This is a genomic window from Stenotrophomonas sp. CFBP 13718, from assembly GCF_014842145.1.
Lineage (GTDB): Bacteria > Pseudomonadota > Gammaproteobacteria > Xanthomonadales > Xanthomonadaceae > Stenotrophomonas.
Genome location: NZ_JACYVC010000003.1, coordinates 343,218 through 398,524, shown reverse-complemented (window position 1 = coordinate 398,524; position 55,307 = coordinate 343,218). Strand labels below are relative to the sequence as shown.

General features: G+C 65.2%; 54 protein-coding genes (1 of these 54 only partly in view). 27 read left to right on the top strand and 27 right to left on the bottom strand.

What is annotated here, in order from left to right; translation table 11 throughout:
• Nucleotides 1–996: 996 nt before the first annotated feature.
• Complete coding sequence (locus IFT58_RS07650; RefSeq protein WP_192094361.1) at nt 997–1,401, bottom strand: hypothetical protein; 405 nt, start codon at nt 1,399–1,401, stop codon at nt 997–999.
• Nucleotides 1,402–1,779: 378 nt separating this feature from the next.
• Here IFT58_RS07650 and IFT58_RS07645 point away from each other — a divergent pair, with 378 nt between their 5' ends.
• The 11 genes from IFT58_RS07645 to IFT58_RS07595 all read left to right on the top strand — a co-directional run bounded on the left by IFT58_RS07645 (nt 1,780) and on the right by IFT58_RS07595 (nt 11,012).
• Nucleotides 1,780–1,965: a hypothetical protein gene (locus IFT58_RS07645; RefSeq protein WP_192094360.1), complete on the top strand. Its 186-nt coding sequence runs from the start codon at nt 1,780–1,782 to the stop codon at nt 1,963–1,965.
• 366 nt (nt 1,966–2,331) lie between these two features.
• Nucleotides 2,332–2,955, top strand: a complete 624-nt coding sequence (locus IFT58_RS07640; RefSeq protein WP_192094359.1) for a hypothetical protein — start codon at nt 2,332–2,334, stop codon at nt 2,953–2,955.
• A 99-nt stretch (nt 2,956–3,054) separates the two neighbouring features.
• Nucleotides 3,055–3,603 carry a hypothetical protein gene (locus IFT58_RS07635; protein WP_192094358.1) on the top strand — a complete coding sequence of 183 codons (549 nt, stop codon included), beginning with the start codon at nt 3,055–3,057 and terminating at the stop codon, nt 3,601–3,603.
• Nucleotides 3,600–3,842, top strand: a complete 243-nt coding sequence (locus tag IFT58_RS07630; protein WP_192094357.1) for a hypothetical protein — start codon at nt 3,600–3,602, stop codon at nt 3,840–3,842. The genes IFT58_RS07635 and IFT58_RS07630 overlap by 4 nt, the downstream gene beginning before the upstream one ends.
• A gap of 156 nt (nt 3,843–3,998) precedes the next feature.
• Nucleotides 3,999–4,949 (top strand): glutathione S-transferase family protein, encoded by a 951-nt coding sequence (locus IFT58_RS07625; protein WP_192094356.1) that lies wholly within the window; start codon nt 3,999–4,001, stop codon nt 4,947–4,949.
• A 195-nt stretch (nt 4,950–5,144) separates the two neighbouring features.
• Nucleotides 5,145–5,540 (top strand): glycine zipper 2TM domain-containing protein, encoded by a 396-nt coding sequence (locus IFT58_RS07620; RefSeq protein ID WP_188327374.1) that lies wholly within the window; start codon nt 5,145–5,147, stop codon nt 5,538–5,540.
• Between the two features lie 97 nt (nt 5,541–5,637).
• Nucleotides 5,638–6,708 (top strand): tartrate dehydrogenase, encoded by a 1,071-nt coding sequence (locus IFT58_RS07615; RefSeq protein WP_192094355.1) that lies wholly within the window; start codon nt 5,638–5,640, stop codon nt 6,706–6,708.
• A gap of 350 nt (nt 6,709–7,058) precedes the next feature.
• Entirely contained in the window at nt 7,059–7,391 is a 333-nt protein-coding gene (locus tag IFT58_RS07610) for a hypothetical protein (protein ID WP_192094354.1), read from the top strand.
• Between the two features lie 538 nt (nt 7,392–7,929).
• Nucleotides 7,930–8,442 (top strand): hypothetical protein, encoded by a 513-nt coding sequence (locus IFT58_RS07605; protein WP_192094353.1) that lies wholly within the window; start codon nt 7,930–7,932, stop codon nt 8,440–8,442.
• 67 nt (nt 8,443–8,509) lie between these two features.
• The gene (locus IFT58_RS07600) at nt 8,510–9,106 is read left to right on the top strand and encodes a hypothetical protein (RefSeq protein ID WP_249405621.1); all 597 of its coding nucleotides are present in this window, start codon (nt 8,510–8,512) and stop codon (nt 9,104–9,106) included.
• Between the two features lie 91 nt (nt 9,107–9,197).
• Nucleotides 9,198–11,012 carry a peptidoglycan-binding protein gene (locus IFT58_RS07595; protein ID WP_192094352.1) on the top strand — a complete coding sequence of 605 codons (1,815 nt, stop codon included), beginning with the start codon at nt 9,198–9,200 and terminating at the stop codon, nt 11,010–11,012.
• 59 nt (nt 11,013–11,071) lie between these two features.
• On the opposite strand, the gene IFT58_RS07590 is transcribed toward IFT58_RS07595, so the two are convergent.
• Nucleotides 11,072–11,329, bottom strand: coding sequence for an accessory factor UbiK family protein (locus IFT58_RS07590; protein WP_188325313.1), 258 nt, complete (start codon nt 11,327–11,329; stop codon nt 11,072–11,074).
• A 99-nt stretch (nt 11,330–11,428) separates the two neighbouring features.
• Here IFT58_RS07590 and IFT58_RS07585 point away from each other — a divergent pair, with 99 nt between their 5' ends.
• Nucleotides 11,429–11,767 (top strand): P-II family nitrogen regulator, encoded by a 339-nt coding sequence (locus IFT58_RS07585; RefSeq protein WP_192082244.1) that lies wholly within the window; start codon nt 11,429–11,431, stop codon nt 11,765–11,767.
• A gap of 326 nt (nt 11,768–12,093) precedes the next feature.
• Here IFT58_RS07585 and IFT58_RS07580 read toward each other — a convergent pair whose 3' ends face one another.
• A complete protein-coding gene (locus IFT58_RS07580) occupies nt 12,094–12,759 on the bottom strand; it encodes an RIO1 family regulatory kinase/ATPase (protein ID WP_192082245.1) in 666 nt (221 codons plus the stop codon).
• Nucleotides 12,760–13,116: 357 nt separating this feature from the next.
• Here IFT58_RS07580 and IFT58_RS07575 point away from each other — a divergent pair, with 357 nt between their 5' ends.
• Nucleotides 13,117–14,022 carry an aspartyl/asparaginyl beta-hydroxylase domain-containing protein gene (locus tag IFT58_RS07575; protein WP_188325310.1) on the top strand — a complete coding sequence of 302 codons (906 nt, stop codon included), beginning with the start codon at nt 13,117–13,119 and terminating at the stop codon, nt 14,020–14,022.
• Between the two features lie 16 nt (nt 14,023–14,038).
• Here IFT58_RS07575 and IFT58_RS07570 read toward each other — a convergent pair whose 3' ends face one another.
• The 6 genes from IFT58_RS07570 to speE form a co-directional block, all read right to left on the bottom strand.
• Nucleotides 14,039–15,031, bottom strand: a complete 993-nt coding sequence (locus IFT58_RS07570) for a PDR/VanB family oxidoreductase (RefSeq protein ID WP_192094351.1) — start codon at nt 15,029–15,031, stop codon at nt 14,039–14,041.
• Nucleotides 15,028–16,338, bottom strand: a complete 1,311-nt coding sequence (locus IFT58_RS07565; protein WP_192094350.1) for an aminotransferase class I/II-fold pyridoxal phosphate-dependent enzyme — start codon at nt 16,336–16,338, stop codon at nt 15,028–15,030. The genes IFT58_RS07570 and IFT58_RS07565 overlap by 4 nt, the downstream gene beginning before the upstream one ends.
• Before the next feature lies 1 nt (nt 16,339).
• On the bottom strand, nt 16,340–16,684 hold the full coding sequence (locus IFT58_RS07560; protein WP_192094349.1) for an AzlD domain-containing protein: 345 nt from the start codon (nt 16,682–16,684) through the stop codon (nt 16,340–16,342).
• Entirely contained in the window at nt 16,681–17,382 is a 702-nt protein-coding gene (locus IFT58_RS07555; RefSeq protein ID WP_192094348.1) for an AzlC family ABC transporter permease, read from the bottom strand. Before IFT58_RS07555 ends, IFT58_RS07560 begins: the two co-directional genes overlap by 4 nt.
• Nucleotides 17,379–18,203 carry a sugar phosphate isomerase/epimerase family protein gene (locus IFT58_RS07550; protein ID WP_197974567.1) on the bottom strand — a complete coding sequence of 275 codons (825 nt, stop codon included), beginning with the start codon at nt 18,201–18,203 and terminating at the stop codon, nt 17,379–17,381. Before IFT58_RS07550 ends, IFT58_RS07555 begins: the two co-directional genes overlap by 4 nt.
• A gap of 230 nt (nt 18,204–18,433) precedes the next feature.
• Nucleotides 18,434–19,288, bottom strand: coding sequence for a polyamine aminopropyltransferase (gene speE, locus IFT58_RS07545; RefSeq protein ID WP_192094346.1), 855 nt, complete (start codon nt 19,286–19,288; stop codon nt 18,434–18,436).
• Nucleotides 19,289–19,463: 175 nt separating this feature from the next.
• Here speE and speA point away from each other — a divergent pair, with 175 nt between their 5' ends.
• Entirely contained in the window at nt 19,464–21,353 is a 1,890-nt protein-coding gene (gene speA, locus IFT58_RS07540) for an arginine decarboxylase (RefSeq protein WP_188325303.1), read from the top strand.
• A gap of 85 nt (nt 21,354–21,438) precedes the next feature.
• Here speA and IFT58_RS07535 read toward each other — a convergent pair whose 3' ends face one another.
• Genes IFT58_RS07535 through IFT58_RS07525 form a run of 3 tightly spaced genes read right to left on the bottom strand, consistent with a single transcriptional unit; the run spans nt 21,439 to nt 23,737 of the window.
• Nucleotides 21,439–22,767 carry a sensor histidine kinase gene (locus IFT58_RS07535; protein WP_192094345.1) on the bottom strand — a complete coding sequence of 443 codons (1,329 nt, stop codon included), beginning with the start codon at nt 22,765–22,767 and terminating at the stop codon, nt 21,439–21,441.
• A gap of 11 nt (nt 22,768–22,778) precedes the next feature.
• The gene (locus IFT58_RS07530) at nt 22,779–23,441 is read right to left on the bottom strand and encodes a response regulator transcription factor (protein ID WP_188325301.1); all 663 of its coding nucleotides are present in this window, start codon (nt 23,439–23,441) and stop codon (nt 22,779–22,781) included.
• A complete protein-coding gene (locus IFT58_RS07525) occupies nt 23,441–23,737 on the bottom strand; it encodes a PepSY domain-containing protein (RefSeq protein ID WP_192082259.1) in 297 nt (98 codons plus the stop codon). The genes IFT58_RS07530 and IFT58_RS07525 overlap by 1 nt, the downstream gene beginning before the upstream one ends.
• A gap of 121 nt (nt 23,738–23,858) precedes the next feature.
• On the opposite strand from IFT58_RS07525, the gene IFT58_RS07520 reads away from it, so the two are divergent.
• Entirely contained in the window at nt 23,859–24,302 is a 444-nt protein-coding gene (locus IFT58_RS07520; protein WP_188325299.1) for a PepSY domain-containing protein, read from the top strand.
• A 113-nt stretch (nt 24,303–24,415) separates the two neighbouring features.
• Here the strand turns inward: IFT58_RS07520 and IFT58_RS07515 are convergent, their stop codons facing one another.
• From IFT58_RS07515 to IFT58_RS07505, 3 genes are all read right to left on the bottom strand, one after another.
• Nucleotides 24,416–24,916, bottom strand: coding sequence for a hypothetical protein (locus IFT58_RS07515; RefSeq protein ID WP_192082261.1), 501 nt, complete (start codon nt 24,914–24,916; stop codon nt 24,416–24,418).
• Between the two features lie 449 nt (nt 24,917–25,365).
• Nucleotides 25,366–26,580 (bottom strand): FAD-dependent oxidoreductase, encoded by a 1,215-nt coding sequence (locus tag IFT58_RS07510; protein ID WP_192094344.1) that lies wholly within the window; start codon nt 26,578–26,580, stop codon nt 25,366–25,368.
• Nucleotides 26,581–26,584: 4 nt separating this feature from the next.
• Complete coding sequence (locus tag IFT58_RS07505; protein ID WP_188325296.1) at nt 26,585–27,079, bottom strand: lipocalin family protein; 495 nt, start codon at nt 27,077–27,079, stop codon at nt 26,585–26,587.
• Nucleotides 27,080–27,241: 162 nt separating this feature from the next.
• On the opposite strand from IFT58_RS07505, the gene IFT58_RS07500 reads away from it, so the two are divergent.
• Together IFT58_RS07500 and IFT58_RS07495 are read left to right on the top strand one after the other, a co-directional pair.
• Entirely contained in the window at nt 27,242–27,490 is a 249-nt protein-coding gene (locus IFT58_RS07500; protein ID WP_188325295.1) for a hypothetical protein, read from the top strand.
• Nucleotides 27,491–27,610: 120 nt separating this feature from the next.
• A complete protein-coding gene (locus tag IFT58_RS07495; protein ID WP_192082579.1) occupies nt 27,611–29,983 on the top strand; it encodes a DUF3772 domain-containing protein in 2,373 nt (790 codons plus the stop codon).
• 639 nt (nt 29,984–30,622) lie between these two features.
• Here the strand turns inward: IFT58_RS07495 and IFT58_RS07490 are convergent.
• Both IFT58_RS07490 and IFT58_RS07485 read right to left on the bottom strand, forming a co-directional pair.
• The gene (locus tag IFT58_RS07490) at nt 30,623–32,725 is read right to left on the bottom strand and encodes a phosphoglycerol transferase I (protein WP_192094343.1); all 2,103 of its coding nucleotides are present in this window, start codon (nt 32,723–32,725) and stop codon (nt 30,623–30,625) included.
• Nucleotides 32,726–33,124: 399 nt separating this feature from the next.
• On the bottom strand, nt 33,125–34,765 hold the full coding sequence (locus IFT58_RS07485) for an AarF/UbiB family protein (RefSeq protein ID WP_342029542.1): 1,641 nt from the start codon (nt 34,763–34,765) through the stop codon (nt 33,125–33,127).
• Nucleotides 34,766–34,953: 188 nt separating this feature from the next.
• Between IFT58_RS07485 and IFT58_RS07480 the strand changes: the two genes are divergently transcribed.
• Nucleotides 34,954–35,895, top strand: a complete 942-nt coding sequence (locus IFT58_RS07480) for a DUF808 domain-containing protein (protein ID WP_192094341.1) — start codon at nt 34,954–34,956, stop codon at nt 35,893–35,895.
• A gap of 51 nt (nt 35,896–35,946) precedes the next feature.
• On the opposite strand, the gene IFT58_RS07475 is transcribed toward IFT58_RS07480, so the two are convergent.
• Nucleotides 35,947–37,476, bottom strand: a complete 1,530-nt coding sequence (locus IFT58_RS07475) for a GGDEF domain-containing protein (RefSeq protein WP_192094340.1) — start codon at nt 37,474–37,476, stop codon at nt 35,947–35,949.
• Nucleotides 37,477–37,587: 111 nt separating this feature from the next.
• On the opposite strand from IFT58_RS07475, the gene IFT58_RS07470 reads away from it, so the two are divergent.
• Nucleotides 37,588–38,223, top strand: coding sequence for an NAD-dependent dehydratase (locus IFT58_RS07470; RefSeq protein WP_192094339.1), 636 nt, complete (start codon nt 37,588–37,590; stop codon nt 38,221–38,223).
• 147 nt (nt 38,224–38,370) lie between these two features.
• Here IFT58_RS07470 and IFT58_RS07465 read toward each other — a convergent pair whose 3' ends face one another.
• From IFT58_RS07465 to pdhA, 4 genes are read right to left on the bottom strand one after another with little or no spacing between them, the layout of a single operon-like run.
• A complete protein-coding gene (locus IFT58_RS07465; protein ID WP_192094338.1) occupies nt 38,371–39,765 on the bottom strand; it encodes a dihydrolipoamide acetyltransferase family protein in 1,395 nt (464 codons plus the stop codon).
• Nucleotides 39,762–40,115: an SH3 domain-containing protein gene (locus IFT58_RS07460; protein WP_188325288.1), complete on the bottom strand. Its 354-nt coding sequence runs from the start codon at nt 40,113–40,115 to the stop codon at nt 39,762–39,764. Before IFT58_RS07460 ends, IFT58_RS07465 begins: the two co-directional genes overlap by 4 nt.
• Before the next feature lies 1 nt (nt 40,116).
• Nucleotides 40,117–41,184 (bottom strand): alpha-ketoacid dehydrogenase subunit beta, encoded by a 1,068-nt coding sequence (locus IFT58_RS07455; protein ID WP_188325287.1) that lies wholly within the window; start codon nt 41,182–41,184, stop codon nt 40,117–40,119.
• Complete coding sequence (gene pdhA, locus IFT58_RS07450) at nt 41,177–42,259, bottom strand: pyruvate dehydrogenase (acetyl-transferring) E1 component subunit alpha (protein WP_188325286.1); 1,083 nt, start codon at nt 42,257–42,259, stop codon at nt 41,177–41,179. The genes IFT58_RS07455 and pdhA overlap by 8 nt, the downstream gene beginning before the upstream one ends.
• A 349-nt stretch (nt 42,260–42,608) precedes the next feature.
• Here pdhA and IFT58_RS07445 point away from each other — a divergent pair, with 349 nt between their 5' ends.
• Entirely contained in the window at nt 42,609–43,463 is an 855-nt protein-coding gene (locus IFT58_RS07445; RefSeq protein ID WP_192082562.1) for a tryptophan 2,3-dioxygenase family protein, read from the top strand.
• 27 nt (nt 43,464–43,490) lie between these two features.
• Here the strand turns inward: IFT58_RS07445 and IFT58_RS07440 are convergent, their stop codons facing one another.
• Nucleotides 43,491–45,113 (bottom strand): alpha/beta fold hydrolase, encoded by a 1,623-nt coding sequence (locus IFT58_RS07440; protein ID WP_192094337.1) that lies wholly within the window; start codon nt 45,111–45,113, stop codon nt 43,491–43,493.
• A 376-nt stretch (nt 45,114–45,489) separates the two neighbouring features.
• Between IFT58_RS07440 and IFT58_RS07435 the strand changes: the two genes are divergently transcribed.
• The 3 genes from IFT58_RS07435 to IFT58_RS07425 all read left to right on the top strand — a co-directional run bounded on the left by IFT58_RS07435 (nt 45,490) and on the right by IFT58_RS07425 (nt 48,801).
• Nucleotides 45,490–46,995, top strand: a complete 1,506-nt coding sequence (locus tag IFT58_RS07435; protein WP_192082558.1) for an oligopeptide:H+ symporter — start codon at nt 45,490–45,492, stop codon at nt 46,993–46,995.
• Between the two features lie 11 nt (nt 46,996–47,006).
• Nucleotides 47,007–47,600: a thioredoxin family protein gene (locus tag IFT58_RS07430; protein WP_192082556.1), complete on the top strand. Its 594-nt coding sequence runs from the start codon at nt 47,007–47,009 to the stop codon at nt 47,598–47,600.
• Between the two features lie 94 nt (nt 47,601–47,694).
• Nucleotides 47,695–48,801 carry a hypothetical protein gene (locus IFT58_RS07425; RefSeq protein ID WP_249405618.1) on the top strand — a complete coding sequence of 369 codons (1,107 nt, stop codon included), beginning with the start codon at nt 47,695–47,697 and terminating at the stop codon, nt 48,799–48,801.
• A gap of 395 nt (nt 48,802–49,196) precedes the next feature.
• Here the strand turns inward: IFT58_RS07425 and IFT58_RS07420 are convergent, their stop codons facing one another.
• Entirely contained in the window at nt 49,197–49,685 is a 489-nt protein-coding gene (locus IFT58_RS07420) for a MarR family winged helix-turn-helix transcriptional regulator (RefSeq protein WP_188325281.1), read from the bottom strand.
• A 123-nt stretch (nt 49,686–49,808) separates the two neighbouring features.
• Here IFT58_RS07420 and hppD point away from each other — a divergent pair, with 123 nt between their 5' ends.
• A complete protein-coding gene (hppD, locus tag IFT58_RS07415) occupies nt 49,809–50,921 on the top strand; it encodes a 4-hydroxyphenylpyruvate dioxygenase (RefSeq protein ID WP_188325280.1) in 1,113 nt (370 codons plus the stop codon).
• A 59-nt stretch (nt 50,922–50,980) separates the two neighbouring features.
• Nucleotides 50,981–52,285 (top strand): homogentisate 1,2-dioxygenase, encoded by a 1,305-nt coding sequence (hmgA, locus tag IFT58_RS07410; protein WP_192094336.1) that lies wholly within the window; start codon nt 50,981–50,983, stop codon nt 52,283–52,285.
• Nucleotides 52,286–52,296: 11 nt separating this feature from the next.
• Here the strand turns inward: hmgA and IFT58_RS07405 are convergent, their stop codons facing one another.
• Complete coding sequence (locus IFT58_RS07405; RefSeq protein ID WP_192094335.1) at nt 52,297–52,827, bottom strand: hypothetical protein; 531 nt, start codon at nt 52,825–52,827, stop codon at nt 52,297–52,299.
• Between the two features lie 121 nt (nt 52,828–52,948).
• Here IFT58_RS07405 and IFT58_RS07400 point away from each other — a divergent pair, with 121 nt between their 5' ends.
• Nucleotides 52,949–53,572: a hypothetical protein gene (locus tag IFT58_RS07400; protein WP_192082550.1), complete on the top strand. Its 624-nt coding sequence runs from the start codon at nt 52,949–52,951 to the stop codon at nt 53,570–53,572.
• Nucleotides 53,573–53,658: 86 nt separating this feature from the next.
• Nucleotides 53,659–54,615 (top strand): sodium:calcium antiporter, encoded by a 957-nt coding sequence (locus IFT58_RS07395; RefSeq protein ID WP_192094334.1) that lies wholly within the window; start codon nt 53,659–53,661, stop codon nt 54,613–54,615.
• 8 nt (nt 54,616–54,623) lie between these two features.
• Here IFT58_RS07395 and IFT58_RS07390 read toward each other — a convergent pair whose 3' ends face one another.
• Nucleotides 54,624–55,058, bottom strand: a complete 435-nt coding sequence (locus tag IFT58_RS07390) for a Na+/H+ antiporter subunit G (RefSeq protein WP_192082546.1) — start codon at nt 55,056–55,058, stop codon at nt 54,624–54,626.
• On the bottom strand, nt 55,055–55,307 hold the 3' portion of the coding sequence (locus IFT58_RS07385) for a K+/H+ antiporter subunit F (RefSeq protein ID WP_188325274.1). Its footprint extends 32 nt past the window's final position; the window shows 253 of its 285 coding nt (coding positions 33–285); the start codon falls outside the window, past its right edge; it ends in the stop codon at nt 55,055–55,057. Before IFT58_RS07385 ends, IFT58_RS07390 begins: the two co-directional genes overlap by 4 nt.

The window sequence follows — 55,307 nt, the reverse complement described above, 5'->3', positions numbered from 1 at the left end:
CCTGGCAGCCTCCGATCATAAAGTGACTTGGCCTGGCTAACAAGTCAGCGGGTTGCCGGCCGCGCAAGGCTGTCCGGAGGGTCCAATTAAAACCCGTCAGACGCGCAGAGCTATGCCCAAGTCTGCAATTACAAAGCAGATATGCAACGAGCCTCGTTCCGCGAATTATTCGCTTTCGGGGCCGCGAGGGAGAGGCCGGCCAAGTGCCGACCGGCTAAGCAACACCCTGTGCATCAATGAGCGTACTGTTCCCTCGCAAAACCAGATGCGGCATGGTGACTGGAATGTCTAGAGGGCGGCCGTCGGGGCGCGTTGTTCTGGTTCAATAGAGGGAACATGATGACCTAAGACTCTGTCAGGCCTTCTGTGCCTTTTTTGCTAGACACGCCACGAGCGGCGTCGGCATCGATGAATCATTAGACCGCCTCCATCGAGCAGATCTGAGGCGATACAGGTCAATAACGGCTTCCAACGTGGAGTCTTGGTAGATGTCTAGTTAGCGAATAGCGGCGGCAGTCGTGCGCATATCGGCTCGAATCTTGGTGACCTCGACGCTCTCACTGTCCCAAACTGCACGCAGACGTCCCAGCCCTGCAGCAAGTGCTGCACGTCTGCTTCCGAGCACTTCGCGAGCGGCCTCATACTTGATGGACTGCATGTGACCAAAACCGTTCAAAGTATCTTCCAATGGCGTTTCGGGCCTGCCTACTCTAGCTAGCTTAGGTCAAGTCAGAATCGACCAACTGTAACCCTGTGCGAGATCACTCTGTTGCGAGCCATGAACTGCCGGCTGAGTGAGACGGAGGGAGCGCAATTCTTTGAAGAGCGATTGAAAGAATCCCCGGCAAGAATGCCGGGGATTTACGCTTTCGGTCAACCGTTAGAGGCAGATCGTGGCGTACAACTTTTTTGAGATCTGCCGCTCAGTGCCCATCATGACTGTGATGAGCAACGGGGAGATCACGATTGATAACTTCTGCCTCTATCAGGCCTTCTTCACTTTCCGGAACGATCCAGGGCACTTCGCACTTGCTCAATAGGATCTTCATCCCAGCCCATTTCTTGCAGACGTTCTGCTGTGAATACTTTTGGCTGATCGTAGATAAGCGCAAAGACCAAAACAAAGCCAGGCGATACTTCCCACCGGTAGCCGACCCGATCACCGTATACATTCTTCATGAATGCCTCAAGTTCGGCAGCGTGACGAGCAATGATTTGCTCGCCCTCTGCGATCGTGGAAATACCGGCGGCAGCCATGCATGCTGTTACCTGCTCGAGCTTGTGCGCGGGATCGCGCCATTCGTGCCCGAACCCTACCTTGATTGCTTTGGCATAGAGATCATTGACGGGGTCCGATGCTTCGATGTCAGAGATCAGCTTCTTTTTTTCTTCCGATTTCATACGTGGCGAGTCCGATAGCGAATACTGCGTAAATTTCTAATTCCTTCAGAGTCGGATGGTTTCACCCAGTTTCTCCTTATACATAGCCTAACTCAAGGCCGGTACTTGTGAAAGTATAGTCCGCTCGAACCAACTCTCTTGCATGAGTTTCAGGATCGGTCTAGCTAGGTGCCGTCACCTACGATGCAAGTGGAGAGCGCTGGCGCGATCTCACTGCAACACAGCTCCGTTATTTAGATCAGTGCTTGCGGTCGTCGAAGATTCTTGCAGTTTCCGAAAATAAAATCTGTCTGGTAACCCGCCCCCTGAAAAGAGCGGGTCGGATTAGACTAGAGACTTTGCCCCGCATGGGCCCCGTGGATCGCAAGGAATGAAGCGGTGAAGAGATCCCGTTTTACCGAGGAGCAGATTGCCTGCACGCTCAAGAAAGTCGAGCTGGGAATAGCGGTCGGTGAGGTGTGCCGCAACATTCGTATCGCGTGGGTGATGTTCTACGTGCGGCGCAAACGCACGGCTGGCAAGGTCCGTCCGGGTTCAAGCGGCTGCGACTGCTGGAGGAGGTAAATCGGAAGCTCACGTAGTTGGTAGCCGACCTGAGGCCGGGCAAGGCGATGCCGCAGGAGGTGGTCAAAAGAAAGCTCTGAGACCTGCCAAGAAGCGTGTCTCGGTGGGTCGGCTGCAGGAGCGATTTGGTAGCAGTGAGCGACGTGCGCTGCGGATCGCGTCCATGTCGCGCTCGGCGTTTTCGTATAGGGCCAAGACGCAGGACAGCAGTGCCACTTGCCTGCGGTACGCGAGAGCACCCGTGCGTGCATCCATTATGGCTGTGAGTGCGCGCTGAGATGTCGGCCGCAGCTCAGAACGAGGTTTTCTGCTAGCGTCAAACCCAGGACAGGCAACGACCATGATGGACATGGAGAGGTACGCAGCATGAAAAGGATATCCGCAGCCGTCGCCCTAGCACTCGTCTCTTCCACCGCGGCAGCACAGATACCGCCGCCGGGTACCGAGGCGATGCTGGAACTGGAAATGCTCGTCAGAAGCTACGTGGCACGGCATCCCGGCGTATCGATCGACGATGCGGTTTCACGTATGGCCATCCAAAGCGAGCTCATGCCTGTGTCGGAGTCGCTACGCGAAGAGTTTGCCGAGCGCCTGACCGATATTTCCATCCAGCACGATCCAGACCAGCACATCCTCGTTGAGCTCAAAGGGCCGGGTTCCGTCCCGAACAGGGTTGCGCGGACGCCGAGTGGGGCGACGCGTGTGGTGTTCGAGGCAGGCCATCGCTACACGAACGAAGAGTTTCATCAGGTGCTGGACAGACACCGGTCCTTGATCTACAGCGAAATTCCAGGGATCACGGGGTCTTCGGGCTTTCCTGGCGAGGATCGTGTGCTGATCTACATCTCGGGGGATGCCGATCAGGCAGACCGTCTCAAGGACACCATTGCGAAGCTGGAGCGTGTGCTCGGCTTCAAGATTTCGCTGAGACCCAACATGCCGAAGTCCATGAACATGGCAGCGCCAATGAGCGGTGGCGGTATGGAGTAGCCGTCACAGTGCAGACTACCAAGAGGCTGCGCGATTTTTGAAAGCAGACATGTCAGCCCAACGCGTTAGGGTAACCGTGTCTTCAAACCAGGAGGACGCATGATCTGTGAAGCAACACTCCACGTCCCGCTGTCGAGCGCCTACGCCCTGCCGTTGGCAATCTGCCTGCTGTCCGCACTGGCAGTGGCCGCCACTTGGCGCGGGCCCATCGCCGAAGGCACCAGTATCCGCTCCAGGCACATCGTGCTGGGTGCCTCCCTCGCCTTGGTACTTACTGTCTCGGCAGGCCTGATCTACCAGGCGCGCAGCGCACACATAACCGTGCAGGGCGACACACTGACATCCTCCGCCCTGTTCGTTTCCACAACCATTCCACTATCGGCCATCCAGTTCGACGACGCAGTGGATGCTTCAACGCTGGCACTCCCTCGTCGTAAACTCGGAACCAGCACCGGGAGCGTGCAATTGGGCAGATTCGAGACGGAAACAGGTCGCGAAGTGTTCGCCCTCCGCGCTGGCGCAGCGTCACTGCGCATACCGGTTCACGGTAAGGCCGACCTGGTGCTCGATCGACCGTTGTACGAGGAAATACGTGCATGTCTGGCCGCGCGCCAGGCGCCATTACAGGATGAAGGAGAGCAAGGATGAGCAACAAGAACTACTGGTTTACCTCGCGCACCTACGGATGGGGCTGGGGACTTCCCAGCGCATGGCAGGGCTGGGTGATCTACACCGTGGCGGCAGCCGCCTTGATCGCCGGTTTTTTCCTGTTTCCGCCCGCCCGTGAAATGCTGAAATTCCAGCTTTATACCTGGGCCGTGGTGCTGGTGCTCGTGCTGATCTGCTGGCTGAAAGGCGAGCCGCCGAAATGGCGCTGGGGCAAGTAATCCGCCTGTGATTCACGCGGGGCGAAACACCACGCGCACTCACGGCATGACGGCAGCCCTCACCGCGGGTTGTCGTCCCCTCCGTTACAACAGAAGCGTGGCCGCATAGCCAACATCGCGGTCACCCACACTGATTGAAGAGGAGGGTGTTCCCCGATGGGCATGTTGATTGATGGCGTATGGCAGAAGGGCACGGCGGGTGCAGCGGGCGACGATGGGCAATTCCATCGCGAGGAAGCTTTGTTCCGTAGATGGCTGACGGCGGACGGCGGCAACGCCCCCACCGGTGAGCCGGCCGTGCAGGCGGAACCCGCCCGCTTTCGCCTCTATGTCAGCCTGGCCTGTCCGTGGGCCCACCGCACGCTGATCGTTCGCGCGCTGAAAGGTCTGGAAACCCTGATTCCGTTGTCCGTGGTGAACTGGCACATGGGCGACAACGGCTGGAGCTTCGCGCCTGGCCCGCTGGTGACGCCGGACCCCGAGCGCAATGCCACCTACCTGCACGAGCTCTACCAGGCGGCGAAGCCGGGCATGACCGGCAAGGTGACGGTGCCGGTGCTGTGGGACAGCGAGCGGAGTGAGATCGTCAGCAATGAATCCGCCGACATTATCCGCATGTTCAACGAGGCCTATGACGCGCTGGGTGCGCGTCCCGGTGACTTCTATCCGGCCGAGCTGCGAAGTGAGATCGACCGGATCAATGACAAGGTTTACGACGCCGTAAACAACGGGGTGTACAAGGCGGGCTTCGCCTCCACGCAGGAGGCCTACGAAGAAGCCATCGGGCCGCTTTTCGAGACGTTGGACGAGCTGGATGCCCTGCTGCAGACCCAGGAATGGCTGGTGGGCGGCGTCATGACCGAAGCGGACATCCGTCTGTTCACCACACTGATCCGCTTCGATTCGGTCTATTACGTCCACTTCAAGTGCAACGTGAAACGTATCGCGGACTACCCCGGCCTGCATGCGTTCGTGAAGCGGATGATGGACATCGAAGAGGTGGCATCGACGGTGAACTTCCAGCACATCAAGCACCACTATTACGGAAGCCATGCCCATCTGAATCCGTCCGGCCTCGTGCCCGCTGGCCCAGCGGAGCCGTACTGAAAATACAGCGGCAACAAGGGCTTGTAACCGGTTGCAGGCGCTGGCTGCGTTGCTTGCGCCAACCTGAACAGGCGCCGGTTCATCCCCGGGTACGCAATGTTGCGGCAATCTTCGAGGCACAGATTCGATTGTGCGGGGGCACTGATGACCCGCCAGCTTCGTAGCTGATCACCTTCCCGATTAGAGGATCCGATGATGCTCACTTCTACTGTTTTCAGCTTCCGTGGCTTGGCGCTGGCATTGGCACTCACCGCAGGCGTGACCGCCGCAGGCAATGCAGACGCGCTGTCGCGCAAGGACAAGAACACCCTGGTGGGTGCAGTGGTGGGCGGCGTGGCGGGCCATGTGCTGTCCAACGGCGACCCGCTTATGACGGCAGGCGGCGCGGTGGCCGGTGGTGCGATTGGTAATGTCGCCACCAAGGATCGCCGCAACAACCGCGATTACCGTTATGACCGTGGTCATCGCTATGACCGCGACCAGCGCTACCAGCGCACCAGCTACCGCGAGCGGGATCGCCGCCATGACCAGCGTCGCTGGGATGATCGTCGTGGCTATGATCGTCGCCACCACAACGGTGGCTGGCGCTGAGTAAGCCAAGAATGGGGTCAGAGCGCTTCCGCCATCCGGGAGCGGTCTGACCCTTTTTCTTGGCATCATGGTGGTTTCCGTCACACAGGGAGCCCCCATGGCACGCACGTTCAACATCGCCGTCATCCCCGGCGACGGCATCGGCAAGGAAGTGATGCCTGAAGGCCTCCGCGCGCTTGAAGCGGCGGCCAAGCGCTTCGATCTGTCGTTCAACTTCACCCACATCGACTGGGCCAGCTGTGCGTACTACCAGCAGCACGGTCAGATGATGCCGGACGACTGGAAGGCGCAGTTGCAGGACCAGGATGCGATCCTGTTCGGCGCGGTGGGCTGGCCTGACGTCGTGCCGGACCACATCTCGTTGTGGGGCTCGTTGCTGAAGTTCCGTCGGGAATTCGATCAGTACATCAACCTGCGGCCCGTGCGCCTGTTCGAGGGTGTGCCGTGCCCGCTGGCCGGCCGCAAGCCCGGTGATATCGATTTCTTCGTCGTGCGCGAAAATACCGAAGGCGAGTACACCAACCTCGGCGGCATCATGTACGAGGGCACCCCGCGCGAGGTCGTGATCCAGGAAACGGTGATGAGCCGCCACGGCGCGGATCGGGTGCTGAAGTACGCCTATGAGCTCGCGCAGTCGCGCGCACGCAAGCACCTGACCGTGGCGACCAAGAGCAACGGCATCGCCATCAGCATGCCGTGGTGGGATGGTCGTGCCGATGCGGTAGGTGCGGCGTATCCGGATGTGACCGTGGACAAGCAGCACATCGACATCCTGACGGCGCGCTTCGTGTTGCAGCCGCAGCGATTCGACGTTGTGGTGGCGAGCAACCTGTTCGGCGATATCCTGTCTGATCTGGGCCCGGCCTGCACGGGCACGATCGGCCTGGCGCCGTCGGCAAACCTCAACCCGGAGCGGACCTTCCCGTCCTTGTTCGAGCCGGTGCATGGGTCGGCGCCGGACATCTATGGCAAAGGCGTAGCCAATCCAGTTGCGATGATCTGGTCGGCGGCATTGATGCTGCAGTTCCTCGGTTGTCAGGCGGCCCACGACGCGATCCTTGCGGCGGTCGAGGGTGTGCTGGCGCGCGGTCCGTTGACGCCGGACCTGGGCGGCACGGCGACGACGCGCGAGCTGGGCGAAGCGGTGGCCTTGGCGGTCGCGGGGTGATTCCGCGTTCGCTACGTCATCCAATGCAGTGACGTCGCGGATGACGCATGGCGCGCCCACAACGCAACTTTCCTGATGTACCCGCAGGTTCACCGCTGCGCACGATAGGTCCCGCTGGTGCCGCAACGCGCCAGCCGGGATTGCAGTCCCGCATGACTAAGCGTGATTACCTCTGTTTTGCCCTCACGGGCACGGCGGAGAATGCATCGTCCTGCCGGAACCATGGCGGGCGATGTGTGGGGATGTTTCTCAATCCGCCGGCTTTTCGCGCTTGCTCACCGGTACTGCAACCCGCATCGTCCGCCACCTTGCAATCGGGCAGGTGGCCACAACCCGATGTGAGGCCACCGATGCTGCAGAAATCCCTCGAACACCAAGAACGCACCCCGCCCACCGGCAAGCCCAGCGCGGGCCTGCCTGACGCCCCGCGGCGCAGCCCCGAAGAGAGTGCCGCGCTGCTGACCAACTGCATGCGCGAAGGCGATAGCGAGGCCATGCTGTTCGTCCGCACCTTGGGCCTGCTCGCCGACGTGCATGGCATCAACGACATCGCCCGCGCCTGCGGTGGGCTGTCGGCCGATGCGCTGCGCCGGGAGCTGTCAGGGCAGCGGGCGCCGTCGCTGCAGACCGTGGTGAAGGTACTGCGCGCCATGGATCTGCGGTTCCGCGTGCGGCCTTCGTAGCGCGCTCGCAACGCCTGTCGGATCAGGTCGGCCAACACGACGTTTGTTTGACCAGCACGCCGTAACCGAGCAGGCATCCCGCCGCTTGGGCGGCGTGCTTTTTTTGTGCGCAGCACCCAGGATGGACGGTCTCTGGGTGCGGAGCTGCCAAGCAGTGCTCGTACGCACTGTTGCCGCGACCCAAGCAACCTCTCCAATGTTCTAAGCGCTCACGCCGCCGAGGCCGCGTTGCTCGTCGTTCCCCGTCCCCATAGCTTTGCTATATCCAGATTTTTTACAGCGTTCAGAAGCGATCTGCGTCTATGATGCCGCGAGGCTCGCTGGACGCCACATTTAACTCATTGATTTGCAACGTTTACAGCGGAATTGCTGAAAAGCTGTAAGTTACAGCGCGTTGCGGATCATTGCCGTGGAGTGATTTGTAAACCTAATCGAATCAGACGCTTAGCCCCTGTCTACAGCCCTTAACACGCGGCACGTTATTCTCCGCCCACATGCGCGCCACTTGCGGCGACGCACGACCGATCAGGAGGATCCGTTGTTCAAGTCCCGCTCCCTTACCCTGCTGGCGTTGTCCCTGGGCCTGGCGCTGTCCGCCTGCAAGCCCACGCCTTCGGCCGAAACGAACGCTGCGGCCGATCCGGCGGCGGCGACGCCTACTGCTGCGCCCATTACCGCTACCGCGGCTGACACCACGGCGGCGCAGTGCCCGCATGCCGATTTCAATGGATTCCTGACCTACTTCAGCAATGACATCGCCCTGCAGGAGAAGTCCGTAGCGGATCCGCTGACGGTTGAATCGGTGGATGCCGAAGCACAGCCGGAGCCGCGCCCGGTCACCAAGCAGGTGCCGCTGGCCGAGGTGGAATGGCCGGTGATGCCCGACACGGCCACGTTGCCGCGTCAGGGCCGGGAAATGCAGGTGACCCCGCAGGCCGATGGCAGCGTGCAGGTGCGCATCAACAAGCCGGACACCAGCGATCAGCAGACCTATACCTTCGCGCAGAAGCCGTGCTGGCAGCTGCAGAAGGTGGTGGACGAGTCGATCTGACCCACGCCCTTTGAACTGAGCCCGGCGCAGCCCGCTGACCGGCCTGCGCCTTTTCACGGAGCAGTACATGACGACAAAAATGGTCGCACCTGCCTTGGCGCTGATGCTGCTCACCGCATGCAATGCGCCGGACGCAACCGCCCCCGCCGCGGCACCGGCCACCGCTGCGCCGACGGCTGCTGCGGCAACGCCCGCACCGCCCACTGCACCTGCGTCGGCCGCTTCTGCGGCCACGCCCACCATCCCCCATCAGGACGAGACAGGAATGCACATCGAATGCCAGGGAACCCGCCTGACCGTGGCGGGTCTGCCTGCTGCCGGCAACGACGCGTCGCCGCAGACCCGGCTGGACCTTGAGAAAGACGGCCAGACGCGCAGCCTCGACAAGCCGGCCGAAATGGCCGACTACACCGCCGTGGGCCTGGCCTGCGTGCAGGACAAGGAAGGCGCACCGTACTTCGTCGTCCAGTACGGCGAGCTGCCCTTCGGTTGCCAGTTCTGCGAGTGGTTCTATCTGTATGACGCGCAGGGCAAGCAGCTGACCCACAGCACCCCGCCGTTGCGTGGCGAGGGCGATGCGCAGGAACCCAACAACGACGAATACGAGCAGTGGTTGAGCAAGCTCGGCGTGAATCATCCCGAGGTGACGTACTTCAAGCCTTGACGCGTTCAGGGATCCCGGCAACGGGATCCTCGCAACATGGAGCAACACCCCTTAAGGAAATTCCCTTTTTCATAGAATGGATCGCACCGCTATGCCTGACATCTACCAAGACATGGTCCAGCCCCGCGGGGCTGGTTACCGCAGTGATCAGATCAAACCCTACAGCCACTATCGTGAGCCGATCGACCAGACCGATGGCCGCCTGCACGGCGAGTCGCGGCGCTGGGGTGATGCCACCCCGGAAGTGCAATCGCGTGTCATCGATACGCTGATTGAATCGTCGCGGGACGCCGGGCTGTCGCCGCGCGAAACCGCGCACGTGCTGGCCATTGCCCGCGTGGAATCCGGCTTCAATCCGGATGCTGCGGCAGGCACCACGTCGGCCTCTGGCCTGGGCCAGTTCATCGACGGCACCGGCAGTGCCTACGGCCTGGGCAATCGCAACCGCTTCGATGTGGAAGCGCAGTCCGACGCGTTGGTGAAGCACTTCATCGACAACCGCGAACTGGCCCAGCGTCGCGGCCAGGGCGAGGAGTACATCTACAAGTACCACCATGATGGCCCGACCCGCGATTACGGCGGTCTGGGCTTGGCAGAGCGCAAGGTGCTGCCGCATCTGGATGAGTACACCCGGTTCGTCAACGAGCGCTTGGCGCAGTCGCAGGGCCAGACCCAGGCACCCGCGCAGACCCAATCGCAGGGCCAGGCACAGTCGACCGTGGGTGCTGCGGCGGCGGTGGGTGCTGCGGCAGGGGCCGGTGTGGCCGCGCTGCATGAGGCTCAGTCGCAGTCGCAGTCGCAAGCGCAGCCGGCCAGCCAGCAGTCGGCCAGCTCGTTCCAGCACACCATGCAGGTGATGCTGCCGCCGCAGAATGGCGTCAAGCCGCACATCACCGGCCACTACGGTGAAGAGCGCGGGCACAAGGACCACGGCGGCACCGACTTCAACTACGTCGGTGGCCAAGCCGGGCGCAACCTGCAGCATCCGACCATCAACGCGCCGATCTCCGGCAAGGTCACCTTCGCCGGCGGCACCTACGGCACGGTGAAGATCCAGGACGCGCAGGGCAATTCGCACGAGATCCTGCACATGCAGGGCGTGCAGGTGAAGGAGGGCCAGCAGATCCAGGCCGGCCAGCCGATCGGCACGATGGGCGGGCGCGGCCCGAATGGCGCCGATCAGTATGCGCAGCACGTGCATTACCAGCTGCGCGATCCCAGCGGCAAGCTGCAGAGCCCGGAAGCGTTCTGGGACCAGCGGCGGGTGCAGGATGCGCCGGCAGGCCAGATGCGGAGCGAAGAGGCTTCTTCGGTGCTGCGTCATGGCGCACGCGGTGAGGATGTCACGCGCCTGCAGAAAGAGCTCAACCAGGCCGGCGTACGCGATGCCCATGGCAAGCCGCTGGCCGAAGACGGACGTTTCGGTGACAACACCCGCGAAGCGCTGACCGCGTATCAGCGTGCCCAAGGCTTGAAGGCCGACGGCGTGGCTGGGCCGCAGACGCTGGGTCGGCTTGCCGAGCCGAAGCCCGCGGCGGACAGCCATTCGCACGCAGCGCCTGCACGTGGCCCGCAGCTCGGCGAACCGGGCCACCGGGACACGCCATTGCATGCGGCCATCCGCGCGCAGTTGCCGTCCGCGGTGTCCAACGACATGGCCGCGCACGTTACGCGCACGGCCAAGGAAGCGGGCATCGACAGTCCCGAGAAGCTGCAGTCGGTGGCGGTGCAGGACGGCAAGGCGTTCGTCATGGGGACCACGCCGGGCTTCCGCGCGATGGTGGACATGAGCCAGCCGGCACCTCCGGCCGAGCAGACCAGTGCGGCCTTGCAGGGCGAGAAGTTGAGCGCCCAGGTACAGCAGGGGCAGGAAGAGCAGCAGCGCGCCGCGGTGGCGATGCGCTGACTGCGGGGTCAGGCTCCTTTCGCTTGGCGGAAGGAGTCTGGCCCGTCATCAGCCGGGTATCACGCCGATGGTGGGGTACCCGGCTTCTCCATTTCCGCGACGGCGCGCTCCAGCGCCTCCAGTTTCTCCCGCGTGCGCAGCAGTACCGCGCGCTGCACGTCGAATTCTTCGCGGGTCACCAGGTCCAGCTTGCCCAGGCCGGCCTGCAGGGCGGTCTTGAATGTGGACTGCAGTTCTTCGCGCGATTGACGCAGGCCCGGCGGCACCAGATCGCTCAGGCGGCGGGCGAGGTCATCAAGATGGTTGAGGTCGATCATGGGGGCTCCTGGCCTGTCCGTGGCTGACAAGGATACTGCTGCATCGCGCCGGACGCTGGCAGGCGCTATCCTCGCGACCGGAGCAACGGAGTAAATACGATGAAGATGGTCATGGCAGTGATCAAGCCGTTCAAGCTTGATGATGTGCGTGAAGCACTGGCCGAGCGCGGTGTCACCGGCATCACGGTCACCGAGGTGAAAGGCTTCGGCCGGCAGAAAGGCCATACCGAGTTGTACCGCGGCGCCGAGTACGTGGTCGATTTCCTGCCGAAGGTGAAGCTGGAAGTGGCGGTCACCGATGACCAGGTGGAGGCGGTGGTGGAATCCATCGTCAAGGCCGCCGGCACCGGCAAGATCGGCGACGGCAAAGTGTTCGTCTATGAGTTGGGCAGCGTGGTGCGCATCCGCACCGGCGAGCTGGACGGCGACGCCCTGTAACGCGCCACGAAGCCAGACCGGCGCGGGGGACGGCGTGGGAACGACTTCGTAACTGCGTGGGAACGGTGGGGGGCTACTCCGGAACTACGCGTGGCGACGGTGGGGGAACGGCCGGGGTAGAGCCGACTTCAGTCGGCTGCTGTGTGGTTGAACGCAGCCGACTGAAGTCGGCTCTACCAACGGCAGAAAGGGCAGCCGACTGAAGTCGGCTCTACCGACGGCAGAAAATGCAGCCGACTGAAGTCGGCTCTACCAACGGCAGAAAATGCAGCCGAACCGGGTAGCGCCGAGCCACGCTCGGCGAGCGCAGCGGCGCTCTACCGCCCTCAGACCCGCTTCGCCCACGCGTAGAACCGCTTCCACCCGTGGCGAACGACCGCCACCCAGCCGGGATCCGCAACGCGCGCAGCCAAGGCCGCACTCGGCCGTTGGCCGGTCAGGCGCTGACGCATCTTCACCAGGTTCTTCAAGTCGCTGCGGCTGAGCTGCCGGGTGATCGGGTTGCGGCGCAGCCAGCGCGGGGTGCGCCAGGCCGAGGTGAAATCCAGCAGCACCGGTACGCCGGCGCTCACCACCACGTTGGTGCCGTGCAGGTCGTTATGGGTGATGCCTGCGGCGTGCAGCCGGTCCAGCGCCTGCTGCAACTGCTCGAAGACCTCCCCGCCCACCGCCTGTGCGGTACTCAGGGTCTGGCCGGGGATGTACTCCATGCCCAGGGCGAGTCCGCCGATGGTGCCCAGCAGGGCGGGCGCGTGCTTCCAGCCACTCAGCCGTTGCAGCATGTGCGCTTCGTGCCGGACCAGCACGCGGGCGAGCAGCGACACCGGCGTACCGCGATACCGGGTGTAGTCCTTGACCACGGCGGGCTGTCCGTCGAAGCAGGTGCGGTAGACATCCGGTTCCAGGAACCGTTCGCCGCGCTTGAGCAGCAACGGCGGCAACGCGGCATCGTCGCCGCAGGCAGGGGAGGGGGTAAACGTGGGGGCGTTCATGACGTTCTCTGACAGCCCGGTGGGTGGCGCAGAGCGTCAAGCGAACCGGTAAGGGGGGACTAGCTAAACTTTCGTTAATTTTAATACTGGTGAGTTCGCTAATCCATGCGTTGACGGCTTTGCCACCGGAACAGTGTGTGGCTGCTATTCGGACAATTGCGTCTCACTCATTATTTTGTGCGCTTTCCACATGTCTACGCTTGACCCGGGCCCCGCACCTACCGACCATTGCCTGTTACCTGCGCGCAGGTCGGGCCGCCCCTTCATCGGCACGTCCTCCGATCCTGTGCCAACGGCCCCGGTCCGCGCCGGCACCGCCCCTGCAACCTGCGTCCGGTCACCGCCGGAGGAAACCCAATGATCAAGATCGTGCTGGCCGTGCTGTTCGTCGCCTGCGTGCTGTACATCCATTACCGCGGAAAGGTCCGCGCCCGCTGGTCGCGTCAGCTGCTGGACCATTCCAGCTTCATGGCCCCGATCAACGTGGTGATGTACCTGTTTTCCAAGGTGCCCACCACGCCATTCCTGGATCCCGGCAAGGAGTTCCCGCAGCTGGAGCCGCTGCGCCAGAACTGGCAAGTGATCCGCGATGAGGCGCTGGCGCTGCGCGATGCACAGAAGATCGCGGCATCAAGCAGCTTCAACGATGCGGGGTTCAACTCGTTCTTCCGCCGTGGCTGGAAGCGGTTCTACCTGCGCTGGTACGGCCCGTCGCACCCCTCGGCCAAGCAGTTCTGCCCGCAGACGGTGGCGCTGATCGAATCGATTCCCGATGTGCGCGCAGCCATGTTCGCGCAGCTGCCGCCGGGCAGCGAGCTGCGTCCGCACCGCGACCCCTTCGCCGGTTCGCTGCGTCTGCATCTGGGCCTGAGCACGCCGAACGATGACCGCTGCTATATCGAAGTGGACGGGGTGAAGAAGAGCTGGCGTGACGGCGAGTGGATGATGTTCGACGAGACCTACATCCATCACGCGCACAATGAAACCGACCAGGATCGGGTGATCCTGTTCTGCGATATCGCCCGTCCGCTGCGCTTCGGGCTGCCGATGCTGTTCAACCGCGCGGTGGCCTCGACCCTGCTCGCTGGCGGTGCGTCGCCGAACCTGCCGGGTGATCCGACCGGTGGCGTGAACAAGGCCTTTGGTGGCGTATACAAAGTGCGGCTGAAGGCCAAGGCGCTGCGCGCGCGCAGCCCGCTGGCCTACCACGTGATCAAGTGGGGCCTGGTGGTCGCGGTGATCGCGGGAATCTGGGCGATCTGAAGGCGGCGCTCTGGAGCTAGAGGTCCAGCTCCAGGTGGGTACCGTGACAGCTGGATACGCAGGGCAGCATCAGCTGCGACTGCTGTCGCTCGTGGTCGCTCAGGATGCCATCACGGTGATCGACCTCGCCGCTGATCACTCGGGTGGCACAGCTGCCGCAGACGCCTTGGCGGCAGCCGCTCGGAATCGGAACGCCGCTGCGCAGCAGGAAGGCCAGCAGGCTTTCCTTGCCTTCATAGTGGAGTCGTCGACGCGACCGCGCCAGCACCACGTCGTACTCTTTTTGGGGTGGGCTGTCGGACACATGGGACGAAGCGCTGAAGCGCTCCAGGTGGGCATGGGGGATCTGCAATCGCTGACAAGCCTGCGCAAAGGCGTCGAGCATCGGCCCGGGCCCGCAGCAGTAGAAGTGCGCGTCGGACGGGTGTGCCGACAGCAGGGCAGGAAGATCAGGCGGGCCGTCGCATTCATCATCGAACAGGCAGGTAGGCACGATGCCCAGCATGGCGATGTCATCGAGGAACACCGCGTCGCTGCGCGAACGCGCGCCGTAGTAGAGCTGCACAGGGCGGCCCCGCGCGACAAGCTGCCGGGCCATGCACAGCAGCGGCGTGATGCCGATACCGCCGGCGATGAGCACGCTCTGTCCGGCATGGTCGTGCAGAGGGAACGCGTTGCGCGGCAAGGACACCTGCAATGGATCGCCTTCGCGCAGCTGCTCATGCAGATAGCGTGATCCGCCGCGTCCCTCGTCTACCCGCAGGATGCCTAGCTGGTAACACTGCGCATGCTGCGGAGGATTCATCAGCGAGTAGCTGCGCACCCGCGCATCCGGAAGTACCAGGTCGACATGCGCGCCGGCCGCGAATCCCACCAGCGGGACAGGGGTGGCCGGAGCGAGCTCGATCACGATCACGCGGCTGCCGCGGCGCTGCAGTCGGCTGACGAACGTGGACTGCCAGGCGGGCTGCGGGGACGCGGCCATGGTGAAGGACGTAGTGGCGTTCAAGGGGCTCGCTTCACGGCGTAGGTGTCATGAGTGCTCGTGCCCGATGCCCTTTCCGCGCAGGCCAGCAACACACACCCTGCGATGATGTCGGCAGCCTGCGCTGCGTGGTCAGGCGAGAGGCGGGACGGCGCGATGCGCAGGCAACGGTCTTCGCTATCAATACCGCTGCAGTGAGTCGTTCCCGCCGGCGTGATCGCCACACCGGCCTCGGCGGCCAAGCGGACGATGCGGCGGGCGCAGCCGGGCGGCACCCAAAGGGTGATGAAGTAGCCGCCGGATGGCCGGCTCCAGTACACGTCCTGCAGCGCCGAGAGCCGGTGCGCGAAAACCTGCTGGACGCGCTCGAAGCGCTGCTGCAACAGCGATCCATGCTGTTGCATGTGGCGCGCAACACCTGCTGCGTCCACGAAAAAGCGAAGGTGGCGGACCTGGTTCACCTTGTCGGGCCCGATCGTGCAACGCTGCTGGGCTGACAGCCACCAGTGCACACGCTGTGCACTGCCTCCCAGCATTGCGATGCCGGCGCCCGGGATGGTCATCTTCGATGTCGAGGCGAACAGCAGCGGACGATCCGGATGACCGGCCGTCGCGCAGGCGTCGTACAGGCCCGGCAGCGAGGATGCCTGCGGAGCAAAGTCATGGGCGGCGTAGGCGTTGTCGCAGAACAGGGTGAAGTCCGGCGCGGCGGTGTTCATCGTCGCCAGGCGGCGTATCACTTCCTCGCTGTAGATGGCGCCGCAGGGGTTGGAATGCCGTGGCACGCACCACATGCCGCGGATCAGCGGATCGCGGGCCGCCCGTTCCTCCACTTGGTCCATGTCGGGCCCATCGGCGCCCATCGGCACCGGCACCATCGCGATGCCATAGTCGCGGCAGATGGCGAAATGGCGGTCGTACCCCGGAACCGGGCAGAGGAAGCGCACTTCACTGGCGGCTGACCACGGGGCGTGCCCGGGCAACCCGATACGCCACGCCAACCCGATGGCCCCGTGCATCATCGCCAGGCTGCTGTTGCCGCCCACGGCGGCCTGCGCGGGCGGCACGCCGAGCAGCAGCGGCGCCAACAGGGCGCGCAGCTGCGGAATGCCCTGTTGCCCACCATAGTTGAGCCAATCCTGGCCGTCCTCGCTGTCGAACGGCGCCACTCCAGGCAGGGACAACATCGGGTAGGACAGCGCGGTCTGCTCGCGGGACGGCAGTCCGCGGGTCATATCCAGTCCCAACGGTGCGGCTCGGCAAGCGGCGTGCCATCTCAGCAATTTGCCGAGTCCGTCGGATCCATTGCAGGCGAGGATGGGACCGGTCATATCAGCCCGCCCCCAGCAACAACGCCGCCGCGTAGAGCGCGGTGCAGGCGATCAGGGGAATGAACACACTGCGCCGCCACAGGGCCAGCACCCCGGCGAACAGGACGATGGCCAGCTTCAACAGGCCATCGGTGTCCTGAAGATGGGCCGCAGGCCGCGCAAAGAAGGCCTCGCCGAACAGGGCGAGGTAGATCACGCTGCCCATCACCGCTGACGCCGCATGCTGGAGGAACCGGATCGCCGGGCTGTCCCGACGCAATGAAAGGCGGCGGAACACCAGCAGGGGGATGGAACGCATGAGGTAGGAGGCGGCTGCGGCGGTGCCGATCAGGGTCCATCCGTTCATGAGGCGTCCCCCTGTGAGTGGGCATCCATCGCACATAGCAGGGCGGCGATGCCCAACGGAACCACCAGCACATGCAGGCTGCCCAATGGGCCCCCGATCAGCGGAGTGAGCACGAAGCCGGCCACGGTGGCCTGCAGTGCCCGGTTGCCACCGGCTGCGTGGCAGGCCAGTGCGGTGAAGTGCACCGGCAGGATGATGGCGACAAGCTGTGCCAACTGTGCCGACGGGGAAGCGCCGATGAGGTGGCCAGCCGCCGTGGCCGCGATGGCGCAGCCCAGCGTTGTGATGCCGCAGCCGAGGTAATAGGCGTACGCATCGCCTGGTCCTGTGCTGCATCGATTGGAAAGGGTAAAGGTGGAAATGGACAACAGCTGGGCGGACAGCAGCGAACGCCCCAGGCTTATGTGCTGGAACTGCTCGGCAAGCACCGAAGACATGATCACGAAGCGGAAGTTGACCAGCACCGTGGCAACCAGCAGGGCAGCCACACCCAACGTGTCTGATTGCTGGACGATCAGGGCCTGCAGTGGGGCGGCATGGACGGTCAGGGTCATGGCGGTAGCCTGCAGGAGCGAGAATCCCGCCTTGCTGGCCAATGCGCCGATGGATGAGAACAGGAACAGGAAGGTCAGGCACACAGGCAGGGAGTCGCGGCATCCCTGCAGGAAGCTCTTGCGCGCGACACGCTGTGCATTCACCTCGCGTCTCCCGGATCATCAAGGCGGCAACGCAGCCCAGCGAGCAGCTGCACACTGTCAGCCAGCGTGCCGCCACGGGTTTCGAACCCCACCATGCCGCGCCAGCGGGCGGTGTGGATGGCAGCGACCAGCGCATCGAACGGCAGGGTGCCCGCACCCAACGGCAGGTGCGCGTCGCGATCCTGGTTGTTGTCACTGAAGGACATGCCGACGATACGACGGTGAAAACGCTGGAACATCGCGACCGGGTCGCCGCCGTTGACGTAGGCATGGGACACATCGAAGAAAAGATGCAGGTCAGGCACCTGTTCCAGCACCGTGGCGATTTCATCGGGAGTGGTGCAGATGTAATAGAAGGGATGGAAGCGGGTGTAGTTGGACAGGTTCTCCAGCCAGACCTCCACACCGCGTGCTGCTGCATAGGCAACCAGTGCGCGAAGGTTGGCGATCAGCTGGTCCAGTCCCGCCTGGCGTACGTCGGCGACCAGCCGTGGCTCCACCACGCCACCCCCGTGCACGATCAGCGGCGCGCCGCCCAGCCGGGCACAGACGTCGACTTCGCGGCACGCGTAATGGAGCGCCGCTGCGGCCAGCGCCGGTACGTCGCTGCCCAGCGGAGACTTGAAATTGCCGTGGTAGATCGGCCGCATGCCGGTCTGCTGCATCCGTTCCAGCAGTGCGTCCAGACGCGCTGGTGGGAAATCTTCCGGGCGTTCCCCGTGCAGGCTCCCGTCCACGTACCAGTGGCTGTAACCCTGTTGCAGGGCGCGGGCGAGGCCCGACTCGGCATCCAGGTAGTCCTGCTGGGCGGCGGCTGCCATGAAGTCCGGCCATGAGCTGGCGGACGAGGGGGGGAACGCTGGGTAATCGGAAGCCGGGGTGCGCATGGTCGACGCTCGCTGCAGGATGTGCAGCTACTCTGCCCACGGCAGGAGGCCTCGTATGTCAGTCAATGGCGACCCCGGCGATGGCGGTTTGCAGGCGTCTGCCGTAAGCGGATCGTCGCCACGGTAGGGCCGAGGTCGCTCGGCCCTACCCATCGTCGGTGACGTCAGCCTTTCAGTGCGGCCTGCACGAACGGCGGGGTCACCAGCACGCCGGTGTGCAGCGCGGCGGTGTAGTACAGGGTGTCGAACCCCTTGGCGGCAGCGTCGGACTGGCGGAAGTCGAATCCGCTTTCGCCCTTGCGTGCCAGCGTCACGCTCCACCAGCCGGTGGGGTAGCACGGCTGCGGGAACGGCAGGGTCTTGAACGAGCCGAAGCCGGCCTTGCCCATTTCCGTGCGCATTTCGTTGATCAGGTCCAACTGCATCAGCGGCGATTCGGACTGCTGCACCAGGATGCCGTCGTCCTTCAGGGCCTTGAAGCAGCTCTCGTAGAACGCCTTGTTGAACAGGCCTTCGCCCGGACCGACCGGATCGGTGGAATCGACGATCACCACGTCCACGCTGCCCGCCGGGCAGTTGGCCATGTAGGCCACGCCGTCGTCGAACATCAGCTCGGCGCGCGGGTCATCGTTGGAATCGCACAGTTCCGGGAAATGCTTGCGCGCCATCACCGTGACCTGCTCATCGATGTCGCACTGGGTGACGCTCTGCACGCCCTTATGCTTGAGCACTTCGCGCAGGGTGCCGCAGTCACCGCCACCGATGATCACCACGCGCTTGGGCGCGGCGTGGGTGAACAGCACCGGGTGGCTGATCATCTCGTGGTAGAAGAAATTGTCCTTGCTGGTCAGCATGATGGCCCCATCGATGGTCATCAGGTTGCCCCAGTCGGTGGTCTGGAAGATCTCGATCTTCTGGAAGGGCGACTGCACTTCGTCCAGCTTGCCGGTGATGTGGTAGCCGATCGCCGAGCCGGTGCGCTCGAAGTGCTCGATGTACCAGTTGTTGTTGTCAGTCATGGAGAAGCAATCCTGTTGTGAGGATGGGAAGCCGGGCGGGCGGCGGCAGGCCGCGTGGCGACCGACCCGTTCAGGTCCAAGGCAGCGACCACGGGCGCGGGCGCGCATGATAACGAACCCTTCGTCGATCAGGGGTTATCATGCACCCCCATTTTTACCAACCAGGCCGACTTCAATGACCGATTGGTCCCTCGACCAAGCCCGCAAGACCTACTCGATCCCGCATTGGGCGGACGGTTACTTCGACGTGGATCAGGCCGGGCACATGGTGGTGAGGCCGACCGGGGCCGATGGTCCGGTGGTTTCGCTGCCGGATGTGGTGGATGCGGCGCGCGCCAACGGGGCCAAGCTGCCCTTGCTGGTGCGCTTCCCGGACATCCTGGGCCAGCGCCTGGGCAAGCTGCAGGCCGCCTTCAAGCAGGCGCAGGCTGACTGGGAGTACCCGGGCGGTTACACGGCCGTGTACCCGATCAAGGTCAACCAGCACCGCGGCGTGGCCGGCACCCTGGCCAGCCACCACGGCGAGGGCTTCGGCCTGGAAGCAGGCAGCAAGCCGGAACTGATGGCCGTGCTGGCGCTGTCGCGCCCGGGCGGGCTGATCGTCTGCAACGGCTACAAGGATCGCGAATACATCCGCCTGGCGCTGATCGGGCGCAAGCTCGGCCTGCAGACCTACATCGTCATCGAGAAGCCGTCCGAGCTGAAGCTGGTGCTGGAGGAATCCAAGGCGCTGGACGTGATGCCGGGCCTGGGCGTGCGCATGCGCCTGGCCTCGCTGGGTGCGGGCAAGTGGCAGAACAGCGGCGGTGACAAAGCCAAGTTCGGCCTGTCCCCGCGCCAGCTGCTGGATCTATGGAAGTCGCTGCGCGATACCGAATATGCCGACTGCCTGAGCCTGCTGCATTTCCACATGGGCTCGCAGATCTCCAACGTGCGCGACATTGCCAACGGCATGCGCGAAGCGACGCGTTACTTCGTGGAAATGTCGCAGCTGGGCGCGAAGATCACCCACGTGGACGTGGGCGGTGGCCTGGGCGTGGATTACGAAGGCACGCGTTCGCGCAGCTTCTGCTCGATCAACTACGGCCTGAACTCGTATGCCGGCAGCATCGTGCAGCCGCTGGCCGATGCCTGCAAGGAACACGGCCTGACCCCGCCGCGCATCGTCACCGAATGTGGCCGGGCGATGACCGCGCACCATGCGGTGCTGATCGCCAACGTGTCCGAGGTGGAGCAGGCGATGGAAGGCCGCGTGCCGGACCAGCACGATGACGAGCCGGCATCGATCCGCCACCTGCGCGAGATCCATTCCGAGCTGGGCGAGCGTCCGGCGATAGAACTGTTTCAGGAAGCGCAGCATTTCCACGCCGAAGGCCTGTCCAGCTATGCGCTGGGCCAGATCGACCTGCCGCAGCGCGCGCGTATCGATGACTTGTTCTATGCCATCGCCCATGCCGTGCGTGCGCGCCTGAGCTTCGACGAGAAGAGCCACCGTCCGGTGCTGGATGAGCTCAATGAACGGCTGGTGGACAAGTACTTCGTCAACTTCAGCGTGTTCGAGTCGATCCCGGATGTGTGGGCCATCGACCAGGTGTTCCCGATCGTACCGATCGAGCGCCTGGACGAGCAGCCGGACCGTCGCGGCATCATTGCCGACATGACGTGCGATTCGGACGGCATGGTGGAAACGTACGTCGGCAATGAAACGCTGGACAGCTCGTTGCCGCTGCATGCGCTGCGGTCTGGCGAGAGCTACCGCATCGGGTTCTTCATGGTGGGTGCCTACCAGGAGATCCTGGGCGACATCCACAATCTGTTCGGTGATACCGATGCGGTGGAAGTGCGTGCGACGCAGGGCGGCTATGCGATCACCCAGCAGCGTCGCGGTGACACCACCGATGTGATGCTGGATTACGTGGGATACAGCCTGGACGAACTGCGTGCGACCTATGCCGAGCGCGTGGCGGCAGCGGACCTGAGCGCCGAGCGCGCGCAGGAATTGGCTGATGCCCTGGAAACGGGCTTGACCGGGTACACCTACCTGTCCGACGAACCGTTGGTCTGAACGACGCCGATTGACCGGTAGCGCCGAGCCATGCTCGGTGAGCGCAGCGGCCGATGATCGGCCCCATGACGGCTGGGAGCCGTCGTCAGCCTGCCGGCAACCACAGGGTGGCGCGCAGGCCGGGGTGGGCGTTGTCGAGCGCCAGCTCGCCGCCGTGGCTGGCGGCGATGTCGGCCACGATGGCCAGGCCCAGGCCGCTGCTGTTTTCGCGCTCGTCCAACCGCACGCCACGCTGCAGCACGGTCTGCAGCTGGTTCGGCTGCAGGCCGGGACCGTCGTCCACGATGTCGATACGCAGCCGCCCACCTTCTGCGTGGGCAAGCACCTGCACCTGCTGCGTTGCCCATTTGCCTGCGTTGTCCAGCAGGTTGCCCAGCATTTCCTCCAGGTCCGCCGCATCACCGGCGAACTGCAGCGCAGGATCGATGTCCTCGCTGGCGAACGCAACGCCGCGCCCGGCATGCACGCGCGCCATCAGCCGACACAGCGCGGACACCACCGGGGCCACGTCCGCGCGCTGCCGATGATCGACCGCCAGCCCCGCCGCGAGATACCGGTCGATGCTGCCCTGCATGCGGGCGCCCTGCTCGCGCACGGTCTGCCGCCACGTGGCCTGGGCTGCATCGTGGTCCGCCTCGGCCGCCAGCACGGTCAGCGGTGTCTTCAGTGCGTGCGCCAGATCCTGGGCGCTGGTGCGGGCACGCGCCACCATGCGCTGGTGATGGTCGAGCAGCGCATTGAGCTCATCCCCCAGCGGCGCGATCTCCGCACTCAGTCCGGCGGTATCCACGCGCTGCGCTTCGCCGCGCCGCACGCGTTCCACCTGCTGCCCGAGCCGACGCAATGGGCGCAGGCCGAAATGGATCTGGCTGGCCAATACGGCAAGCCAGGCGGCGACCAGCACCGCCAGCGCCAACGCACTGCGCTGCCGGAACTGCGCCACCTGTGCCTGCAGGTCACTGCGATCCAGCGCGACCAGCAGCTGCAGCGGGGCCTGAGCACGCGGAAGCCTGACCTCGCGCGCCAACACGCGCAGCGGCTGCTGCAGCGGGCCTTCGATGTCACTGGCGGTGCCCTCGCCGGGGGCTACCGGCGCGGTGAGGCTCTGGTCCCACAGCGACCGTGACTGCAGCAGCGGCGCGCCATCGGCGCTGCTCAGTTGCCAATAAGCGCCGGAGAACACACGCTGGAAGCGTGCTTCATTGGGCTCTTGCCGCAACACCACGCGCCCTTCGGCATCCACTTCGGCCTGCGCGAGAACGGTCAGCAGGTCCTGTTCCAGCGCAGCATCCAGGCTGTCACGCGCGGCGCGCTCGAACAGGTGTCCCAGCAGGGCGCTGGCAAGCGCTGTCACCAGCAGCAGACCGAGGCCACCGGCCAGCAACAGACGGTTGCGCAGCGAAGCGCGCTTCATGCCCGCGACCTTCATGCCGGCGCGGTCAAGCGCCAGCCCTGGCCGCGCACGGTCTGGATCAGATCGACGCCGAGTTTGCGCCGCACCCGGCCCAACAGCACATCGAGTGCATTGGAGTCCGGATCGAATCCGCTGTCGAACACATGCTCACCCAGCCGCTCGCGGCCGATCACGCTGTCCGCGTGGTGGATGAAATAGCCGAGCAGCCGGAACTCCTGCGGGCTGAGTGCCAGCTCGTGGCCATCGAGGCTGAAACGCCCTGCGTTGACGTCCAGCTGCAGGGGCCCACACTGCAGGCGCGGACTGGCATGGCCGGTGCTGCGACGGATGAGGGCGCGCAGGCGCAGCACCAGTTCATCCGGCTGGAACGGTTTGGTCAGGTAGTCGTCGGCACCGGCATCGAAGCCGGCCAGCTTGTCGTGCCAGCGTCCGCGCGCTGTCAGCACCAGCACGGGGAAGCCCCGCCCGTTGGCGCGCCAGCGCTCGATGATGCTCAGTCCATCAAGCCCCGGCAGGCCCAGGTCGACGATGGCGGCCTGGATGTCCTCCACTTGGCCGTGCTCTTCAGCAAGACGACCATCGGTGAAGGCATCCACTACATAACCAGCCTGCTCCAGCAGGGGCTGCAGGCGCTGCGCCAGTTCGGTGTCATCCTCGGCCAGCAGGATCCGCATCAGTCATCCAGTTCGGTTTTAAGCAGCTTGCCGGTGCGGGCATCATAATCCAGCTCGACGACCACGCCGTCCGCGCGCAGGATCTCGACCTCGTACACGCCGTCGTCCAACTCCACTTCCAGCAGTTTGCCGGGATGGCGGCGGACGGCATCGCGCACCACGTTTTCCAGCGGCACATAGCGGCCCTGCTCGACGGCGCGACGCGCGGTCTGCTGGGCATGGTCGTCGCCAGCGACTGCCGGCACGATGGGCAGCAGGGCCAGCGCAACGATAAGGGCGGCTTTGTACGGATACATGGGCGTAGTAATAGCGCGGCCGACTAACCGTTGGCTAACAGCGTGGGCTAAGCAGCTGTTAGGTGGGGTGCGCAGACTGTGTTGGCCGGACCTGCATTGGTCCACCTCCCAGGAGAACCCCATGAAGAAGCTGTCCCTGATCGCCACTGCTACCGTCGCCGCCCTGCTGGGCACCGCTGCCGCCGCCCATGCGGCCCCGCTGGGCCTGGCCCAGGTGGAACAGAAACTGCGCGATGCCGGCTACAGCCGCATCCATGAAATCGAGAAGGACGACGGCCTGTGGGAAGCGGACGTGACCCGCGACGATGGTCGTTTCCGCGAGGTCTATGTCGACCCGAAGACCGGCGAGATCTTTGACGAGTTCGATGGCCGTGCACAGCTGAGCATCGATCAGCTGCTGGCGAAGGCGAAGGACCAGGGTCTGCGTGAGATCCATTCGGTGGAGCGGGACGGCGCGACATGGAAGCTGGAAGCGCGTAATGACCGCAACCAGAAAGTGGACGTGCGCCTGAGCGGGCATGACGGCCGGCTGCTGGCCAGCGAGCGTGATGGCTGGTTGGATTGATCCACGTCGAAGGCGGATCCCGGACTGGTAGCGCCGAGCCATGCTCGGCGAGCGCAGCGGCGAACGGGTCACGATCCCGCGGCGTGTCCAGATCCCGCCCAGCGTGGCGGGGTTTACCAGCCGAACGGTGGCGGGCGGTCCCAGTATCCCGGGCCGGGACCGAAGCCGCCGCCGTAACCGCCACCCCAAGGGCCGTAGAACCCAGGCCCCTTGCCTTCGCTGACATGGATGTTGACGTTCACGCCGCGGGTCTTGCCCTCGTCGGTGGTGTAGTTTTTGCTGAGGTTCAACGAGGCGGCGTTGTAGTGGCTGTTGCCGTAGCCCTCGGAATAGCCGATGCCGGTGCTGACACTGCCTGATACGCGCAGCTTGTCATCGGTGACCTCGGCCACGCGTCCGTCTTCGCCACGCGGCAGCGGGCCGCTCTTGTCGCCGTAATACGTGCCCGGTGCGTCCTGCTGGAAGCTGGGATCGTTGAGATAGCGCAGCGGCTCGCTGGGTACGGCCAGATTGAGACCGGTCGCGGACTGCGGGCCGGTGGCTCCGGCTGCACTCTGCGCCATCACCAGGGACGGTGCGCAGGCCAGGCAGAGCAGGATCAGGGGGCGGATCATGACGGAACGCTCCAGCAGCGGACGGGGCAGGGCACGCGGCCCTCATGGCGACGCTAGCAGCTGCAGCTTGAATGATGCCTGTCGTGGCGCGGTTGCGGTAGCCGTGCGGTGGTGGTCCGGGCGGGGCCGGACGGCCGGCGGCTGATGCGGAAGGCGCCGCGTTGCTCGCCGAGCGTGGCTCGGCGCTACCGTCGGGGTGTCGTATTGGCGGTCAGCGGTAGCGTGCGGTGGTGGTCCGGGCGGGGCCGGACGGCCGGCGGCTGATGCGGAAGGCGCCGCGTTGCTCGCCGAGCGTGGCTCGGCGCTACCGTCAGGGTGTCGTACGGGCGGTCAGCGGTAGCGTGCGGTGGTGGTCCGGGCGGGCCCGGACGGCCGGCGGCTGATGCGGAAGGCGCCGCGTTGCTCGCCGAGCGTGGCTCGGCGCTACCGTGATGGTGTCGTACGGGCGGTCAGCGTTCCAGCCGCTCGAACGAGAACAATGCTTGCAGCGGGTGGCGTCGGCGTTCGATGTTGGCACGCAGCAGCCCGGCGCCGATCGTCGAATAGGTGATGCCGTTGCCACCGTAGGCCATCGCGAACTGCACCCGCGGGCCCCATTGCGCGTGCGTGCCGAAGAAGGGCAGCCCGTCCGCGGTTTCGGCGAACGTCCCGGCCCACGCGAACGCGGGGGTGGGATCCAGCGCAGGGAACCACTGCTTCAACCCTTTCAACAGCTTCTTCGACTTGCTGTCCACCCGCCGGTCGCGGCGCGCGGGCACATCCACCGTGTCGTCCAGGCCGCCCAGCAGCAGTCGCTTGTCGCCCGTGCTGCGCAGGTAGAGATAGGGGCGTGCGCTCTCCCACACCATCGTGCTGGCCAGCGCGCCCAGTTGGTCTTCGTGCAGTGGGTCGGTGATCAACGCGTAGCTGCTGCGATTGCGCGCGACGCGCTTGTCCAGCCATTGCTGGTTGGCGTAACCCTGCGCCAGCACCACGTGCTTCGCGCGGATCTCCACCCCGGATTCGGTGTGGGCGGTGACGCCGCGTGTGGTGGGCTGCAGGGCATGCAGCACGGTGCGGTCATGTACGTGGCCACCGCGTCGTTTTACCCGCTCCAGCAAGCGGTAGGTCAGGCAGTACGGATCGACACGGGCAGCCTGACGGGTCAGCAGCGCGCCGGCGCCATCCATGCCCATGCGCTCGCGCAGCGCGTCGCTGTCCAGCCAGCGCGCATCCAGGCCGTGTCGTCGGCGTGCGGCACCTTCGTCCTGCAGCACCGCCACATGGCGCGACTTGCTGGCCAGGTACACGCTGTCCATCTGTTTGAAGTCCACCCCGCGCAGGCCGGATGTCACCTCGCGCAGCTGTGTCAGCGCGTCCGCACAGGCCTGGTAGGCCAGTGCGGCATCGTCCTCGCCGTACTGCTTGGCGAGGTCCACCAAGTGGGTATCGATCTCATACTGCAGCAGCGCCGTGCTGGCTGCCGTGCTGCCCCAGCCGATGTCGCGCTGCTCGATCAGCACCACCTCGTGCCCGTGGGCAGACAGTTCATCGGCAATCAGGGCGCCGGTGATGCCTCCCCCCACGATCAGCACGTCGCAGTGCAGGTCGGCCTCCAGCGGAGGAAACGCCTGGATCAGCCCATTGCGGATGGACCAGTACGGGTAGCCACTCTTCAGGTCCATGGGATCAGGCCGTCGGGTTGCCGGTGTGCGGGGTATCAATCAGTTTGGACAGATCGAAGCCCTGCTGGCGCGCAGTGGCCAGATAATGATCGCGGATGGTCTTGTCCAGGTGCGGGGTACGCGAAAGCAACCACAGGTAGTCACGATCCGGGCTGCCGACCAGCGACACGCTGTAGTCGGGCGCGATCTGGATGACCCAGTAGTCGCCCTTGGTGAAGGGCAGCCAGCGCAGGCCCTTGGGCAGGAAGCTGACGGCAAGCCGGGCGCTGTCATTGTCGACCACGCTTGCTTCGCCGATGGCCTCCTCGATCTCGCCCTCCATGCGGCAGCGGTTGTGCACGCGGATGTTGCCGTCGTCCTGCAGGCTGTAGTGGGCCGACACATCGGTGCAGGCCTCCGGCTCGTGGCGCATTGGCAGGCGCGCGATTTCGTACCAGGTGCCGAGGTAGCGCGGCAGCTTGAGATCGGGGACGGTCTTGAGGTCGTTATGGGCGGTCATGGGTCTTGTCCCTGAAGGGGTAGGCCACCTTGCCGCCCGTGCCGACATGGACAGGTGAAACCGCCTTCTCGTGGCGTAGCCGCAACGCTGCGTAACAGGGGATGGCTTTAACGGGCCGCTGTGCGGGCCCATGCTGATGGCACGTACCAAGGAGTGATGCTGATGTACCAGGTGATCCTGCTGAAAACCGAATCCAGTTTCGAACGCGCCCGCTGGGAGCAGGCCGAGGACGTGGTGGAGCACGACGGCGTGACCTATACGCTGCGTGCCGGTCCGCGCCAGCCGCTGCCGACCGACCACGCGTGGGACCCCATTGCGGTGTATGCCCCGGAAGAGATCCCGGAAGAGGATTTCCAGGACTGGTACCTGGCCCAGCAGCCTCAGGTGGAAGAGCTGCGCCTGAAGTACTGATCCGTTCACCACGTGGGTCGTCGTATAGTCCGCGCACGCGCGGTGGTCCGTGCATGACGGTGCCTTGTTTTGTCTCTTTCCAGCCTGATAGCCAAGCGCGGTGCCCTTGCCGGCCTGCTGATGTTCCTGTTCCTGCTCAGTGCCCCCTCGTTGGCGCAGGAGCCGGCCGAGCTGACCCCCGAAGCGCAGGTGACCCGGGCGGAGGCCACGCTGAAGGCCGCCCGGGCATCGCTGGAGGACGCCGAGACCCCCGACACGCTGGCGACGCTGAGCGAGCGCGCGCAGTCGGCCAAGGATGATGCGAATGCGGCGGCCAAGGCGCTGCAGCCGCAGTTGGCGCAGCTGACCGAACAGTTGGTGCCGCTGGGCGAGGTGGCCGAGGGCAGCACCGAGGCCCGCGAAGTGGCCGTGCAGCGGACGAGCCTGACCAAGCAACGCAACGCGGTAGACGGCACGATCAAGCGCGCCGAGCTGGCCGTGGTCAACGCCAACCAGCTCACCGCCGACATAGAAAAACTGCGCGCCAGCCAGTTCAGCGAAGAGCTGGGCCGCAAGGTGGCCTCGCCGCTGTCACCGGCCCTGTGGGCACAGGTGGCGGCGACGGCACCGACCGATACCACCCGGGTGCTGGCCCTCTATCGGCTGGGGACGGGCGCCGTACGCGATGCGGTGAAGCGCAAGGGCTGGGGCCTGCCGCTGCTGGGCCTGGGCGTTGCACTGGTGCTCTTCTTCCCTGTGCGACTGTGGCTGCGCGCGCTGGGACGGCGGTACGCGGCCGCAGAGCATGCCCCCAAGGGCCGCCTGCGCCGCACCGGTCTGGCCGTGTGGCTGCTGGTGGTCGGCACGCTGCTGCCGGGACTTGCCGCGTGGGCGCTGGTGTCGGCGATGGACGCGGTGGGGGCCATCCCGCCGCGTCTGCAAACCCTGTCCAACTATTTCCTGGGGGCGACGTGTTTCTCCGCCTTCATCGTGGCGCTGAGCTCGTGTCTGCTGGCCCCGAAGCGCCCGTCGTGGCGGCTGCTGGAACTGGACGACCGGGCCGCCGGCAACCTGCGCAAGTACGCGTGGAGCGCGGCAGTGGTGAGCTGGGTAAGCATCATGCTGGCGGCCGTGGACCGGGCGGCGCGCACCAGTGAGATCAACACCATCGCCTTGGACGGGGTGATCGCACTGATCTACCTGTGCCTGATCATGGCCATGCTGGTGACCTTGTCCCGCCTGCATCGGCGGCAGACCGCCGAGGCCGCCGAGCGTGCCGAAGCGCAGGCTGCCGATTCGCGTGCACGCGGTCCGGCCCAGCGCAGTGGCTGGATCGTACTGACCCGCGTTGCCGGCAACGTGGTGGTGGTGGCGGCGATCATTGCCTCGCTGCTGGGCTATCTCAATTTCGCCAAGTTCGTGACCTCGCAGCTTGTATGGGGCGGCATCGTCGCGCTGACGACGAGTCTGCTGCTGAAATTCGCCGATGACCTGTGCACGTGGATGTTGCACCCGGACAGCCGGGTTGGCCGCACCGTGGTGCTGACCACCGGCTTGAGCGCGGCGCAGGTGGAACAGGCGGGCGTGCTGTTGTCTGCGTTCAGCCGCATCGCGCTGGTGCTGATGGCGCTGCTGATCTTCACCGCACCGTTCGGCAATCTTGGTTCGGTGATGGGCAGCGTTGAGGCACTGTCGGACGGCATCCCGATTGGCCCGGACATCAGGCTGCAGCCCGGCAAGATCCTGCTGGCCGTGGTGGTGCTGCTGGGCGGCCTAGCGCTGATGCAGGCCCTGCAGCGCTGGCTGGTCGATACCTACCTGCCGAAGACCGAGCTGGACTCGGGTGCGCAGAACTCGATCAGTACCGTGGCGCGCTATCTGGGCATCATCCTGGCGGTGCTGTGGGCGCTGGGTGCACTGGGTATCGGCTTCGGGCAGCTGGCGCTGGTGGTCAGTGCGTTGTCGGTGGGTATTGGTTTCGGCCTGCAGGCGATCACGCAGAACTTCGTGTCCGGCCTGATATTGCTGGCCGAGCGGCCGGTGAAGATCGGCGACTGGATCAAGATCGGTGACCAGGAAGGCGACATCCGCCGGATCAACGTGCGCTCCACCGAGATCACCGTGGGCGACAAGTCGACGCTGATCGTGCCGAACTCGGAGCTGATCACCAAGACGGTGCGCAACATGACCATGGGCAGCGCGCAGGGCCGCATCCAGATCCAGTTCACCCTGCCGTTGAATGCAGACGTGGCGGCGGTGAAGCAGGTGCTGCTGGACAGTTACGAGGCGCATTCGAGCGTGTTGAGCGACCCGGCGCCGTCGGTGTTCATCGACTCGATCAGCGGTGGCCAGGTGGCGATCAACAGCTTTGCCTACGTGCCCAGTCCGCGGCAGGTGTACGGCACCCGCAGCGACCTGTTCTTCACCCTGCTGCAGGAATTGGCCGCGCGGGATATCGCGTTGTCTGCGCCCACGGACATCCACTTGGTACGTGACCCCGACGCCGCAGGTTGAGTCTGCGGCTCGGGTTGGAGCGCTTGCAGAGGCAACAGCAACGGCAATAGCTGCAGGGCTGTGTGCTGGTGGGGCGGGGTGGGTTGGCGGGGGACGGCAAGGGCCGCATCCATGCGGGCCTCGTTTCGCGCCATCCATGGCGCTCAACGCCCCCGCCACCCCACCCCGCCCCACCTTCGACAGGTCCATGGCGGCCATGGAAGTTGTCGGACATGCGGACATCGGTAGCGCCGACCCATGGTCGGCGAGCGCAGCGGGTTGTTGGCGGAAACATTCCGCCGAGCACGGCTCGGCGCGGCTGCCTTCGTCAGGTCATCGCGGGCATGAGGGCCGTCGGACATGCGGACATCGGTAGCGCCGACCCACGGTCGGCGAGCGCAGCGGGCCGTTGGCGGAAACACTCCGCCGAGCACGGCTCGGCGCTACCGCTCTTTCTTCATTTTTTCTGCGCGGGTGGCGGGCACCGAAACCTGTCAGAGGGCCGGGCGGTGGGGCTGGGCGGGGGCGTTGAGCGCCATGGATGGCGCGAAACGAGGCACGCATGGATGCGGCTATTGCCGTCCCCCGCCCAGCCCCACCGCCCGGCCCAGCACCAGATACAGCCCCCCCCACTCGCGAGGGGCTCAGCCGTTCGACCCACTATCCGCGTGGACGCCGCGATGGCACCAGCGCAAAAGTATCCACGGCGAGCTTCTCGGCATGGTTCAACCATGCGCGGATCTCCAGATCATCCACTTCATGATCCAACCCAAAGCTCAGGTTGATGCGGCCGCTCGCATCGGGCTGCACCCACTGCTGGGCCAGCACCACCTGCCGCTGCGATGACACCGCTTCGATCCAGAAGCCCCGCTGCGGCTGGGTACTCGCCACCAGTTCCAGCATGTACTGGCCAGCACGGGTACGACGGCCCTTGTCGGTGATCATGTGGGCCTGGCGAACGCTCGGACGCGGACCATCGAAGGCATCCAGCGCTGCATCCACCTGCACACCACCGCGCAGGTCATCATCGCGATACAGCTTGATCCCGTTTTCGCGGTTGACCAGCAACGCGCACCAGTCACCGTCGGCCGATCCATCCTCGAAGGCGGTGCAGCGGTCTACATACGCCAGCGTGCTGTCCTTGTCGGCTTCATCGAATTGGCGCGACGTGTTTTCCAGGTAGACCGTCTTCAGTGCCCAGTCCTTGTCGTACTCCAGCAGCACCGGCGGCTGCACATGTTGCACGCCGACGATCACTTGGTTGCTGTCGTCGATGCGCAGTTCGCGCGTTGGCTCGCCCAGCCACAACGAACGGGCAAAGGCGAGGTACTTGGGATAGTCGCGTCCGTTGTCCTTGCGTGCGGCGACGCTGGCACTGGCCGGCCGCTGCGGATCGATCAACGAGCGGCCGAAGCCGATGCGCTGGATGGCAGGATCCAGCAGGCTGAGCAGGGTCGCCCCGCTGTCCAGCGTGGTGGCATCGTCCACCTGCAGCTGGCGCGGCTCGATGTCCTTGCCGACGAACAGCAGCAGGTTCTCGCGCTCCTGCTTGGCCAGCACGTGGCTGAGGTCGTTGGGCATGGCCAAGTGATCGGATGACACGACGATCAACGTGTCCTTGCCATGCGGGCTGGCCTGGATACGCTCAACCAGCTGTGAGATCAGGCGATCCGTGCACTTCAGCGCGTTGAGCAGGCCGATGTTGCCGTGCGGGCTCTCGTAACGCTCGTTCTTGCACGACACCGGCAGGTGGCCGGCCGGGTGATGGGTGTCCATCGTCAGCGTGGTGAGCATGAAGGGTTCGCCCGCACGCGACAGCTGCTCGAAGCGGCGATAGGCGGTATCCAGCAGCACGTCGTCATGCACGCCCCACGCGGAGTAATGGATGCGACCGACCTTCTTCTGCTGTTTGAACCAGGCAAGGTCGTGCACTTCGTCAAAGCCATGGCTGGCGAGGAACTGCCCCTTGCCGGCGAACTGACCGTTGGCGCCCCCCAGGTAGTGGTTGGTGTAGCCCTGCTGCTTGAGGTAGTCGCCGAGGCAGACGGCTTTGGGCAGGAAACTGCCCATGCGGTCCATGCTGTTCTCATCGCCCTGCGCGGTCGTCAGTGGTACGCCACACATCGATGCGACCAGTCCGGCGATGGTCCAGCCGCTGCCCTCCGGCGAATCCAGACCGCGCACATCCAGCGAGCGCGCCGCCAAGCGGTTGAGATTCGGCATCAGGCCGGGGAATACGCTCTCGTCGAGATAGGTGCGTTCCAGGCTTTCGCCGTATATCCAGACGATGTTGCGCGGGCGCTGCAGCGGCTGCGTCGGCACCTGGTATTCCGGGGCGATCTCAGCGAAATCGACCGGGCGCAGCTGGTAGTAAAGACGCTGGCCGTCGGCGAACAGCGGGCTGACACACACGGCCAGCAACCATAGTCCCGTGAAGCTGGCGAACAGTGTCTTGCCGCGGCCGGGTCGTTGCCAGCGCTTGATGCGTACAAGGGCAAACGGCAGCAGGGACACCAGCAGCAGGGCAATGTAGCCCGCGATGACCCGCTTGAAATCGGAGACACCGGCGCCTTCCATATCGGCGCCCAAGTGGTACAACGTGGCCGCATTCAATCCGTCGCCGGACAGCTGGTCCACCAGCCACCAGGTGCTCAGGGCGATCAGCAGTACCGAAAGCAGGCCGGCCTTCCACCACAACCATTTACTGGAAACCAGCAACAGCCAGGCAAGCACGAACAGCGTAAGCAACAAAATCCAGAGCATGGGCATATTCGGCAGTGACGGAGGTGGTGATGGACGTCGTACCGACGCGTGTCCATCTCGACCGGACTGCCAACCACAACAACATGACAGACCGATGACTCGATCATGCCTGCACGAACCTGACTGAAATGTTTGCCGAAAACGACAAAAGTGGATAAATCGTCAGCTTTGTGGCGTTGGTGTGAATCGCTTGATAGCGCGTGGATGATGCGCGTTGGTAGCCGACTTCAGTCGGCTGGCTTCAACCGTAGTGCGCCAGCAGCCGACTGAAGTCGGCTCTACCGGTCGGCTGGCATCGAGCGTGGGGCGTTGGCAGCCGACTGAAGTCGGCTCTACCGGGCGGCTGGCATCGAGCGTGGTGCACGAGCAGCCGACTGAAGTCGGCTCTACCGACCTGCTCTACCGGTGGCCGCGTTCTTCGCGGGCGCGGGCGCGGCGGTCGAACAGTAGTGCGCTGGTGATGATGCCCAGGCCGAGGAATACGCCGATCAACATCAGTATCATCGCGATTGCGGGGTAGCCGAACAGATGCACGCCGTTGTCCACTTTCATCATCAGCGCCGACGCCAGGATCAGGGCGGCGGTGACGATGCCGGCCGACACGCGGTTGGCTATCTTCTGCAGGTTTTCCATCAGGCGCGATTCTTCCAGCCCCGTCACCTTCATCTGCAGCCGGTTTTCAGCCAGCAATGCGAGGATGTCGGTCATCTTGCGCGGGCCGACGCGCAGCAGTTCCTGCACTTCCATCGCTTCGCTGGCCAGGTTGGCCGCCGACAACGATTTCTTCAGCCGCGCGCGCATCACGTGCTGCAGCTGCTTCTCCACGATGCGTCGCGTATCCAGTGTCGGTGACAGCAGGCGGCACACCGATTCCAGGTTCAACAGGGCCTTGCCGATCAGGCTCAGTTCCGGCGGCGTGCGCAGGCCGCTGGCGGTGGCGATACGCACCATGTCCAGCACCACGCGGCCTTCGGAGTAGTGATTGCTGGCGGCGTACCGCGCAATCATCTGGCCGGTCTCGCGCAGGTAGCGTTCTTCTTCGAACGACTCCAGCCGTGTGCTGATCGCGATGATCTCATCGGCCACTTCCTCGCCACGGCCATCCACCGCAGCGAACAATACCTTCAACAGACGCTCGCGCAGGCGCGGCGGCATATGCGCGACCATGCCCAGGTCGAAGATGGCCAAGCGGCCGTCGTGGGTCACGCGCAGGTTGCCGGGATGCGGGTCGGCGTGGATTTCGCCGTGCACGAAAATCTGGTCCAGGTAGCCGCGGATCAGCGCAGCCGCCAGCGGGTCCATCGAGTGTTCGGTGCGCCGGATATCCGGGATCATGTCCACGCGCACGCCGTCGGCGAGCTGCATCGTCAGCACGCGGTTGCTGCAGTAGTCCCAGATGGGCTGCGGGACCCACAGCGGCTTGAACGGTCGCAGGTGTTGGCCGAAGCGCTGCAGGTTTTCTGCTTCTGCCTGGTAATCCAGCTCCTGCATCAGGGTCTTGGCGAACTCGTTCAACCAGTCGCGCAGGCGCACACGGCGCCCCACCTGGGTCAGGTGGTCGGCGGCCAGCGCAAAACTGCGCAGCGCTTCCAGATCTGATCGCAGCTGCGCGGCGACCTCGGGCTTCTGCACTTTGACAGCGACTTCGCGGCCATCGCGCAGCGTGGCACGGTGCACCTGGGCAATGGAGGCGCAGCCCAGCGGAACGGGATCGAAGCTGGCGAACAACGTGGAGACGGTGGCGCCCAGTTCTTTCTCGATGATGGCGTGAATCCGCTCCACCGGGATCGGCGCGACGCTTTCCTGCATCCGCTCCAGCGCCGTAGCGAACTCCACCGGCACCATGTCCGGCCGGGTAGACAGCATCTGCCCCAGCTTGACGAAGGTCGGGCCGAGGGATTCCAGGTCGGTGACGAACTGCTCCGGGTTGCCGTCCGGCGGCACGTCGGGTGCGCCTGCAGCGTCCAGGTTCATGCCGGAGAACACGCCGGAATTGCGGTAGCGCATCAACAGCCGCAGGATCTGGCTGCGGCGGTTCATGCCGGTGATCAGCGGCGGGTTGGCAGACGCGGCAGGCGGGTTGTTCAAGCAGGACTCCGCGATGGTGCAGGAGGCCCAGTGTGGCGGGGGCAAGGTGGTGGAGTGGTGAATCCGGTGGTGTCTTTTGGGATTCACGCCTTTTAGGTCAGAATCCGCCTTCTTCCTCCCCCTCTGATGATGGACCCTCCATGGCCGGTGCCAGCCTGTTCACCCTGCTCGACGACATCGCCACACTGCTGGACGATGTGGCGGTCCTGACCAAAGTCGCCGCGAAGAAGACCGCCGGTGTGCTGGGTGACGATCTGGCGCTCAATGCACAGCAGGTCACGGGCATGAGCGCGAACCGCGAACTGCCGGTGATCTGGGCGGTGGCCAAGGGCTCGTTCGTCAACAAGCTGATCCTGGTGCCGGCCGCCTTGGCGATCAGCGCCTTGGAGGCGTGGTTGAAGTCCCGCGGGTACAACGTGCCGCTGATCGTGCCATTGATGATGCTGGGCGGTGCCTTCCTCTGCTACGAGGGCGTGGAGAAGCTGGCACACCGCTTCCTGCACCCGGCTGAGGAAGACGAAGCGAAGCAGGCAGAGCGTCGGCAGGCGCTGGCCGACGACACGGTGGACATGGTGGCCTTCGAGAAGGACAAGGTGAAGGGCGCGATCCGCACCGATTTCATCCTGTCGGCCGAGGTGATCGTGCTGACCCTGGGCGTGGTGGTGTCTTCCGGCGCGGCCTTCATGCAGCAGGTGCTGACGCTGAGCGTGGTGGCCGTGGCGATGACGGTGTTCGTCTACGGACTGGTCGGCGGCATCGTCAAGATCGACGACGCGGGTCTCTACCTGGCGAAGAAGGGCGGTGCGGTGGCCGCCTTCGGACGCGGCATGGTGGCTGGTGCCCCGTGGCTGATGAAGTTCTTGTCCATCGCCGGTACGGCCGCGATGTTCCTGGTCGGCGGAGGCATCCTGGTGCACAACGTGCCGCCGTTGCACCACTGGGTGCTGGAGCATGGCGGCGAAGGCCAGTGGGCGTGGCTGATCAATGCGCTGGTGAACGTGGGCGTGGGCCTGGTGGTCGGCGCGCTGGTGCTGGGGGCGGTGACGCTGGTGCAGAAGCTGCGCGGCAAGCCCGCACACTGAAAGCCGGACGGCCAGCGGCCGTCACTACCAAAAGCGGCCTTGACTACCGGGTCAACCGGCCTGTACGCGGTTGCGGCCCTCGCGCTTGGCCGCGTACAGGGCCTCGTCGGCGCGTCGCAGCAGGGTTTCGGCGCTGTCGGTCGGCTGCCACTGCGTCAGGCCGGCGCTGAAGTGCACCGGCACGCGGTGGTCCTGCACGTGCAGCACGCGCTGCGCCAGCGAGCGCTGCAGGCGCTGCAGGGTGGACATGCTGTCGGCCCCGGGGGTATCGGGCATCACCAGCACGAACTCGTCGCCGCCCAGCCGCGCCACGCTGTCACTGGCCCGCAGCAGCAACTGGCAGACACTGACGAAATGGCGAAGCACGGCGTCACCGCCTGCGTGACCGTACTGGGAATTGGTCTGGCCGAACTCGTCCAGGTCGATCACCGCCACCGACAGCGCGCTGCCACCCCGCGATGAGCGGGCGAGTTCGGATTGCAGCAGGTCGTCCAGGCCGCGCCGGTTGAGTGCGCCGGTCAGGGGATCGGTGCGGACCAGGTCGGTCACTTCCCGCAGGTCATTCTCCAGCTGGGCGATGCGCTGTTCGGCCACTTCCACTTCCAGCCGCGCATTGGCCAGATGATCGCGGGCCTGCGCGGCCTGCTGCTGCACGCGACCGGTGTCGTGCAGCACGCCCTGCAGCAACTGGTTGAGATCGGCGATGCTGCGCGCCTCGCGCAGGGCCAACGCGTAGCTGCTGATGCGATCGTGGTACTCACCGGTGCTGTTGGCCATGCCATCAAGCTGCTGCACGAAGTCGCCCATCAGCCCGCGCATGGCCGCCTTGGAATCGGCGATGCCCTGCTTGAGCAGGCCCTGTTTGTAGATCACCTGGCGCAGCTCGGCGCGGGTGCGTTCGACGGCCGCTGTATCCAAGGGCCCGGCCAGCAGCTGGCGCACCGCATCGATCTGTCCGTGCAGCCACGCGCCGTCGTCCAGCAGCTCACTGATGTTTTCCAGCAGCAGGTCGAACAGGCCCAGCAGCAGTTCGTCGCGTTCCTGCCACGCCTCGCTGCGTACGCCGATCTGGTGGCCCAGCTCGCGCAGGCTGTTTTCCAGTCCATCCAGCGGCTGCCCGGGCTGCCACTGTTTCCATGCGGCGGCCTGGGTGATTGCCTGCTCGCGCAACTGCGGGTCGTGCTGCAGCAGGCTGGCCACGGTGATGCCCAGCACGTGGCGCAGCTGCTCGCGCAGGCGCTCGCTGTCGGGCTGGCCGGCCGGGGAATGCTGTTCGATGGTGCGGATGTATTTGTCGATCAGCTGGCGCATCGCCCGGCCATAGCGCGGCCAGTCCGCGCTGGCCTGCGCCGATTGCAGGCGGTCGCCCATGTCGCCCAGCTCGCCGGGAAGGGTCGCCATGCCGTCGGCGAACGCCGCCAGCAGCGTCTCTGGCTGCTCTGCGCCGATGAAGATCTGCTGCAGCGTCCGCCCATCGACGCGGCGCGGGCCCGCATCGGACGTTGCCGGTGCGGCACGCACATGCGCCAGCGGCCCGAGTTGGGTGCCGGCGGAAGGGCGTGGTACAGGGCGGTCCGTCATGCGGTGATCCGTGGGGAGGTGGGGGCTGGTGACAGCATATCGGCGCGGTCGACGTTGGCTTTATACCTGTCCAGCCCTCACGATGGCAGCAACGCGCCATGGGAGAGGACGATGCGGGTGATGCTGCTGGGAGCAACGGGTCTGGTGGGTGGCCAGGCGCTGCAGATTCTGTTGGAGGATACGCGCTGCACGGCGCTGATCGCGCCCACGCGACGCCCGCTGCCAATGAGCGCGGCAAAGCTGGACAACCCGGTGCTGGATTTCGAGCAGCTGCCCGGTACCGCGCCGTGGTGGGCGGTGGATGCGGTGGTCTGCGCGCTGGGCAGCACGTTGGCCCAGGCCGGCAGCCGCGAGGCCTTCCGGCGCATCGACCATGACTACCCGCTCACCTTTGCCGGCCAGGCACATGCGCATGGCGCCGCGACGTTCGTGCTCAATTCGGCGGCGGGCGCGGATGCGGGCTCGCGGTTCTTCTACAACCGCGTCAAGGGCGACCTGGAGCAGGATCTGCGCGAGCTGGGCTTTGATTCGCTGACCCTGGTGCGGCCGGGGCTGATCGGCGGCGAGCGCGCGCAGAAGCGCACAGGGGAACATCTGGCATCGAAGGTGCTGGGCCTGCTGGGTCCGGTGCTGCCGCGCGGTTGGCGGATCAATCCGGCGGAGAAGATCGCAGCGGCGTTGGTGGAAGCGGCGTTGGTGCCGCGGCCGGGCGAACACGTGGTGGCTGCGCGGGACCTCGCGGGCTGAGCCCACGAGTGTTTCGCTGACGGCCAGCGGCCGTCACTACCGGACAAGCGGGGGGGCTTGGTTGGGGCAGGTTCCCTTGCCCTGCAAAGGAACCTGCCCGCTACGCCTTCCGGGTTTCGTTGACGGCCCGCGGCCGTCCCTACCGGATCAGTTGGCCAGGGCCAGATCGTCCATCATGGTGCGCAGGAAGCGTGCTGCCTCACCGCCGGTGGCGGCGCGGTGATCGAAGGTCACCGACAGCGGGATCACCTTGTGCGCTTCCACGCCGCCCATCACCGGGGTCATCTGGTGGCGGGCGCGACCGGCGGCCACGATCGCCACGCACGGCGGCACGACCACAGGGGTGGCGTAGCGACCGGCGAACATGCCGAAGTTGGACAGCGAGATCGTGTAGCCGCTCAGTTCGGAGGCGGCGATCGAGCGCCCTTCCACCTGCTCGCGCAGGCGGTTGACGCCCTCGCGGATGCCACGTGCGTCCAGCATGTCCGCGTTGCGCAGGGCCGGCACGAACAGGCCGTCATCGGTGTCCACCGCGATGCCCACGTCCACGTGCGCATGCAGGGTGCGGGTCAGCGCCTCGCCATCGAACCAGGCGTTGAGCGCCGGCACCTTCTGGCAGGCCACCACGATCGCCCGCACCAAGCGGCCGGTCATGTCGGTACCCGGCTGCCACGCATGGATGTCGGCGTCGTCGTTCAGCGTGGTCGGTACGACCTTGCTGTGCGCGTCGGCCATGACACGGGCCATGTTACGACGCACGCCCTTCAGCTGCTCCGGCTGGCCCTTGGCGACCACGCCCGGCGGCTGGGTGCGCATCGGCTTGCCGGCGGCGGACATCGGCGCGCGCTGGCTTTCCACGCGGGCCGGGACCGGTGTGGCCATCGCCTGCATGGCAGCCGGCGCAGGTGCCGATCCGACCTTGGCACTGCCATCGGCGGCCGCCTGCTTCACGTCCGCCATCGTCACTGCGTTGTCGGTGCCACTGGCACGCACGCGCGACAGGTCGACACCCAGCTTGCGCGCCATGGCCCGCACCGCGGGTACGGCCTTGACCCCGCCTACGGCCACCGCCTGTTCGGCGTGCACGGTGTTGGAGCTCTGCATCGCGCCCACCACGGTGCCGGCGTCGTCGCGCTCGCCACCTTCCTTGATCTCACCCCCCTCGTCAGAGGCCACCACCTTGTCCGGCTGTGCCGGTGCGGGCTGGCCGGTGCTCGGCGTGGGCGACGGCGCGGCGGGTGCGGCATGGCCGTGGCTGTGGCCGGTGTCCTGGCCATCGGCACGCTGCGGCATGTTCGGGTCGATCTCGAAACTGGCCAGCACGGCACCGGTCGGGATGATGTCGCCCGCTGCGCCGGACAGCTTCAGGATCTTGCCGGAGACGGGCGAGGGCACCTCGACCACGGCCTTGGCGGTTTCCATCGATACCAGCGGCTCGTCCAGCTTGATCGTGTCGCCTTCCTTGACGAACCATTCCACGATGGTCGCGTCCGGCAGGCCTTCGCCCAGGTCGGGCAGGTTGAAATTCTTGGTCTGGCTCATGTGCAGTTCTCTTCCAGCAGTTCCAGTTCGCGGGCCGGCAGCCAGCCCGTCGCGCCGTTTGCGCGCTCGGACCACCACCAGCCCCCATGTTCGTGATGTAGCCGTACCATCTCGCCGTTTTCCACATCCAGCTCGCGCGCATCGTAGTCGCGCAGGGCTTCCGCGCGACCCTCATCAAGCCGCTGCAACCACGCGACCGGTGCCCAGCCGGCGCGCCCATCCGTGGTGCGCACCCAGGCAAAGGCCGGCCATTCTTCGTCACGTACACCGACTTCGACGATCTGGCCGGTGTGGAACCGGAGCGGGTTGGGATACTGGCTGCGATACGGGCCAAGCAGGCGGGCCCACATATCAGCCTGCCGCAATGGCGCGCTTGGCGGCCGTCACGATCCGCTCCACGCTGGGCAGGTACTTCATTTCCAGGCGGAACAGCGGAATGTGCGTGTCATAGCCGGTCACGCGCTCCACCGGGGCCAGCAGGTCGTACAGCGATTCCTCGGCCAGGCGCGCGGCGATCTCCGCACCGAAGCCCGCCGTCTTCGGCGCCTCCTGCACGATCACGCAGCGACCGGTCTTGGCGACCGATTCGGCGATGGTGGCGAAGTCCAGCGGACGCAGCGTGGCGACGTCGATGACTTCGGCACTGATGCCTTCACCGGCCAGCTTGTCAGCCGCTTCCAGGGCTTCCTTCACCTGCGCGCCCCAGGTCACCAGGGTCACGTCGGTACCGTCGCGCAGCACGAAGCACACATCCAGCGGCAGCGCCTCGCCATCGTTGACCACCACTTCCTTGTACTGGCGGTAGATGCGCTTGGGCTCCATGTAGATCACCGGATCCGGCTCGCGGATCGCAGCCAGCAGCAGGCCATAGGCACGCTGCGGCGAGGACGGCAGCACTACGCGCAGCCCCGGCACGTTGGTGAAGATGGATTCGTTGGCTTCGCTGTGGTGTTCCGGTGCGCGGATGCCACCGCCCCACGGCACGCGCAGCACCATCGGGCAGTGCAGGCGGCCACGCGTACGAGTACGCAGGCGCGCGGCATGGCAGATGATGTGGTCGACCATCGGGTACATGAAGCCGTCGAACTGCGCTTCGGCCACCGGCTTCATGCCTTGTGCGGCCAGGCCGATGGTCAGGCCGGCGATGGTGGTTTCATCCAGCGGGGTATCGAGGATGCGGTTGGCGCCGAAGCGCTGCTGCAGGCCGGCGGTGGCGCGGAACACGCCGCCGTTGACGCCGACGTCCTCACCCAGCACCAGCACCGATTTGTCGTGCTCCAGCTCCCAGGCCAATGCCTGGGTGATGGCTTCGATCAGGGTGATGGGCGTAGTGGTCATGACCGTGTCTCCACCGGCGACAGCAGCGCTGTCGGCGGCATTGGTGCGGGAAGCAGGAGCGCCGTGCTTGATCTCATCCATGACGCTGCTCCAGGGCGATGGCAGCAGCGCGCTGGGCCAGCAGGTCCGGCGGCGGATCGGCGTACAGGAAGTCGAACATCGCCTCGACCGGCTGCACCGGCGTGTTGAGGTACTGGTTCACGTCCTCGTCCACGCGCGTCCCGCACTCCTCGATCCACGCCTTTTCTTCGGCTTCGCTCCATACGCCCTGCGCGGTCAGGTACTTGCGCAGGCGCAGCATCGGCTCCAGCAACCAGGCATCCTTCACTTCGGCATCGTCGCGGTAGCGGCGTGCGTCGTCGGCGGTGGTGTGGTCGGACAGGCGATAGGTCATCAGCTCCAGCACGGTGCCGCCATTGCCGGACAGGCCGCGTTCGCGCGCCTGTTCCATGGCGGCCAGCACGGCGATCAGGTCGTTGCCGTCCACCTGCAGGCAGTGCAGGCCACCGGCCAGCCCCTTCTGCGCGAGCGTTTCGGCACCGGTCTGCGCCGAGCGCGGAACGGAGATGGCCCAGCCATTGTTGACGATGCACAGGATCAGCGGGAGCTTGTAGGCACCGGCGGAATTCAGTGCGGCATAGAAGTCGGTCTTGGAGCTGCCACCGTCGCCACAGACGGCCACGGCGACCTGTTTTTCGTCGTTGAGCTTGAACTTCAACGCAGCACCGGCAGCATGCAGGCACTGGGTGGAGATCGGCACGCAGAACGGGAAGTCCTTGGCCGCATTGCCACCGTAGTCGTTGCCACGCTCGTCGCCGCCCCAGTACATCAGCACGTCGTACGGGCGCACGCCGCGCATGAACATCGCGCCGTATTCGCGGTAACTGGGCGCGAACACATCGCCCACCGCCATGGCCGCGCCGATGCCCACATGCGCCGCTTCGTGGCCCAAGCAGGCGGCGTAGGTGCCCAGCTTGCCGGTGCGCTGCAGGGCGATGGACTTGCTGTCGAAGACGCGCACATAGAGCATCTGCTTGAACAGCGGGACCAGCACCTTGGGATCCCGCAGGGAGGCGGGCAGGTCATCACGGACGAGCTTCCCGTCCGCGTCCAGGTATTGGAGATATTCGATCTTGAACTCAGCAGCAACTGTCATTGCGGACGACACCTTCGACAGGAAGTTACAAATGATATGAATTGCCATGTTAAGGACGGCATAGGAAAAAGCTGTCCTGCGGCGCAGCAAGAGTTTGCCCGTTCAGTGCGCGTGTCCCTGCGCAGAACGCCAGCAACAGCAACGTATTCAGTCGATGCTGCACAGCACCACAATACCCCTCCGGCGCGGTCAGTGGCACAGGTAGGAACCGGTTCCACGCGCCAGTGCGCTGTAATTCACGTTCCACGCAACGGGGGCGATCACCTGGGAATGGATCGGGTGCGGTGGCGTTGCTCGTCCCTGGCCGCGCCCTGCTACGCTTTGCGGCCTTTGACCGGTCCTGCCCCCCATGTCCGTCGATAACAACCAACGCGATCTCGAAGCCGGTATCCATACGGATCTACAGGATCGGCTGACCTACGGCGGCTACCTTCGGCTGGACCAGCTGCTGGCGGCGCAGCAGCCGCTGTCCAGCCCGCCGCATCACGACGAGATGCTGTTCATCATCCAGCACCAGACCTCGGAGCTGTGGCTGAAGCTGCTGGCGCACGAACTGCGTGCGGCGATCAGCTTCCTGCAGCGTGACCAGGTCTGGCAGTGCCAGAAGGTGCTCGCGCGCAGCAAGCTGGTGCTGCGCCAGCTGACCGAGCAGTGGTCGGTGCTGGAAACGCTGACACCCTCCGAGTACATGGGGTTCCGCGACGTGCTGGGGCCGTCTTCAGGCTTCCAGTCATTGCAGTACCGCTACATCGAGTTCCTGCTGGGCAACAAGAACGCGCAGATGCTGAAGGTGTTCGAGCATGACGTGGCGGGCCAGCAACGCCTGCGCGAGACGCTGGAGGCCCCCAGCCTGTATGAGGAATTCCTGCAGTATCTGTCCCGCTTCGGTCATGACATCCCGGCGCAGTACCTGCAGCGTGACTGGAGCCAGCCGCACGTGGCCGACGATGCACTGCACCCGGTGTTCGAGCGCATCTACCAGAACACCGATAAGTATTGGCGCGAGTACGCGCTGTGCGAAGACCTGGTGGATCTGGAGACCGCCTTCCAGCTGTGGCGCTTCCGCCATATGCGCACGGTGATGCGGGTAATCGGGTTCAAGCGCGGCACCGGGGGTTCGTCCGGCGTCGGGTTCCTGGCCAAGGCGCTGGAGCTCACGTTTTTCCCGGAGCTGTTCCAGGTGCGGACCACGCTGGAGGGGTGAGCTCCAGCGCGGTGTCTGGATGCGGTGTCAGCTGTCCGCAGGCATGCGCCGTTGCCCGCGCAATTGATGCGCGCGTGCTTCGATCTGGCGCAGTTTGTCTGTGGTCGACTGCACGGACGTGGGTGCATGCTCGCAGATATGCAGGCGTCCGGGTCGGATGCCGTCGGCCATGAACGCGGTGGTCACCTGATCAACGCATGATGAGGCGCCAACGTAGATCATGCCGTGGCCTTTCAGCCCAGCGGCGTAGACGATGGATGCGGAGGGAATGGATGTGAACGCATTGAATGCTGTTGCGCGCGGGGTGAATGCATCGAACTCCATCTGCAGCACCATCAGGTTCCGTACTGCGTCCAAGCCTGCCATGTCGGGTCTTGCGGGTACTGAAACCGGCCAATACGCACAGGGTTGGTGGCTTTCCGTGCTGCCGCCGACCGGGTTTTCGCGCGCTTGACGATCCCCCATGGCGTCCCAGAAAGACGGCGGCTGGACGCCTTCCGCGCTGTTGCACAGAACGGTGTACTGGACGGAACTGGTCGGGTTCAGGTCGAGTGGACTGGGCGATTCCGGAGCACTGAACCAGTCGACGGCCGCATGCTGCGCGGATCGTTGAGCAACTTCGTCTACATCGGGATCATCGCTGAAGTGATGGCCCGTGATGCGTTCATCCAGTGCCTTTGCGTCCATGTCGGGCGATTCGCGCAACCAGGATTGAAGCACGCGCGCGGCCATCAACGACTCGACGCTGCCAAGGCTGTACCTGACGGTATCGCGGAAAACCGGCTCCAGATCGGCAAACAGGTCATCGATTGCCTGCGCATCCGTGCCCAGCCCATACACCTCCGGCCGTGCAACAGCACGCTCGACCAGGAAACGCTGGTAGATCACCTGGCGGGAGTCTGATTTGGGAATGGCGGTGTACTGGATGCCCTTGGTCCAGTCGACGTTGGAATCCAGAATCATCCGATCAACGTGGTCGGGGAACAGGAGGCCATACCATGCACCCAGTTCGGTGCCGTAGGACACGCCCCAATAATTGATTTTTTCCTCACCCAGCTGAGTTCGCACCAGATCCATGTCACGTGCGGTCTGCTCGGTGGTAATGAATCGCGACCAAGGGTGGGCGCTGCATCCAGCGGCGATGACGGCGGCATTCTCATTGATGGCGATCAGATTTGCGCTTGAACGGTCATCGGTAATCCGGCCGTAGGGTTTCAGCACGGCCGAGGATCTACAGCGCAGTTCGCTCCCTGAGCTCAGCCCGCGGGGCTGCACCGCGATAAGGTCGTGGCGCTCGGAGATCCGGTGTTTGTCGCTCGCCCCACCTGCCTCAGCCTCCCAGTTGGCAGGCAAGCTGGCGGTGAAGAACATCGCGCCCAGTCCAGGCCCGCCGGGGTTGACCATCAGCACGCCGCGTCGCTCGGCCGGATGGGCGGCGCGCACGCGGAGCAGTTCGAGTGTCAGCGTGCCGGGCACTGACCCCGCATGATCCAGTGGGACCTGGGTTTGTGAACACTGCAGGCGGTCTCCAAGACGGGGAAAGCTGCTTGAAATATCGTCCGGGCAGGAAGTCCACTCCAGGGGAGCGGCGGACGCGGAGGCACCCATCAGGAGGGGCGCCATGGCCAGTAGCGGGGTCAATCGCTTCATGGAAAGTCCAGAAAGTAGGATGAGATGACCCTGAGCCGCACGCAGCAATCAGCGTCGTTCCTGACCCTACGTGGACCCTGCCGGGGTGTCTTTGAGCCGATGTGCGGAAGTCAGTCGGTAAAAGCGCGTGGTGATCGATGATCGATAACCGACATAGACGTGTCGTGTGTAGTGGCCAGCAATCAGGGCAGATGCGTCTGCTGCCGGTTCAGCTTCCTTGCCAGGAAGCTGAATTCGTTGCATTTGCAAGTACAGCGAGCGCGCGGTCTCCTGTTGCGATAAGCGTGTATTTGACGTGAACGCCAGAAGTCGGTGATGCTCGCGCGTTACGCCGGCACAGGGACGTGTCTGTCATCCACCGAACCAGGAATCCCGCATGAGCCTGAACGCCACTGCGAATACCCCCGAACCGGCTGTGCCGGAGTTCAAGACACTGCTAGGCCACCCGCGTCCGTTGTGGATGCTGTTCATGGCCGAGTTCTGGGAGCGCTTTGCGTTCTACGGCATCCGTTGGGCGATGGTGTTGTACATCGTGGCCCAGTTCCACGGCGGCGATGCCACCGGTGAACGGCCCGCCAGCGAGCTCTACGGCGCCTACCTGGCCCTGGTTTACGCCGGCGCGATCTTCGGTGGCTATGTCGCTGACAAGTTGATCGGGTTCCAGCGCTCCATCCTGCTGGGCGCTCTGTTCATGGCCGTCGGCCTGTTCATGCTGGCCTCGCCGACCGAGCTGCTGTTCAAGCTGGGCCTGGCCACCATCATCGTCGGCAATGGTCTGTTCAAGCCGATCATCTCCACGCTGGTCGGCAAGCTCTACCTGCAGGGCGATGCCCGCCGTGACTCCGGTTTCACCATCTTCTACATGGGCATCAACCTGGGCGCGATGATCGCCCCGGTGATCACCGGCTGGCTGGCGCGTGAGATCTTCGGCACCGACGCGATGCCGCATTACCAGATCGTCTTCATCTGCGCCGGCGTGGGCATGCTGGTGAGCCTGGTGTGGTTCTGGCTGGGCCGCAGCCAGCTGAAGGGCATCGGCGCGCCGGCACCGGGCCAGGAAAGCAATGGTCGCGTGGGCCTTGTCGCCATCGTCGGCGCCATCATCGGTGTGCCGCTGTTCTACTTCCTGCTGACCATCGACGCGCAGGCGCTGCAGATGCTGCTGATGGCGCTGTTCATCGTGCCAGCCGTGATGCTGCTGGTGGAAGGCGTGCGCACGGGCACCGTGGCGCGCGACAAGGTCATCGCGATGCTGGTGATCTTCATGTTCAACGTCCTGTTCTGGATGTTCTTCGAACAGGCCGGCAGCTCGTTCACCTTCCTGGCCGATCGCATCGTCGACCGTCAGTTCGGTGACTGGACCTTCCCGCTGGAGTGGTTCCAGTCGGTCAACTCCATCGCCATCATCACCCTGGCCCCGTTGCTGGCGTGGATGTGGGTGAAGATGGGCCGCGCCAATCCGTCCATCCCGCGCAAGTTCGGCCTGGGCCTGGTGTTCAACGGCCTGGCCTTCCTGCTGCTGATGGTGGCCCTGTCGAGCATGGTCGACGGCGCGGGCAAGATCCCGTTCTGGACGCTGTTCATGGTGTATGTCATCCAGTCCGTGGGTGAGCTGTGCCTGTCGCCGATCGGCCTGTCGATGACCACCAAGCTTGCCCCGGCACGCCTGGGCGGCATGGCGATGGGTTGCTGGTTCCTGTCCATCGCCATCGGCAACAACCTGGCGGGCATCTTCGCCGGGCGGGTCAGCGGCGAAGGTGGCATGACCGTGCAATCCGCGCATGCCGGGTATACCTTTGGTTTCTACGCGTTGGTGGGCTCGGGCGTGCTGCTGTTCCTGGTGGCACCGCTGATCCAGAAGCTGATGCACGGCGTCAAGTAAGAGGAAAGCGCATGCGCAGGACAACAGGTTGGATATCCATGGGGCTGCTGGCCGCTGCATTGGCCGCGTGCTCGCAGTCCACTCCGGAGGCCAGCCAGGCGCCCGCGCAACCGCTTGATACGCGCCCCACCGGGACACCGGCCGCTGATCCCAGCGTGCCGGTGTCCTCGGGCAACAGCCCGGCGGCGGCGGATATCGCCGCCATCGCGGCGCTGAATGCCGCATTCGATCCGGCCCGTGACCCGGCCACCGACCTGGAAATGGCCAAGGTCGAAGCACAGCGCGGCAACAAGCGCATCATCCTGGACGTGGGCGGTGAATGGTGCCCGTGGTGCCACATCCTCGACAGGTTCGTCGAAGGCGATGCGGAAGTGCGCCGCCTGCGTGATGCGAACTACATCTGGATGAAGGTCAACTACAGCGAAGACAACGAAAACAAGGTCTTCCTGTCGCAGTACCCGGAAGTGAAGGGTTACCCGCATCTGTTCGTGCTGGACGCCGAAGGCGGCCTGCTGCATTCGCAGTTCACCGGCGAGCTGGAGCAGGGCAAGAGCTACGACCGGGCGAAGTTCCTCGCCTTCATGAAGGAATGGGCGCCGCGCTGATCGCGCGGGTGCCGGACTCAACTTCACCTCGCGGCCGCCGCTAACGGCAAGGTACCGACGCCACGCTGATCGTGGCGCGCGACCGGAGCGGCCGATGCACAGCGACCTTCTTGACCATCCCCCCGCCGACGCCGTGGGCTTGCCGCCCGTGGCGGTGCTGATGGATGACAGCGTGGGCGACGCGGCTGTGTCCGCCGCCGCGACGGCCGTGCACACGCTGCCGATCATCGGGCTGCCGGACAACACCGTGCTGGCGGCGGCGGTGCAGAAGCTGGTGGAACAGAAAGCACAGCTGGACCTGCTGGCACGCGATCCGAAGCTGGCCGGCCTGTTGCCGGCGGAGTGGATGGGCCCGGGTGCGCGTGCGCTGGATATCGGCAGCTTCGTGCAGAGCGTAGTGCCGTTCCTGCGCACGGCCGAGCGCGGCCAGACCGCGCCCGTCCGCCTGCCGCTGCGCCACGTGCTGGGTGACAGTGGGCGCTGGAGCAAAGCGGACGTGGCCGAGCCACAGTCGCTGGCGTGGTTCCTGGCCAGCGACGAACGCGCGATGGCCGGTAGCAAGGATCACGCCGAGGCCTATCTGGTTGGCGCACTGGGGCTGGGCTGGATGCAGGAAGGACGCAGCCGCCCGGGCTTCCTGCGTGCGATGGGCGTGGAGACGCTGGCCGCGCGCACGAGCATGTTGGATTACCCCCCGGCCGAGGAGCTGTCGCTGTATACCGCCACCGCTCATGGCCAGCCGCAGCTGTGGTGCGTGCACGGCCGTCGTCGCCTGCGCGCGCTGCCGGCGCCGTGGCTCAGCGTGCCGCTGCTGACCGCCTATGGCGTGTCGGCGCCGGTGCCGTGGCCGGCCAGCTACCCGGCGGCGGACGAAGTGGCCGGTGCGTTGGCGCTGGCCGGGCAGGGCCGGATCGCGCCGGAAGTGGACCTGCCCAAACTGGTACGCAGGATGGCTGAAGACGCGAGTGGCGAAGCATGGCAGCCGGTCAGCCTGCTGCAGCTGGGTACGTGGATGCCGCGCTGGCGCTTCTTCCTGGCGGCGTTTGTCGGCCTGCCGTCGGTACTGCTGGTGACCGCCGCATTGGCGCTGCCGGGCGCCATTGAAGCGGCCACCGTGGCGGCATCGCTCGGCTTCGCCGCCGGAGCCATCGGCGCCCTGGCCGCACCGTGGGTTTACGCCCGCCGCAAGCATCTGAGCTGAGAGCCGAGGGGTAGAGCTGAGGGTAGAGCCGACTTCAGTCGGCTGCCCTAGCTTGAAGCAGCCGGCTGAAGCCGGCTCTACCGAAGCGCGTCCACCTGAGCTGAGAGCCGAGGGTAGAGCCGACTTCAGTCGGCTGCCCTGGCTTGCAGCAGCCGGCTGAAGCCGGCTCTACAGGGGTAGGTCGGGCTTGCAGCAGCCGGCTGAAGCCGGCTCTACAGGGGTAGGTCGGGCTTGAAGCAGCCGGCTGAAGCCGGCTCTACCGGGGTGGGTCGGGCGTGCCGCAGCCGGCTGAAGCCGGCTCTACCGAGGCGGGTGGGCCCACCGGTAGCGCCGAGCCGTGCTCGGCGGCGGGGTGCATCAGCTGCGGCAGGATCGGGGTCGGGCGCGTTTTCCTGCTATTCGCCCATGCGCTGCAGGCCTTCGCCGGCCAGGCGCAGGATCAGCGTTTCCAACAGCTGCTCTTCGTCTTCGCTGAGCACGGACATCAGTTTGCGGGTGGTTTCAATCACCAGCGGCGCGATGGTCTCGTATACCTCGAAGCCGGCCGCCGACAGCGCCAACACGGAGCGGCGGCGGTCGTCGCCGTGGGTTTCGCGCTTGATGAAGCCGCGCTCCAACAGACGTGCCACGGCGCGGCTCACCGCGACCTTGTCCATCGCCGTGCGCTCGGACACTTCGCTCGCCGATGAGCCCGGGTACAGGGCCAGGATGGTGATCACACGCCACTCCGGGATCGCCAGGCCGTAACGATCGCCGTAGAGCTTGGCGATGTTGCCGCTGACCCGGTTGGAGAGCACGCTCAGCCGGTACGGCAGGAACTGCTCCAGATCGAGCAGGACGTGCGAGGCGCGCACGCTGGTAGAGGCGGTATCGACTGGACTCATGTTGCGGTGCACCTTGCTGGTGGTTTCAGGTGTAACTATAAAGGGAATGCTGACCCCGCATTGTCGCGGGTCCCTCTGTCGACCGCACCTGGTTTGTTGCGGAAAAGTTTCGGAGCTTATGCCATGAATACCACCGTCCAGACCGCCTCGCACCCCAATCTCGGCATGCAGGTGACCACGTTCGAAAATCCGATGGGCATCGATGGCTTCGAGTTCGTCGAATTCGCCGCCCCTGCTGGCCGTGGCGAGGAGCTGCACGCCTACTTCCGCAGCATGGGCTTCACCGCCGTGCTGAAGCACAAGGCGCGCCCGATCACGGTCTATCGCCAGGGCGGGGTGAACTTCCTGGTCAACGAAGACCCGGATTCGTTCGCCGCCGATTTCGCCGACAAGCACGGCCCGTGCGCCTGCGGATTCGCCATCCGCTTCCAGAAGCCGGGTGACGAGGTCTTCCAGACCGCCCTGGGCAACGGTGCCGAAGCGATCGCGTTCAAGCCGGAGTCCAAGGCCGTGGACGCGCCGGTGATCAAGGGGATCGGCGATTGCATGCTGTATCTGGTGGACCGCTATGGCACGTCCGGCAGTATTTACGGTGACGATTACGCGCCGGTGGAAGGCGCCGATCCGGCCCCGGTTGGCTTCGGCCTGACCTTCATCGACCACCTGACCCACAACCTGTACTTCGGCAACATGCAGCAGTGGTCGGACTACTACGAGCGGCTGTTCAACTTCCGCGAGATCCGCTACTTCGACATCAAGGGCCTGAAGACCGGCCTGGTGTCCAAGGCGATGACCGCGCCCGATGGCATCGTGCGCATTCCGCTGAACGAATCGTCCGATCCCAAGAGCCAGATCAACGAATACCTCGACGCCTACAAGGGCGAGGGCATCCAGCATATCGCCTGTTTCACCGACGACATCTACGCAACCGTGGAAGCGATGCGCGAACAGGGTGTGCAGTTCCTGGATACGCCGGACACCTACTTCGACGTGATCGACCAGCGTGTCCCCGGCCACGGCGAGGACGTTGCCCGGTTGGCGAAGAACAAGATCCTGATCGATGCCGACCCGGAAACCCACCAGCGCAAGCTGCTGCAGATCTTCACCTTGAACAGCATCGGGCCGATCTTCTTCGAGATCATCCAGCGCAAGGGCAATGAAGGGTTCGGCGAAGGCAACTTCACTGCACTGTTCGAAAGCATCGAGCGCGACCAGATGCGCCGCGGCGTACTGTAAGGTCGGTTCCGGCAAGGGTACGTGCCGGCCACTGGCCGGTACACAACAGGACGCTCCAGATGACCAACACGATGCAGGCACGCGGCTACCAGACGGGATTCGGCAACGAGTTCGCCAGTGAAGCCTTGGAAGGCGCGCTGCCGGTTGGACAGAATGCGCCGCAGACCGTCGCCCACGGTCTGTACGCGGAGCAGTTGTCCGGCACGGCGTTCACTGCGCCGCGTGGCGCCAATCGGCGCAGTTGGTTGTATCGGATCCGTCCTGCCGTCACCCACGGTGAGTTCACCGCATTTGCGCAGCCGCAGGTGCAGGGCAGCTTCCACGGACTGGCCGCTGCGCCGGGCCAGCTGCGCTGGAGCCCGCTGCCGATGCCTGAAACGCCGACCGATTTCATCGAAGGGCTGTACACGATGGGCGGCAACGGGGGACCGGACGCACACGCGGGCGTGGCGATCCACCTGTATGCCGCCAACCGCGACATGCAGGGTCGTTACTTCTATAACGCCGACGGCGAGCTGCTGATCGTGCCGCAGCTCGGTCGCCTGCGCCTGTTGACCGAGCTGGGCGTGGTGGAGGTCGAACCGCAGCAGATCGCGGTGGTTCCTCGCGGCATCCGCTTCCGCGTGGAGCTGCCCGATGGGCAGGCGCGCGGCTATGTATGCGAGAACTTCGGTGCGCTGCTGAAGCTGCCGGACCTGGGGCCGATCGGCTCCAATGGACTGGCCAATCCGCGTGACTTTGAGACACCGCACGCGGCGTTCGAGGACATCGACGGTGACTTCGAACTGGTGGCGAAATTCGATGGTCAGCTGTGGCGTGCGCCGATCGATCATTCACCGTTGGATGTGGTGGCCTGGCACGGCAACTACGCGCCCTACCGCTACGACCTGCGGCGTTTCAACACCATCGGTTCGATCAGCTTCGATCATCCGGATCCCTCGATCTTCCTGGTGCTGCATTCGCCCAGCGATATGCCCGGCACCAGCAACATGGATTTCGCGATCTTCCCGCCGCGTTGGCTGGTGGCGCAGCATACGTTCCGCCCGCCGTGGTTCCATCGCAACGTCGCCAGCGAGTTCATGGGGCTGGTGCACGGCGCCTACGATGCAAAGGCAGAAGGGTTCGTGCCGGGCGGTGCGTCGCTGCACAACTGCATGAGTGGCCACGGACCGGATGCGCCGACCTTCGACAAGGCCTCCGTGGCGGATCTGTCCAAGCCGGACGTGATCAAGGACACGATGGCTTTCATGTTCGAGACGCGCGGCGTGATCCGGCCGACCCAGCAGGCGGTGGCTGCGGGCCACCGGCAGGCCGACTACCAGCAGTGCTGGAACGGCCTGCGGAACCACTTCCGCACCCGCTGAAGCCGTCCCCGCTAAGCGGCCACGGCACCGAACGGGTTGCCGTGCTCGGTGGGCATGACTTCAAGCAGCCGCTCGCGCACGCGTTCGGCATAACCCACTGACGTCAGTGTGGGCAGCGCGAGCAGGGCCGACTGCATGGCCAGAACCACGTCACCATCGCTGCGGGACAGCTGCAGACCCCGGAGCAGCGTGGCGGCCTGGGGATGACGCTGCATCTCCAGGATGCCCAGCAGATAGATGCGCGCAGCGGCCAGTGACCGCCGTCGCTCGGGACTGGCCGGCGGGATGTTGATCGGCACGCCTGCGTCCGCGGCAGTGGCCGGCCCTGTTGCCGACGGCGTCGCCTCGGGCGTGGTGAGCAGATAGCCCGCCTGCACCAGCTGGATCACCATCGCTGGCGTCTCTGGCCCGATCAACGCGGTCAGCGCGGCCAGATCGCGCTGGCCATCGCAGAGGATGAGCAGGCGCCTCTGGCGCATGTCCAGCGGGGCCCGATGGGCCTGTAATGCAGTGCGGGCTTGGTCTGTCTTGCGCGGGAGCATGGCGGGCGGTCAGTGCGGTGCAGGCCGAGCCTGAACCGTCGCGGTTAAGCGCTGATGACAATGCGGCGTGTGCACACTGCCCGCGTTAGCGTCTGCCCACTACCTTCCAGGAGATACCGTCATGAAGATGCTGCCCCTCGCCGGCCTGCTGGCCCTGTCACTTTCCGCCTGCAGCAAGGCCCCGGAAACCGCGCAGGCCGATGCGCCGTCCACTGCCGGAGCCGCGGCTTCGTCCGGCACCGACGCCAACCTGGCCAGCGACGCGGACATGGCGACAAAGTCGCCGGTCGATCTGCGCAGTGACAGCCCGGCACGCCTGGATGGCTACGGCGCCATCGCCCTTGGTGCCACGGTGGACGAAGTGCGCGGCCGCTTCGGTGCGCCACTGCAGGGTGAGGTGCCCGATGACGATTGCCATTACCTGCGTCCGGAAAAGGAATCGGCGGAAGGCCCGTGGCTGATGTTCGAGAGCAAGAAGCTGGTGCGCTACGACGTGCGCGGCCCCGGCGTCGTGGCACCGGGCGGTGGCCGGGTGGGCATGACCCTGGGTGAGCTGCAGCAGTTGTACCCCGAGCGTGCCGACGTGGGCCCGGACAAGTACGACGCGCAGGCACAGCACCTGCGCGTGCGGCCCGCACAGGAAGGGCAGGCGATCATGGACTTCACGGTGGCAGCGGATGGCAAGGTGGGCGCTTGGCGCGTGGGCAAGTCGCCACAGGTCGACTACGTGGAAGGCTGCGGCTGATCCCTCTCAAGGCGTAGCCGGCGTAGCCACCACAAGGCCTGATGCCGACGTAGAATCGCGGTCATCGCCTGCCGAAGGATCGCCCCATGATTGCCGCCGCTCTTGCATGGTTCCTGCTCGGCCTGTTGCTGCTGGCACTGGGCGGAGATTCAATAGTCAAGGCGGCATCCGGGCTGGCACAGCGCTTCGGCGCGTCGCCCTTCACCGCCGGCCTGGTGCTGTTGGGGCTGGCGACGTCGGTGCCGGAGCTCGCCGTCAACGCCCGCGCGCTGGCGGTGGGCCAGCCTGAGCTCGCTCTGGGCAACGCGGTCGGCAGCACGCTGGCCAACCTGGGCCTGACCCTCGCGGTGGCGGCACTGGCGATGCCGTTGCTGCTGCGGGCACGCGCGCTGCGCAGCTCGTGGACATGCCTGCTGCTGGGCGCGGTGCTGCTGCTGGTGTTCGGCCTGGACGGCGCACTGCAGCGCTGGGAGGGCGCGATCCTGCTGGCGGCCTTCGGTCTGGCGTTCGGTTGGTTGCTGCATGCGGGCCGGCGCGAGGCACCAGAGGTACAGGCATCGATTGCCGAGTCCGCTGTCTCACGCACGAACCTGTTGTTGAATGTCGTCCGCCTCGCGCTTGCGGCGCTGACGCTGTACTGGGGTGCCCGGCTGGTGGTCGGTGCCGCGGCGGACTTCGGCACGGCGCTGGGCTGGACGCCGCTGCTGGTCGGCCTGCTGCCGGTGGCGATCGGCACCGCGCTGCCGGAAGTGGCGGCGGCGGTGATGGCCGCGCGTCGTGGCCAGGGTGACATGGTGCTGGGCCATGTACTGGGCTCGAGCGTGGTCAACCTGCTGCTGGTGATCGGCGCGATGGTGGTGATCCAGCCGCTCGCCTTGCCGGCCTCCTTCGTGCGGCTGGAGTTGCCGGCGGTGCTGGCGTTCGCCTTGGTGCTGTACCCGATGCTGCGCGGCGACCTACGCATCAGCCGCGTGGAAGGCGGGGTACTGCTCGCTGCCTTCGTTGCCTGGGTAGGTCTGGAACTGGCGCTGCTGGCAAGCTGACCGCGCGGTCAGCCCTCTCGTTCGTCTGTTTTGCTTTCGTTCGACGTGTAGGTGTCGTTGGTTTCTTCCACCACCTTCTCGCGCACCGGTTCCGGCGGCGGCAGCTGCTCTTCTTTCGCCCGCTCGTTACCCGGCAGGGTAGGGCGGGTTTCCATCAGCAGCGACAGCGCCGCCTTGGCCATCAGGTGGGCGCTGATCGGCGTGGTGATGAACAGGAAGATCGTGATCAGCAGCTCGCGCGGCTGCGGATCCTGGCCCAGGAAAATGTGATACGCCACCGATGACACCAGCACACAGCCGACGCCCAGCGTGCTGGCCTTGGTCGGTGCATGCAGGCGCTTGAAGAAGGTGGACAGCTTCACCAGCCCCAGCGCACCGACCAGGATGAAGAAGCAGCCGAACAGCAGCACCACCGACAGCACGATCTGGATGGCGGTGATCATTCGACGATGTCCCGGCGCAGCACGAACTTGCTCAGCACCACCGTGCTGCCGAAACCGAGCATGGCGAGGATCAGCGCGGCCTCGAAGTAGATGGCCGAGTTGAGGTACATGCCGAACAGCATCAACTGGGCGATGGCGGTCACTGACAGGGTGTCCAGCGCGAGGATGCGGTCGGGAACGGTGGGGCCACGCAGCAGGCGCCAGGTGGCCAGCAGCATTGCCAGCCCCACCACGTGCATGCATACCACC

Excerpts from the sequence above, each read along its gene's own strand:
- pdhA (WP_188325286.1), bottom strand. The coding sequence starts at position 42,259 with ATGACAGTTGCTGCTGAGTTCAAGATCGAATATCTCCAATACCTGGAC.
- IFT58_RS07440 (WP_192094337.1), bottom strand. The coding sequence starts at position 45,113 with ATGAAGCGATTGACCCCGCTACTGGCCATGGCGCCCCTCCTGATGGGT.
- IFT58_RS07575 (WP_188325310.1), top strand. The coding sequence starts at position 13,117 with ATGATCAAGATCGTGCTGGCCGTGCTGTTCGTCGCCTGCGTGCTGTAC.
- IFT58_RS07520 (WP_188325299.1), top strand. The coding sequence starts at position 23,859 with ATGAAGAAGCTGTCCCTGATCGCCACTGCTACCGTCGCCGCCCTGCTG.
- IFT58_RS07395 (WP_192094334.1), top strand. The coding sequence starts at position 53,659 with ATGATTGCCGCCGCTCTTGCATGGTTCCTGCTCGGCCTGTTGCTGCTG.
- IFT58_RS07430 (WP_192082556.1), top strand. The coding sequence starts at position 47,007 with ATGCGCAGGACAACAGGTTGGATATCCATGGGGCTGCTGGCCGCTGCA.
- IFT58_RS07400 (WP_192082550.1), top strand. The coding sequence starts at position 52,949 with ATGAAGATGCTGCCCCTCGCCGGCCTGCTGGCCCTGTCACTTTCCGCC.
- IFT58_RS07635 (WP_192094358.1), top strand. The coding sequence starts at position 3,055 with ATGATCTGTGAAGCAACACTCCACGTCCCGCTGTCGAGCGCCTACGCC.
- IFT58_RS07580 (WP_192082245.1), bottom strand. The coding sequence starts at position 12,759 with ATGAACGCCCCCACGTTTACCCCCTCCCCTGCCTGCGGCGACGATGCC.
- IFT58_RS07425 (WP_249405618.1), top strand. The coding sequence starts at position 47,695 with ATGCACAGCGACCTTCTTGACCATCCCCCCGCCGACGCCGTGGGCTTG.
- IFT58_RS07500 (WP_188325295.1), top strand. The coding sequence starts at position 27,242 with ATGTACCAGGTGATCCTGCTGAAAACCGAATCCAGTTTCGAACGCGCC.
- IFT58_RS07435 (WP_192082558.1), top strand. The coding sequence starts at position 45,490 with ATGAGCCTGAACGCCACTGCGAATACCCCCGAACCGGCTGTGCCGGAG.
- IFT58_RS07485 (WP_342029542.1), bottom strand. The coding sequence starts at position 34,765 with ATGAACCGCCGCAGCCAGATCCTGCGGCTGTTGATGCGCTACCGCAAT.
- IFT58_RS07465 (WP_192094338.1), bottom strand. The coding sequence starts at position 39,765 with ATGAGCCAGACCAAGAATTTCAACCTGCCCGACCTGGGCGAAGGCCTG.
- IFT58_RS07525 (WP_192082259.1), bottom strand. The coding sequence starts at position 23,737 with ATGTATCCGTACAAAGCCGCCCTTATCGTTGCGCTGGCCCTGCTGCCC.
- IFT58_RS07615 (WP_192094355.1), top strand. The coding sequence starts at position 5,638 with ATGGCACGCACGTTCAACATCGCCGTCATCCCCGGCGACGGCATCGGC.
- IFT58_RS07590 (WP_188325313.1), bottom strand. The coding sequence starts at position 11,329 with ATGATCGACCTCAACCATCTTGATGACCTCGCCCGCCGCCTGAGCGAT.
- IFT58_RS07515 (WP_192082261.1), bottom strand. The coding sequence starts at position 24,916 with ATGATCCGCCCCCTGATCCTGCTCTGCCTGGCCTGCGCACCGTCCCTG.
- IFT58_RS07640 (WP_192094359.1), top strand. The coding sequence starts at position 2,332 with ATGAAAAGGATATCCGCAGCCGTCGCCCTAGCACTCGTCTCTTCCACC.
- IFT58_RS07630 (WP_192094357.1), top strand. The coding sequence starts at position 3,600 with ATGAGCAACAAGAACTACTGGTTTACCTCGCGCACCTACGGATGGGGC.
- speA (WP_188325303.1), top strand. The coding sequence starts at position 19,464 with ATGACCGATTGGTCCCTCGACCAAGCCCGCAAGACCTACTCGATCCCG.
- IFT58_RS07510 (WP_192094344.1), bottom strand. The coding sequence starts at position 26,580 with ATGGACCTGAAGAGTGGCTACCCGTACTGGTCCATCCGCAATGGGCTG.
- IFT58_RS07595 (WP_192094352.1), top strand. The coding sequence starts at position 9,198 with ATGCCTGACATCTACCAAGACATGGTCCAGCCCCGCGGGGCTGGTTAC.
- IFT58_RS07455 (WP_188325287.1), bottom strand. The coding sequence starts at position 41,184 with ATGGATGAGATCAAGCACGGCGCTCCTGCTTCCCGCACCAATGCCGCC.
- IFT58_RS07620 (WP_188327374.1), top strand. The coding sequence starts at position 5,145 with ATGCTCACTTCTACTGTTTTCAGCTTCCGTGGCTTGGCGCTGGCATTG.
- IFT58_RS07390 (WP_192082546.1), bottom strand. The coding sequence starts at position 55,058 with ATGATCACCGCCATCCAGATCGTGCTGTCGGTGGTGCTGCTGTTCGGC.
- IFT58_RS07550 (WP_197974567.1), bottom strand. The coding sequence starts at position 18,203 with ATGGCAGCCGCCGCCCAGCAGGACTACCTGGATGCCGAGTCGGGCCTC.
- IFT58_RS07495 (WP_192082579.1), top strand. The coding sequence starts at position 27,611 with ATGTTCCTGTTCCTGCTCAGTGCCCCCTCGTTGGCGCAGGAGCCGGCC.
- IFT58_RS07650 (WP_192094361.1), bottom strand. The coding sequence starts at position 1,401 with ATGAAATCGGAAGAAAAAAAGAAGCTGATCTCTGACATCGAAGCATCG.
- hmgA (WP_192094336.1), top strand. The coding sequence starts at position 50,981 with ATGACCAACACGATGCAGGCACGCGGCTACCAGACGGGATTCGGCAAC.
- IFT58_RS07490 (WP_192094343.1), bottom strand. The coding sequence starts at position 32,725 with ATGCTCTGGATTTTGTTGCTTACGCTGTTCGTGCTTGCCTGGCTGTTG.
- IFT58_RS07600 (WP_249405621.1), top strand. The coding sequence starts at position 8,510 with ATGACGACAAAAATGGTCGCACCTGCCTTGGCGCTGATGCTGCTCACC.
- hppD (WP_188325280.1), top strand. The coding sequence starts at position 49,809 with ATGAATACCACCGTCCAGACCGCCTCGCACCCCAATCTCGGCATGCAG.
- IFT58_RS07610 (WP_192094354.1), top strand. The coding sequence starts at position 7,059 with ATGCTGCAGAAATCCCTCGAACACCAAGAACGCACCCCGCCCACCGGC.
- IFT58_RS07530 (WP_188325301.1), bottom strand. The coding sequence starts at position 23,441 with ATGCGGATCCTGCTGGCCGAGGATGACACCGAACTGGCGCAGCGCCTG.
- IFT58_RS07460 (WP_188325288.1), bottom strand. The coding sequence starts at position 40,115 with ATGTGGGCCCGCCTGCTTGGCCCGTATCGCAGCCAGTATCCCAACCCG.
- IFT58_RS07405 (WP_192094335.1), bottom strand. The coding sequence starts at position 52,827 with ATGCTCCCGCGCAAGACAGACCAAGCCCGCACTGCATTACAGGCCCAT.
- IFT58_RS07475 (WP_192094340.1), bottom strand. The coding sequence starts at position 37,476 with ATGACGGACCGCCCTGTACCACGCCCTTCCGCCGGCACCCAACTCGGG.
- IFT58_RS07480 (WP_192094341.1), top strand. The coding sequence starts at position 34,954 with ATGGCCGGTGCCAGCCTGTTCACCCTGCTCGACGACATCGCCACACTG.
- IFT58_RS07625 (WP_192094356.1), top strand. The coding sequence starts at position 3,999 with ATGGGCATGTTGATTGATGGCGTATGGCAGAAGGGCACGGCGGGTGCA.
- IFT58_RS07565 (WP_192094350.1), bottom strand. The coding sequence starts at position 16,338 with ATGACCGGTCCCATCCTCGCCTGCAATGGATCCGACGGACTCGGCAAA.
- speE (WP_192094346.1), bottom strand. The coding sequence starts at position 19,288 with ATGACTGACAACAACAACTGGTACATCGAGCACTTCGAGCGCACCGGC.
- IFT58_RS07535 (WP_192094345.1), bottom strand. The coding sequence starts at position 22,767 with ATGAAGCGCGCTTCGCTGCGCAACCGTCTGTTGCTGGCCGGTGGCCTC.
- IFT58_RS07445 (WP_192082562.1), top strand. The coding sequence starts at position 42,609 with ATGTCCGTCGATAACAACCAACGCGATCTCGAAGCCGGTATCCATACG.
- IFT58_RS07420 (WP_188325281.1), bottom strand. The coding sequence starts at position 49,685 with ATGAGTCCAGTCGATACCGCCTCTACCAGCGTGCGCGCCTCGCACGTC.
- IFT58_RS07505 (WP_188325296.1), bottom strand. The coding sequence starts at position 27,079 with ATGACCGCCCATAACGACCTCAAGACCGTCCCCGATCTCAAGCTGCCG.
- IFT58_RS07470 (WP_192094339.1), top strand. The coding sequence starts at position 37,588 with ATGCGGGTGATGCTGCTGGGAGCAACGGGTCTGGTGGGTGGCCAGGCG.
- IFT58_RS07560 (WP_192094349.1), bottom strand. The coding sequence starts at position 16,684 with ATGAACGGATGGACCCTGATCGGCACCGCCGCAGCCGCCTCCTACCTC.
- IFT58_RS07585 (WP_192082244.1), top strand. The coding sequence starts at position 11,429 with ATGAAGATGGTCATGGCAGTGATCAAGCCGTTCAAGCTTGATGATGTG.